The sequence below is a fragment of the Mumia sp. zg.B21 genome, assembly GCF_019550855.1.
GTDB lineage: Bacteria > Actinomycetota > Actinomycetes > Propionibacteriales > Nocardioidaceae > Mumia.
In genome coordinates, this window is sequence record NZ_JAHWCJ010000001.1 from 1,747,458 (window position 1) to 1,799,724 (window position 52,267).

At 70.9% G+C, this 52,267-nt stretch carries 49 protein-coding genes (1 of these 49 running past the window's edge); 19 read left to right on the top strand and 30 right to left on the bottom strand.

Annotated elements, in window-relative coordinates; translation table 11 throughout:
* On the bottom strand, positions 1-495 hold the 5' portion of the coding sequence (locus KV100_RS08455; protein ID WP_220342386.1) for a LysE family translocator. 126 nt of this gene lie to the left of the window's left edge; 495 of the gene's 621 nt are visible here — the first part of the coding sequence; its start codon is at positions 493-495; its stop codon lies beyond the left edge, outside the window.
* Between the two features lie 191 nt (positions 496-686).
* Between KV100_RS08455 and KV100_RS08460 the strand changes: the two genes are divergently transcribed.
* Complete coding sequence (locus KV100_RS08460; RefSeq protein WP_220342387.1) at positions 687-2,006, top strand: ATP-dependent 6-phosphofructokinase; 1,320 nt, start codon at positions 687-689, stop codon at positions 2,004-2,006.
* 25 nt (positions 2,007-2,031) lie between these two features.
* Here the strand turns inward: KV100_RS08460 and hisC are convergent, their stop codons facing one another.
* Positions 2,032-3,117: a histidinol-phosphate transaminase gene (gene hisC / locus KV100_RS08465; RefSeq protein ID WP_220342388.1), complete on the bottom strand. Its 1,086-nt coding sequence runs from the start codon at positions 3,115-3,117 to the stop codon at positions 2,032-2,034.
* A 92-nt stretch (positions 3,118-3,209) separates the two neighbouring features.
* On the opposite strand from hisC, the gene KV100_RS08470 reads away from it, so the two are divergent.
* The 8 genes from KV100_RS08470 (at position 3,210) to KV100_RS08505 (ending at position 10,201) form a co-directional block, all read left to right on the top strand.
* On the top strand, positions 3,210-3,725 hold the full coding sequence (locus KV100_RS08470) for a hypothetical protein (RefSeq protein WP_220342389.1): 516 nt from the start codon (positions 3,210-3,212) through the stop codon (positions 3,723-3,725).
* A 39-nt stretch (positions 3,726-3,764) separates the two neighbouring features.
* A complete protein-coding gene (locus KV100_RS20135) occupies positions 3,765-4,718 on the top strand; it encodes a DMT family transporter (protein WP_220342390.1) in 954 nt (317 codons plus the stop codon).
* Between the two features lie 31 nt (positions 4,719-4,749).
* The gene (locus KV100_RS08480) at positions 4,750-5,127 is read left to right on the top strand and encodes a phage holin family protein (protein WP_220342391.1); all 378 of its coding nucleotides are present in this window, start codon (positions 4,750-4,752) and stop codon (positions 5,125-5,127) included.
* Between the two features lie 24 nt (positions 5,128-5,151).
* Positions 5,152-5,667 carry a low molecular weight protein-tyrosine-phosphatase gene (locus KV100_RS08485; RefSeq protein ID WP_220342392.1) on the top strand — a complete coding sequence of 172 codons (516 nt, stop codon included), beginning with the start codon at positions 5,152-5,154 and terminating at the stop codon, positions 5,665-5,667.
* A gap of 36 nt (positions 5,668-5,703) precedes the next feature.
* Positions 5,704-6,588: a fructosamine kinase family protein gene (locus tag KV100_RS08490; RefSeq protein ID WP_220342393.1), complete on the top strand. Its 885-nt coding sequence runs from the start codon at positions 5,704-5,706 to the stop codon at positions 6,586-6,588.
* A 100-nt stretch (positions 6,589-6,688) separates the two neighbouring features.
* Entirely contained in the window at positions 6,689-7,381 is a 693-nt protein-coding gene (locus KV100_RS08495; protein WP_220342394.1) for a response regulator transcription factor, read from the top strand.
* 16 nt (positions 7,382-7,397) lie between these two features.
* Complete coding sequence (locus tag KV100_RS08500; RefSeq protein WP_220342395.1) at positions 7,398-8,813, top strand: cell wall metabolism sensor histidine kinase WalK; 1,416 nt, start codon at positions 7,398-7,400, stop codon at positions 8,811-8,813.
* 62 nt (positions 8,814-8,875) lie between these two features.
* The gene (locus tag KV100_RS08505; RefSeq protein ID WP_220342396.1) at positions 8,876-10,201 is read left to right on the top strand and encodes a S1C family serine protease; all 1,326 of its coding nucleotides are present in this window, start codon (positions 8,876-8,878) and stop codon (positions 10,199-10,201) included.
* Positions 10,202-10,265: 64 nt separating this feature from the next.
* On the opposite strand, the gene KV100_RS08510 is transcribed toward KV100_RS08505, so the two are convergent.
* The 3 genes from KV100_RS08510 to KV100_RS08520 form a co-directional block, all read right to left on the bottom strand.
* On the bottom strand, positions 10,266-12,176 hold the full coding sequence (locus KV100_RS08510; RefSeq protein ID WP_220342397.1) for an anthranilate synthase family protein: 1,911 nt from the start codon (positions 12,174-12,176) through the stop codon (positions 10,266-10,268).
* Positions 12,177-12,184: 8 nt separating this feature from the next.
* Positions 12,185-12,778, bottom strand: a complete 594-nt coding sequence (locus tag KV100_RS08515; RefSeq protein WP_220342398.1) for a hypothetical protein — start codon at positions 12,776-12,778, stop codon at positions 12,185-12,187.
* Between the two features lie 79 nt (positions 12,779-12,857).
* Positions 12,858-14,552, bottom strand: a complete 1,695-nt coding sequence (locus KV100_RS08520) for a metallophosphoesterase (RefSeq protein ID WP_220342399.1) — start codon at positions 14,550-14,552, stop codon at positions 12,858-12,860.
* A gap of 106 nt (positions 14,553-14,658) precedes the next feature.
* Here KV100_RS08520 and KV100_RS08525 point away from each other — a divergent pair, with 106 nt between their 5' ends.
* Positions 14,659-15,168: a flavodoxin domain-containing protein gene (locus tag KV100_RS08525; RefSeq protein WP_220342400.1), complete on the top strand. Its 510-nt coding sequence runs from the start codon at positions 14,659-14,661 to the stop codon at positions 15,166-15,168.
* A 9-nt stretch (positions 15,169-15,177) separates the two neighbouring features.
* Here the strand turns inward: KV100_RS08525 and KV100_RS08530 are convergent, their stop codons facing one another.
* Entirely contained in the window at positions 15,178-17,310 is a 2,133-nt protein-coding gene (locus KV100_RS08530; RefSeq protein ID WP_308291390.1) for a UvrD-helicase domain-containing protein, read from the bottom strand.
* 94 nt (positions 17,311-17,404) lie between these two features.
* Here KV100_RS08530 and KV100_RS08535 point away from each other — a divergent pair, with 94 nt between their 5' ends.
* A complete protein-coding gene (locus tag KV100_RS08535) occupies positions 17,405-18,316 on the top strand; it encodes an ornithine cyclodeaminase family protein (protein WP_220342402.1) in 912 nt (303 codons plus the stop codon).
* A 12-nt stretch (positions 18,317-18,328) separates the two neighbouring features.
* Here the strand turns inward: KV100_RS08535 and KV100_RS08540 are convergent, their stop codons facing one another.
* Genes KV100_RS08540 through KV100_RS08550 form a run of 3 tightly spaced genes read right to left on the bottom strand, consistent with a single transcriptional unit; the run spans position 18,329 to position 20,846 of the window.
* Complete coding sequence (locus tag KV100_RS08540; RefSeq protein ID WP_308290234.1) at positions 18,329-19,018, bottom strand: ABC transporter ATP-binding protein; 690 nt, start codon at positions 19,016-19,018, stop codon at positions 18,329-18,331.
* On the bottom strand, positions 19,015-19,905 hold the full coding sequence (locus KV100_RS20140; RefSeq protein WP_220342404.1) for an ABC transporter permease: 891 nt from the start codon (positions 19,903-19,905) through the stop codon (positions 19,015-19,017). Before KV100_RS20140 ends, KV100_RS08540 begins: the two co-directional genes overlap by 4 nt.
* Positions 19,902-20,846: an aliphatic sulfonate ABC transporter substrate-binding protein gene (locus KV100_RS08550; protein WP_220342405.1), complete on the bottom strand. Its 945-nt coding sequence runs from the start codon at positions 20,844-20,846 to the stop codon at positions 19,902-19,904. The genes KV100_RS20140 and KV100_RS08550 overlap by 4 nt, the downstream gene beginning before the upstream one ends.
* A 229-nt stretch (positions 20,847-21,075) precedes the next feature.
* Between KV100_RS08550 and KV100_RS08555 the strand changes: the two genes are divergently transcribed.
* A complete protein-coding gene (locus KV100_RS08555; protein ID WP_220342406.1) occupies positions 21,076-22,308 on the top strand; it encodes a FlgD immunoglobulin-like domain containing protein in 1,233 nt (410 codons plus the stop codon).
* Between the two features lie 87 nt (positions 22,309-22,395).
* The gene (locus KV100_RS08560) at positions 22,396-22,620 is read left to right on the top strand and encodes a hypothetical protein (protein ID WP_220342407.1); all 225 of its coding nucleotides are present in this window, start codon (positions 22,396-22,398) and stop codon (positions 22,618-22,620) included.
* Positions 22,621-22,713: 93 nt separating this feature from the next.
* Here KV100_RS08560 and KV100_RS08565 read toward each other — a convergent pair whose 3' ends face one another.
* From KV100_RS08565 to KV100_RS08600, 8 genes are all read right to left on the bottom strand, one after another.
* On the bottom strand, positions 22,714-23,166 hold the full coding sequence (locus KV100_RS08565; RefSeq protein WP_220342408.1) for a GNAT family N-acetyltransferase: 453 nt from the start codon (positions 23,164-23,166) through the stop codon (positions 22,714-22,716).
* 155 nt (positions 23,167-23,321) lie between these two features.
* The gene (locus KV100_RS08570; protein ID WP_220342409.1) at positions 23,322-25,808 is read right to left on the bottom strand and encodes a hypothetical protein; all 2,487 of its coding nucleotides are present in this window, start codon (positions 25,806-25,808) and stop codon (positions 23,322-23,324) included.
* Complete coding sequence (locus tag KV100_RS08575; protein WP_220342410.1) at positions 25,805-26,509, bottom strand: ABC transporter ATP-binding protein; 705 nt, start codon at positions 26,507-26,509, stop codon at positions 25,805-25,807. Before KV100_RS08575 ends, KV100_RS08570 begins: the two co-directional genes overlap by 4 nt.
* Positions 26,503-26,877, bottom strand: coding sequence for a peptidase inhibitor family I36 protein (locus tag KV100_RS08580; protein ID WP_220342411.1), 375 nt, complete (start codon positions 26,875-26,877; stop codon positions 26,503-26,505). The genes KV100_RS08575 and KV100_RS08580 overlap by 7 nt, the downstream gene beginning before the upstream one ends.
* Positions 26,878-26,974: 97 nt before the next feature.
* A complete protein-coding gene (locus KV100_RS08585; RefSeq protein WP_220342412.1) occupies positions 26,975-27,205 on the bottom strand; it encodes a hypothetical protein in 231 nt (76 codons plus the stop codon).
* A gap of 37 nt (positions 27,206-27,242) precedes the next feature.
* Entirely contained in the window at positions 27,243-28,229 is a 987-nt protein-coding gene (locus tag KV100_RS08590) for a TAXI family TRAP transporter solute-binding subunit (protein WP_220342413.1), read from the bottom strand.
* An 8-nt stretch (positions 28,230-28,237) separates the two neighbouring features.
* Complete coding sequence (locus KV100_RS08595; RefSeq protein ID WP_220342414.1) at positions 28,238-30,364, bottom strand: TRAP transporter fused permease subunit; 2,127 nt, start codon at positions 30,362-30,364, stop codon at positions 28,238-28,240.
* An 84-nt stretch (positions 30,365-30,448) separates the two neighbouring features.
* Complete coding sequence (locus KV100_RS08600; protein ID WP_220342415.1) at positions 30,449-30,922, bottom strand: SRPBCC domain-containing protein; 474 nt, start codon at positions 30,920-30,922, stop codon at positions 30,449-30,451.
* 16 nt (positions 30,923-30,938) lie between these two features.
* On the opposite strand from KV100_RS08600, the gene KV100_RS08605 reads away from it, so the two are divergent.
* Positions 30,939-31,283, top strand: coding sequence for a helix-turn-helix transcriptional regulator (locus KV100_RS08605; protein ID WP_220342416.1), 345 nt, complete (start codon positions 30,939-30,941; stop codon positions 31,281-31,283).
* Positions 31,284-31,322: 39 nt separating this feature from the next.
* A complete protein-coding gene (locus KV100_RS08610) occupies positions 31,323-32,678 on the top strand; it encodes an HNH endonuclease (protein WP_220342417.1) in 1,356 nt (451 codons plus the stop codon).
* 131 nt (positions 32,679-32,809) lie between these two features.
* Here the strand turns inward: KV100_RS08610 and KV100_RS08615 are convergent, their stop codons facing one another.
* Genes KV100_RS08615 through KV100_RS08655 form a run of 9 tightly spaced genes read right to left on the bottom strand, consistent with a single transcriptional unit; the run spans position 32,810 to position 43,991 of the window.
* Positions 32,810-33,559, bottom strand: coding sequence for an enoyl-CoA hydratase family protein (locus tag KV100_RS08615; protein ID WP_220342418.1), 750 nt, complete (start codon positions 33,557-33,559; stop codon positions 32,810-32,812).
* Between the two features lie 40 nt (positions 33,560-33,599).
* On the bottom strand, positions 33,600-34,769 hold the full coding sequence (locus KV100_RS08620) for an acyl-CoA dehydrogenase family protein (protein ID WP_220342419.1): 1,170 nt from the start codon (positions 34,767-34,769) through the stop codon (positions 33,600-33,602).
* Positions 34,766-36,790, bottom strand: coding sequence for a biotin carboxylase N-terminal domain-containing protein (locus tag KV100_RS08625; RefSeq protein ID WP_220342420.1), 2,025 nt, complete (start codon positions 36,788-36,790; stop codon positions 34,766-34,768). Before KV100_RS08625 ends, KV100_RS08620 begins: the two co-directional genes overlap by 4 nt.
* Before the next feature lie 32 nt (positions 36,791-36,822).
* The gene (locus KV100_RS08630; RefSeq protein ID WP_255565926.1) at positions 36,823-38,436 is read right to left on the bottom strand and encodes an acyl-CoA carboxylase subunit beta; all 1,614 of its coding nucleotides are present in this window, start codon (positions 38,434-38,436) and stop codon (positions 36,823-36,825) included.
* Positions 38,433-39,566, bottom strand: coding sequence for a winged helix DNA-binding domain-containing protein (locus KV100_RS08635; protein WP_220342421.1), 1,134 nt, complete (start codon positions 39,564-39,566; stop codon positions 38,433-38,435). Before KV100_RS08635 ends, KV100_RS08630 begins: the two co-directional genes overlap by 4 nt.
* Positions 39,566-40,771 carry an acyl-CoA dehydrogenase family protein gene (locus tag KV100_RS08640; protein WP_220342422.1) on the bottom strand — a complete coding sequence of 402 codons (1,206 nt, stop codon included), beginning with the start codon at positions 40,769-40,771 and terminating at the stop codon, positions 39,566-39,568. The genes KV100_RS08635 and KV100_RS08640 overlap by 1 nt, the downstream gene beginning before the upstream one ends.
* Positions 40,768-42,537: an acyclic terpene utilization AtuA family protein gene (locus KV100_RS08645; protein ID WP_220342423.1), complete on the bottom strand. Its 1,770-nt coding sequence runs from the start codon at positions 42,535-42,537 to the stop codon at positions 40,768-40,770. Before KV100_RS08645 ends, KV100_RS08640 begins: the two co-directional genes overlap by 4 nt.
* Positions 42,534-43,391 carry a TIGR03084 family metal-binding protein gene (locus KV100_RS08650; RefSeq protein WP_220342424.1) on the bottom strand — a complete coding sequence of 286 codons (858 nt, stop codon included), beginning with the start codon at positions 43,389-43,391 and terminating at the stop codon, positions 42,534-42,536. Before KV100_RS08650 ends, KV100_RS08645 begins: the two co-directional genes overlap by 4 nt.
* On the bottom strand, positions 43,392-43,991 hold the full coding sequence (locus KV100_RS08655) for a TetR/AcrR family transcriptional regulator (protein WP_301021932.1): 600 nt from the start codon (positions 43,989-43,991) through the stop codon (positions 43,392-43,394).
* 96 nt (positions 43,992-44,087) lie between these two features.
* On the opposite strand from KV100_RS08655, the gene KV100_RS20145 reads away from it, so the two are divergent.
* The 3 genes from KV100_RS20145 (at position 44,088) to KV100_RS08670 (ending at position 47,950) form a co-directional block, all read left to right on the top strand.
* Complete coding sequence (locus KV100_RS20145) at positions 44,088-44,900, top strand: MOSC N-terminal beta barrel domain-containing protein (protein ID WP_220342425.1); 813 nt, start codon at positions 44,088-44,090, stop codon at positions 44,898-44,900.
* 9 nt (positions 44,901-44,909) lie between these two features.
* The gene (locus tag KV100_RS08665) at positions 44,910-45,554 is read left to right on the top strand and encodes an NAD(P)-dependent oxidoreductase (protein ID WP_220342426.1); all 645 of its coding nucleotides are present in this window, start codon (positions 44,910-44,912) and stop codon (positions 45,552-45,554) included.
* Between the two features lie 98 nt (positions 45,555-45,652).
* On the top strand, positions 45,653-47,950 hold the full coding sequence (locus tag KV100_RS08670; protein WP_220342427.1) for a glycoside hydrolase family 3 N-terminal domain-containing protein: 2,298 nt from the start codon (positions 45,653-45,655) through the stop codon (positions 47,948-47,950).
* Here the strand turns inward: KV100_RS08670 and KV100_RS08675 are convergent.
* The 4 genes from KV100_RS08675 to KV100_RS08690 are packed head-to-tail and all read right to left on the bottom strand — an operon-like array spanning position 47,931 to position 50,779.
* On the bottom strand, positions 47,931-48,434 hold the full coding sequence (locus KV100_RS08675; protein ID WP_220342428.1) for an aminoacyl-tRNA deacylase: 504 nt from the start codon (positions 48,432-48,434) through the stop codon (positions 47,931-47,933). The two genes, KV100_RS08670 and KV100_RS08675, sit on opposite strands and share 20 nt — an antisense overlap.
* A 35-nt stretch (positions 48,435-48,469) precedes the next feature.
* Positions 48,470-49,228: an SDR family oxidoreductase gene (locus KV100_RS08680; RefSeq protein ID WP_220342429.1), complete on the bottom strand. Its 759-nt coding sequence runs from the start codon at positions 49,226-49,228 to the stop codon at positions 48,470-48,472.
* 28 nt (positions 49,229-49,256) lie between these two features.
* Entirely contained in the window at positions 49,257-49,934 is a 678-nt protein-coding gene (locus KV100_RS08685; RefSeq protein WP_220342430.1) for a histidine phosphatase family protein, read from the bottom strand.
* Entirely contained in the window at positions 49,931-50,779 is an 849-nt protein-coding gene (locus tag KV100_RS08690; RefSeq protein ID WP_220342431.1) for an SDR family NAD(P)-dependent oxidoreductase, read from the bottom strand. Before KV100_RS08690 ends, KV100_RS08685 begins: the two co-directional genes overlap by 4 nt.
* A 378-nt stretch (positions 50,780-51,157) precedes the next feature.
* Between KV100_RS08690 and KV100_RS08695 the strand changes: the two genes are divergently transcribed.
* Positions 51,158-51,991 carry a DUF2510 domain-containing protein gene (locus KV100_RS08695; RefSeq protein ID WP_220342432.1) on the top strand — a complete coding sequence of 278 codons (834 nt, stop codon included), beginning with the start codon at positions 51,158-51,160 and terminating at the stop codon, positions 51,989-51,991.
* The last annotated feature ends 276 nt before the right edge of the window (positions 51,992-52,267 follow it).

Below are 52,267 nucleotides of genomic sequence, written 5' to 3' on the forward strand. Positions count from 1 at the left end.
GATGAGGGCGAAGTAGACCAGTCCGATCGCGGCGAAGATGACCCCCAGGAGCAGGGTCGCTCCGAGCGTCGCGTCGTGGCCGGGGAGGAACTGCGGGACGACAGCGATGAAGAAGAGCCCGACCTTGGGGTTGAGCACGTTGGAGAGCAGACCGGCGCGCATCGCCGCGCCGGCGCGCACGCCGTACGCACCCTCGATCTCACCGAGTCCCTTCCCTCGCCGCAGCAGCGCCCGCAGGCCGAGCCAGAGCAGGTAGAGCCCGCCGGCGATCTTCACGGCACGGAACGCCTCGGCCGACTGCTCCAGGAGCGTCGCGAGACCGGCGGCGACCGCGAGCGCCCAGAGCAACGACCCGGTGGACGAGCCGGCGGCGGCAGCAAGGCCCGCGCGGGTCCCGCCCAGGCTGAAGCGGAGGACAAGGAAGGTGTCGGGCCCAGGGGTCAGCGCCAAGAGAAGGCACAGTCCGGCAAAGGCCACGAGGAGGGAGGGATCCATTTTTTCCTGAGAACCAACATCATTGGCAGAGTGACTGGCTGATCGGCTTACAGCCTAACAGGATGCACAATCTAAGGCGCCGGTCGGTAGGCAATTATTCGCGATATGACGCAGGTCACTTGCCATCGTGAATACCCGAGCGACGGCACCCGGACCGCCGCCTCGGCGTCGCCGTTGCCTACCCTCGACACGTGATCACCCTCGCCGACCTCCAGGTCTCCTCACTCGGGCCCTGCCGGTACGACTCCCCCCTCGCGTCCTACGTCGCCGACCGCCAGACCAACGAGTACTACGTCTCCGAGGGTGACCGCGTCCTCTACGACGACACGATCGACCTCCTCGAGCGGCGCGCGGAGCCGGTCGAGCGGTCGCCCTCCTTCGAACCGGGAGGCCCCCGCGCCCGGATCTTCCACGATCCCGCCACGACGCACGTCGGGGTCGTCACCTGCGGCGGGCTGTGCCCCGGTCTCAACGACGTGATCCGCGCCGTGACGCTCGAGCTCTACACCCACTACGGCGTCACGCAGGTCACCGGCTTCCAGAACGGCTACGCCGGACTCGTCCCTCAGCTGGGCTTCGAACCCGTCTCTCTCACCCCCGGGCTGGTCGGGTCCATCAACAAGCGCGGCGGCACCGTCCTCGGGACCTCCCGTGGCGCCCAGGACCCCTCCGTCATCGTCGACCGCCTCGTCGAGCTCGAGATCGACGCGCTGATCGTGATCGGCGGCGACGGCTCGATGCACGGCGCCCACAAGATCGTCGAGGAGATCGGGCGCCGGGGCCTCGCCATCGGCGTGGTCGGGATCCCGAAGACCATCGACAACGACATCCCCCACATCGGCCAGAGCTTCGGGTTCGCCACCGCCTTCTCCGAGGCGTCGAAGGCGATCACCGCCGCCCACGTCGAGGCCGAGTCGGCCTACAACGGTGTCGGACTCGTCAAGGTGATGGGACGCCACGCAGGGTTCATCGCGTGCTACGCCGCGCTCGCCAACCACGACGCCGACTTCGTCCTCATCCCCGAGGTGCCGTTCGCCCTCGACGGCGAGAACGGGCTGCTGCGCACCCTCGCCCGCCGGGTCCGCGCCCACGGCAGCGCCGTCGTCGTGCTCGCGGAGGGCGCCGGCCAGGAGCTCATGCCCGCCACCGGGAAGTCGGACGCGTCCGGCAACAGGCGCCTCGGCGACATCGCGGCCGTCGTCCGCGCCGCCATCGAGAAGGACTTCCACGACCGAGGCGAGCCGTTGACCCTGAAGTACCTCGATCCCGGCTACGGCATCCGGGCGGTCCCCGCCGACGCCGCCGACTCCGTCTACTGCGCGCGGCTCGCCCAGATCGCCGTGCACGCGGCGATGTCCGGGCGCACCGACATGGTCGTCGGACGCCGCCGCCACCGCTTCGTGCACGTCCCGATCCCCCTGGTGATCGAGCGACGGCACTCGGTGGCCCCCGACGGCGACCTGTGGCTCAGCGTCCTGGAGTCGACGGCCCAGCCCCTCGACATGAGCTGAGGGGCCGGACCGGACGGACGCCGGTCTAGCTGCCGGCCGACTGCCGGCGCAGCACGTCGAGCACGCGGTCGTTCGCGCCGGGCTCCCCGATCGTGATCCGCATGCCGTCGCCGGCGAACGGACGCACGGCAAGCCCGTCGCGCCCGAAGGCCTCCGCGACCTCGAGCGTCCTCGCGCCGGTCGGCAGCCAGAAGAAGTTCGCCTGGGTGTCTGGCACAGGCCAGCCGGCCGCCCGCGCCGCGTCGACCGTCCGGTCGCGCTCGGCAACGATGGCGTCGACGCGTTCGAACAGCTCCTTCTCTGCCGCCAAGGAGGCGACCGCGGCCGCCTGAGCCACGTCGGAGACGCCGAACGGGAGCGCCACCTTGCGCACCGCGGAGGCGATCCGGGCGGGCGCCACCGCATAGCCGACCCGCAGACCCGCCAGCCCGTACGCCTTGGAGAAGGTCCGCAGGACGACCACGTTGTCCCGGGCGCGATAGTGCTCGAGCGCCTCGGGGCCGGAGGAGTCCCCCGCGCGCCGGACGAACTCGGCGTACGCCTCGTCGACGACGACCAGCACGTTGTCGGGGACCGCGTCCACGAACGCCGCGAGAGCGTCGGGCTCCACGGCGGGCCCGGTGGGGTTGTTCGGAGTGCACACGATCACGACCCGCGTGCGCGGCGTGATCGCCGCGAGCATCGCCTCCAGGTCGTGCTCGGCGGCCGCCGTGAGCGGCACCTCGACAGGGGTGGCGCCGACGAGCCGAACCGCGATCGGGTAGGCCTCGAACGACCGCCACGCATAGACCACCTCGTCGCCGGCCTCGCACGTCGCCTGCAGCAGGTGGTAGAGCACGGCCACGGATCCCGTCGCCGCCGCAAGGTCGGTGGTCGGGACAGCGTGGTGCTGTGCCAGCGCGGCGTACAGCCCCACCGCACCCATGTCGGGATAACGGTTCACCCGGCGGGCGGCGTCGTCGATCGCGTCCAGGACGCTCGGCAGCGGAGGGTACGGGTTCTCGTTGCTCGACAGCTTGTACGGCACACGGTCGTCGGTCGTGGTCGGCGGGCGGCCGGGACGGTAGTCCGGCACTCCGTCGAGGGCTTGTCTGATGCGGGGTTCTCCCATGGCCGCACCCTAGCCAGCCGAGCCGGGTCGCGGCAGGCCCCCGGTGCTACCGTGCTGCGGCCAGCCAGCTCCGTCCCGAGGAAGGTGTCTCCGTGCCCGTCTCGACCCTCCTCGCCGGCGTGGCGCTCTTCGTCGTGATCGTCGCCCTCGAGCGGTGGCGCCGTCACGGCCTCCTGCGCGACCGCGGTCGGGCCGGGCAGCGCGACCGCGAGCGCCGCTCCGCGACCCATCGCGAGTGGCTGGCCACCGGGCTCGTGCTCGAGACCGACCCGGACACCGCGGACGCGATCGTCGACCGGGTCGTGACCGCGACGATGAGCAAGCCCGTCGGCCCGCGACGGTGGGCGCTCCTCACCGGCTTCGAGGAGCACGCCGCCTCCGCGGGGTGGATACGCACCGCGTCGGGAGAGATCGCGCTCGCGGCCCTCACCGCGCCCGACCGGGACGGCGCTCCGGACGGCTCGGCGTGGCTCGACTTCCGCGACCGGGTCGCGAAGGCCGCGCGGAAGGCGGGAGTCACGACGCACGAGACGGAGACCGGCGCCCTGACGTCCACCACCGACTCCCGACGAGGGACCGTCTGGACCTCCCCGGCGGCGCCCGCCTAGCATCTGCGGGCCGCGCCACACGCGTGAGAGCATCCCGACGTGGCGCGCACACAGTCCAGGCCGAGCCTCGGCTACGCCCTCGTCGTCGGCGGGGCCTGCTTCTTCGTCCTCAACGCCGGTGTCTCCCGGGTCGTCCTGCGGGCAGGGATCGACCCGGCCCTCCTGACGACGTTCCGGACCACGGGCTCGGCGCTCCTCTTCGTCCTCTTCGCCGTCGTCGCCGACCGCAGCGCGCTGCGCCTGCCCCGAGGACGCGAGCTCGCCCTCCTGCTGCTGCTCGGCGTCGTGGGGATCGCGAGCGTGCAGTGGACGTACAACATCGCGATCGACCGCATCCCGGTCGGCATGGCGCTGCTCCTCGAGTACCTCGCGCCCGTCCTGGTGGTGCTCTGGGCGCGGTTCGTGCAGCGGCAGCACGTCCGACGCACGATGTGGCTGGCCGTCGCGCTGACGCTGGTCGGTCTGGCGCTCGTGGCGCAGATCGCGAGCGGCCTGGCGTTCGACGGGCTCGGCATGCTCGCCGGGCTCGCCGCAGCGGCGTGCCTGGCCACCTACTTCCTCGTGGGCGAGCAGGGAGTGAGCGAGGCAGACCCGATCCGGGTCGTCGTCTGGGCGTTCGTCTTCGCCGCGATCGCCATGAACGTCGCGCGTCCGATCTGGACGTCGCCCGACCTGGACGGCTCGGCCAACCTCCTCGGCGCGCTCGACGCGTACGAGGTCCCGCTGTGGCTCGCGATCGGCTGGGTGGTCGTCCTCGGCACCCTCACGCCGTTCTTCATGGAGCTCAGTGCGCTGCAGCACCTCCCCGCCACGGTCGTCACGATGGTGGCGACCCTCGAGCCGGTGGGAGCCGCGGCCCTCGGGTGGGCGTGGTTCGGCGAGTCGCTCGACGCGCTGCAGGTGGTCGGCGGGCTTCTCGTGGTCGCGGGCATCGTCCTCGCGCAGGCGTCACGCGCCGTACCGCCACCTGCGGTGCCGGAGGTGGCGGGCTGATCAGGCGACCCGATCTGGTTGGATGGGGCGCATGAAGCTCGTGCTGACGTGGTTGTGCAACGCTGCGGCCATCGCGGTCGCCGCCGGGATCTTCGCCGGGATCAGCATCGGCGAGTCGGGGCAGGACTGGTGGGAGAAGGCCGGCACCCTCCTGGTCATCGCGGCCGTCTTCACGGTCATCAACCTGACCGTCGGACGCCTCCTCAAGCTCCTCTCGATCCCCTTCATCGTCCTGACGCTGGGGCTCCTGCTCCTGGTGCTCAACGCGTTGCTCCTGCGGTTCACCGCCTGGGTGACCGACGCGCTGCCAGTCGAGTTCAACGTCGACGGCTTCTGGGTCGCGGTGGGAGGCTCCATCGTGATCTCGCTCGTCAACATGGTGCTGCGCATCTTCGTCGACGCCGACTAGAGTCCGCACCGCTACCGTGAAGCCATGACCACCGGCTCCGGGCACCCGCTCCGCATCGCCCTCGTCTGCCTCGGCAACATCTGCCGCTCCCCGATGGCCGACGTCGTGCTGGAGAAGAAGCTCGCCGACGCGGGTCTGGCCGACGAGGTGCACGTCGACTCCGCCGGCACCGGCGACTGGCACCGCGGCGAGCCGATGGACCCCCGTGCCGCCGCGATCCTCGAGGAGCACGGCTACGACCCGACCCGGCACCGTGCGCAGCAGATCACCAGCCGCTGGTTCGACGACCACGACCTGGTCCTCACCATGGACGGGTCCAACTTCGACGCCGTGCGCGCCCTCGCCCGGACGCCGCGCGACCGCAGCAAGGTCCAGATGTTCCGCTCGTACGATCCCGTGGCGACGCCGGGCGACGACGAGGTCCCCGACCCCTGGTACGGAGGTCCCTCAGGGTTCGAGCACGTCCTCAGGCTGATCGAGCGGACGTCGGACGCGATCGTCGCCAGCGCTCCGAGGCTCGTCGAGGAGCTTGCCAGATAAGGGGCAGGCGAGCCCGACCGTGTGTAGCGTCAGCACATGGCGCGTATGGGGGGCATCGCAGCGAAGGCTGAGGCACTGCTGGGTGTGGCCGTCGTCGCGACGACGCCCGTGGCCGGCGGGGACACCAACACCGCGACCCGGCTGCGTCTGACCGACGGCCGCAGCGCCGTCCTGAAGACCCGTCCGCAGGTGCCGCACGACTTCTACACGGCGGAGGCCGAGGGCCTGCAGTGGCTCGGCGAGGCCGGGGCGCCCGTGCCGCAGGTGCTGGGGGTGTCCGCGGACTGCCTCGTCGTCTCGTGGATCGAGCCGGGCAAGGCGACCGCCGACGCGGCGGAGAGCCTCGGTCGCGCACTCGCCGCCACCCACCGCGCCGGTGCCGACGAGTTCGGCTATCCCCGTGACGGATACATCGGGCTGGCTCCGCTGCCCAACAAGCCGGCGCCCACGTGGACGGAGTTCTACACGACCCGGCGCATCCTGCCCTACCTCAAGGTGGCTGTCGACCGCGGCGCGATGACCACCGAGGACGCGGCACCGGTCGAGGAGGTCGTGCGTCGCATCGACGACTTCGCCGGCCCACCCGAGCCGCCCGCACGGATCCATGGTGACCTCTGGTCCGGCAACGTGGTGTGGTCGACCGAGGACCGCGCCTTCCTCATCGACCCCGCCGCGCACGGCTGCCACCGCGAGACCGACCTCGCGATGCTCGCCCTGTTCGGCATCCAGCACCTCCAGCGGATCCTCGATGCCTACATCGAGACGTTCCCGCTCGCCGACGGGTGGCACGAGCGGGTGCCGCTCCACCAGCTCCATCCCCTGCTCGTGCACGCCGCCCTGTTCGGTGGTGGGTACGGTGCCAGGGCACGGGCCGCGGCCGAGCAGCTCCTGGACGGCGAAGCGCCGAGGGCCACGGGCTGAGCGCTGGTGGGGCCGAGCACGGCAACCGAGTGCTGCCGCTGAGTGCCGGCCGGCTGCACGAGGTCGGGTGCTGCTGGGCCAGACCTGGCACCCTGGCCCCATGCGCATCCTCGTGGTGGACGACGACCGGGCGGTCCGTGACTCGCTGCGCCGGTCGTTGGAGTTCAACGGCTACGACGTCGATGTCGCCGCCGACGGTGCAGAGGCGCTGGCACGCGTCCCGATGATCGACCCCGACGCGATCGTGATGGACGTGATGATGCCGCGGCTCGACGGGCTCGAGGCGACGCGCGCCCTGCGGGCAGCGGGCAACGAGGTCCCGATCCTCGTCCTCACGGCCAAGGACGCCGTGGACGAGCGCGTCGACGGGCTGGACGCCGGAGCGGACGACTACCTCACCAAGCCGTTCGCGCTGGCCGAGCTCCTCGCGAGGGTCCGGGCGCTGCTGCGCCGCTCGAGGCGCACCGGTGACTCCGACGAGGAGGAGGTGGTCCTCGAGTTCGCCGACCTCACCATGAACACCGCCACCCGGGAGGTGATGCGGGGCGAGCGGCCCATCTCGCTGACCCGGACCGAGTTCGCCCTGCTGGAGCTCTTCATGGAGCGCCCCAAGCGGGTGCTCGAACGCTCGTTCATCCTCGAGGAGGTGTGGGGGTTCGACTTCCCGACCACCGCCAACTCGCTGGAGGTCTACGTCGGCTACGTCCGCCGCAAGCTCGAGGCCGACGGCGAGCCTCGCCTCCTCCACACGGTGCGCGGTGTCGGCTACGTCCTGCGCGAGACAGCACCGTGACCGGAGGATCCCGCTGATGGAGGCCGCAGCCCACACCCGCTCGTGGCGCCGTTGGGTCGGCGACCGCGCCCAGCGCGTCTCCTTGGCCACCCGCGTCTCGCTCCTCACGACCGCCGCGGTCGGCGTGACCCTCGCGTTCGTCAGCGCCATCATCTACGTCAGCGTCGAGTCAGAGTTCACGTCCAGCGTCGACGAGAACCTCAAGCTCCGGGCGGCCGCGGCCGTACGTGCGGGGATCGCCGACCAGCTCAACTCCGGAAGCTTCCCCAAGGCGGCCCTTGCCGCCGCAGACGTCCAGATGGCGCTGATCTACGCTGGCGCGCCGTCTCGCGATTTCGGGGACTTCATCGGGCCGGACGAGGAGGCGGTCGCCGAGGGGCGGGTGTCGCACTCGCTGCGCACGGCCACCATCGGTGGCGTCCACTACCGCGTCGTCGCCGTCGGAGCCGCACCGGGCACGGCGCTCGTGGTGGGTCAGTCGATGGCCAACATGGAGACGGCGCTCTCCCGGCTCCAGGTCGTGCTGTGGGCGGTGAGCGGCTTCGGCGTGCTCGTCGCCGGCCTGCTCGGCTCGGTCGTCGCCACCGGCGGACTGCGCCCGGTGCGCCGCCTCACGACCGCCGTCGAGCAGGTCGCGCGGACCGAGGACCTTCGTCCCATCGCGGTGTACGGGCACGACGACCTCGCGCGCCTCACCGTCGCCTACAACCAGATGATGGTCGCGCTCAAGGGTTCCCAGGAGCGGCAGCGGCAGCTGGTGGCCGACGCGGGACACGAGCTGCGGACTCCCCTGACCTCGCTCCGGACCAACATCGAGCTGCTCGGCCAGGCCGAACAGCGCGGGGGGATGTCCCGCCGGGCCCGCCAGGAGCTGATCGACGACGTCCGTGCCCAGCTCGACGAGCTCACCACGCTCGTCGGCGACCTCGTCGAGCTCGCCCGCGACCCCGGCGACCCCGACCCCGAGCCGATCGACCTCGCGGAGGTCGTCGAGACGGCGGTCGACCGCGTGCAGCGGCGGGCTCCCGGCGTGGCGTTCGAGGTCTCGACCGAGCCCTGGATCGTGATCGGCGAGTCCCGCACGCTCGAGCGCGCGGTCACCAACCTGCTCGACAACGCGGCCAAGTGGAGCCCGCCGCTCGGGGAGGTGCAGGTGCGACTGGAGGACGGTGTGCTCACGGTGCAGGACGCGGGTCCCGGCATCAGCGACGAGGACCTCCCGCACGTCTTCGACCGCTTCTACCGCTCGCGGGAGGCTCGACGCCTGCCCGGCTCGGGACTGGGCCTCGCGATCGTCGCCCAGGCGGCCCACCGGCACGGCGGGACAGTCACCGCGTCGCGCGGACCCGGCGGAGGCGCGCTCATGACCCTGCACATCCCCGGCCGCCGCGGCGACGGCGACCAGGACCGCTCCACGAGCGCCGAGCGGTGACTATTCTGCAGCTCCCAGGGTGATCTCAGCACGCTCTTAGTCGCGGCGGTCATGCTAGAGGCATGAACGATGAGTCCCGACCAACAGAGCCTGTGGGGCCGGCTCCGCAGCCGGCGTCGCAGCCCACCCCTTCCTACGCGGCGCCGAGCAGCACGGGACTTCCCGGCAGCTCCTCGTACACGCACCGCTACGACTCGGCCACCGGCACGCAGGACCGCCCCGGCGAGCACACGCAGGCGTACCCCTTCGGCTTCACGCCGCAGTCCGTCACGCCGCCGGAGAAGAACCAGCGACGCGGCGGGTTCGCCGCTGCGGTGGTCGCGGGCGCGCTCGTGGCCGGTCTCGTCGGCGGGATCGGCGGGGCCGCCGGCTACCACGCGCTGAACGACGACTCCAATCCGACGACCGCACAGTCCTCGCTGGACACCGCCTCGAACGCGTCCACCGCGTCGCTGCCCGAGGGGCAGGTCGAGAAGGTCGCCCAGACGGTCCTCCCCTCCACGGTCCAGCTCAACGTGAAGGGCGGCCAGGCCAGCGGGAGCGGCACCGGCATCATCATCAGCAGCGACGGCGAGATCCTGACGAACAACCACGTCATCGAGGCCGCCGCCGACTCCGGTGAGATCACCGTCTCGTTCAGCGACGGCTCGATCGCCCGCGCCCAGATCGTCGGCAGGGATCCGGTCACCGACCTCGCGGTCGTCAAGGCGGAGGGCAAGAGCGGCCTCAAGCCCGCCAGGCTGGGCAACTCTGCGGACCTGCGCGTGGGCCAGGATGTCATCGCGATCGGCTCGCCGTACGGACTGGAGAGCACGGTCACCTCCGGCATCATCTCCGCGCTGAACCGCCCGGTGCAGGCCGGTCAGACCGCCGAGACGAGCCACGTCTTCCCGGCGATCCAGACCGACGCGGCGATCAACCCGGGCAACTCCGGTGGTCCCCTCGTCGACGCCAACGGCGCGGTGATCGGCGTCAACAGCGCGATCCGCACCAGCGGCAGCGGCGAGTCGGGCTCCATCGGCCTCGGGTTCGCGATCCCGATCGACGTCGCCAAGAACGTCGCCGCGCAGCTCGTCGAGGGCAAGACCGTCGAGCACGCCCGCATCGGCGTCACGGTGTCCGACGCGGTCGAGTCCGACGGCATGACGACCATCGGTGCCGAGGTGAAGTCGGTCAGCGACAACAGCGCCGCGGCCAAGGCCGGCCTCAAGGCAGGCGACGTGATCGTCCGCCTCGGTGACCAGCCGATCGCCTCCTCCGACGCGCTGGTCGCGACGATCCGCGGCTACCAGCCGGGCGAGAAGGTCCAGGTGACCTACACCCGCGGCGGGCAGCAGGAGAAGACCGAGATCACGCTCGACAGCGACGGTGGGTCGCTGGGCTCCTGATCCAGAACGCTCAGAAGGGCCGTACGCACAAGATGCGTACGGCCCTTCTGTCAACCTGGGGTGCTCAGCCGAGCAGCTCGGACACCAGCTCACCGATGACCCGGTCGCCGTGCTGGGTGAGGATCGACTCCGCGTGGAACTGGATCCCGCGGAACGTCGGCCCAGCCACCGTGTGGACGTCGCCGGACACCGGGTCGACCTCCACGGTGACGCGGTCGGGCAGCCCGTCGCCCGGCTCACGCGCCACGAACGTGTTGTAGAAGCCGACGGTCTCCGTACGACCGCGGAGCGGCAGCGCCGACTGCGTCCCCTGGAACACGATGTCCTTGTAGGCGAGGTCCAGACCGAGCGCGCCGCACAGCACCTGGTGGCCGAGGCAGACCGCGAGGAACCGACGACCTGTCTCCAGCAGGTCGTCGACGGCGCGTCGTACGGTCGCGATCTTGGGATCGTCGAGGTCGCGGGGGTCACCGGGACCGGGTCCGATGACGACCAAGTCGTACCCGTCGAAGGTCTCCGGGCCGTCGTAGTCCTCGTGGCGGACGACGTCGGTGCTGATCCCCAGCACGCCGAGCAGGTGCGACAGCATGTTGACGAAGTCGTCCTCGTTGTCGAGGACGACCGCCCGGGTGCCCGCCAGGGAGTCGGCCGGCGCAGTGTCCGACTGGTCCGACAGCCAGAACTGGCTCAACCGCTGGTTGCGCGATCCGAGCGCGATCAGGACCTCGTCGTCGTGGGCGAACGCGTCGAAGCCCTCGATCGGCGCCGGCGCCGCGGGCACGAGGCCGAAGGCGCTCAGCACCCCTGCGGCCTTGGCGTGCGTCTCCGCCGTCTCGTGGTCCGGGTCGGAGTCGCGGACCAGCGTCGCCCCCGCGGTCACGGTGAGGTTGCCCTCGAGGTCCACGTCGGCGGTCCGGATGAGGATCGGAGAGTCGGCTGTCGGACGCCCCTGCGCGTCGCGTCCGAGCAGCGCCGCCGCCGCCGCGTAGTAGCCGCGGCCCTCCTGCTCGTACTTGGTGATGAGCCGGCAGGCGTTCTCGACCGGGCTGCCAGTGACGGTCGCCGCGAACATCGAATCGCGAAGCACCTCACGGACGTCACGGTGGGTCCGCCCGGCGAGCAGGTACTCGGTGTGGACGAGGTGGGTCATCGGCTTCAGGTACGGGCCCAGCACCAGGCCGCCCTCCGAGCAGATGTCGCACATCATCTTGAGCTCCTCGTCGACGACCATGAAGAGCTCGTAGATCTCCTTCTCGTCGCCGAGGAACCGCAGCAGCTCGCGCTTGCGGTCGGCCTGGCTCTCCAGCCCGCGCAGCCGGAACGTGCCCGAGATCGGGTTCATCCTGACCTGCCCGGCGTCGACACTGACGTGACGCTCGGGGCTCGCACCGATCAGGTAGCGGTCGCCGGTGAACACCAGGAACGTCCAGTGGGCGCCCCGCTCCCGCTCCAGCAGACGGCGCAGGACCGTCAGAGCGGCGGCCGGGCCCCAGTCGGCGAGCCGCGCCCGGTAGTGCCGGCCGATCACCAGGTTGGCGCCCTCGCCCTGACCGATCTCGGCGTCGATCACGGTCCGGACCATCTCGGCGTACGTCGCGTCGTCGGTCTCGAAGCCGCCCTTGTCGGCGGGAGCGAGCTCTCCGTCGGGGAGGACGGCGAGGAGCTCGTCCAGCGCCACGTCGGTCGACGTCTCGGCCGCGATCACCGACAACGGGGTGCCGTCGTCGTGAGCCTCGAACCCGCGCTCGCGGACCTGCCGGTAGGGAACGAGCACGAGGCTGTCGTACGAAGCGGGTGCGCCGTCGACCGGGTCGCTCAGCGGGACGTCCATCAACGAGTCGACATCGGTACGGGCTCCGCCGATCAGGACGACCCGGTCGGAGTCGCGGACACGGATGATCGCGTACGACGGCAGAGCCATCAGCTGCTCGAGCGCCGCAGCGGTCTCGGCAGCCGAGTCGTGAGGAGAGGGCATCGTCGGTCCTAGGGTTCGTCGGCCGACGGGCTCACCAGACACGGCCGAGGAGGCGGGGTCTGGGATGTGCACGAGACGCCACCTAGAGGTGGCGCCACCAACCGAGTGTGGTCCGTGCGTTCATAGGCGAGAGCGTAGCGCACGCCTGGCTCCGTCCTGGCGTCCTGCCCGCCTCTTGGGACGGCGGTCAGGAGCACGAGCATGCCCACCGCTCCGAGTCCGAGAAGCCCCGGGCCGACGACGCCCACGGGCACCGCCGGCGGTGTCACGTCGGCGATGGCGGGATAGAGGTGTCCCAGCACCGTCCACGCAGACGCGGCGGCGCCGCTGGTCCCCGACACCAGCGCCGCGGTACGCAGCCCGGACGGTACGGGCGACCGTCGTCCGGCGAGGACCCGCGCGAGCCCGATCGCGACCAGACCGAGCAGCACGAACGCGAAGAGCAGCATCGCGAGGCCGACCTCGCGCACCGCGCCGCCGTACGACCCGTCGAGGCCGTCGACGACCCGCAGGAGCCCCGACAGCACGAGGAGCAGCGGTGCGACGATCGCCGGGCCGACGACGAGCGGCTGGCGGGGGCGGGGTGCCACGAACGGTGTCATCTGTCCACGGTCGGTCCGCGCCGTGCGCAGGCACCACCGGTGAAGCCCCGGAGACGACCCGGAGCCGCCCCGGGCCGGGCTACCCGGCAGGAGCGGGTGTGGGCGCCGAGGTCGGCGTCGGAGCCGGCGTCGTCGGCGTCGGCGTCGTCGGAGCCGGCGTCGTCGGAGCCGGCGCGTCGGAAGTGACGTCGACCGGCACGTACGGCGTGACCTGGATGGTGCCGTCGGGGATGAAGTTCACCGGCTGCAGCCCCACGGGCCGTCCATCCCGGTAGGTGATCAGCGTGGCCTGCGCCTGCCGCCTGAGCTTGCTCCCGAGGGCGAAGGCGAACGCAGCGCCACCAGTGCTGGCATTGGTGAACGTCACGGTGCGCCGACCGTCCTCAGCCGTGAGAACGGTAGGCCCGCGCTGGACGTGGAGGTGGCCGGACAGCACCAGGTCGACGCACCCTGAGCGCGCGACCTCCTCGCCGGTGGTAGGGCTGTGGACGACGACCGTGCTGATGGAGCCGTCCTCGCACGCCGTCTCGGTGAGCTCGCGTCCCTGCTCGATGATCGAGGACGAGCCCTGGGACCATCCCGCGGTGAATCCCGAGCTGCGCGGGTCGCTGTATCCGAGGAACCGGATGCCCTCGACGTCGACCGGCTTGCCGTCGAGGACCTCGAAGCCGTCCTTCTTCATCTGCTCGGCGACGAAGTCGCCCTCGTCATGGTTGCCGGCGACGGCCACGGTGGGCACGTCGCGGAACTGCTGAGCGAGCGAGCGGATGCTGAAGCCCTCCCACGACCCCCCGGTCGACGTGTCGTCGCCGGCGTCGATGAGCAAGGAGGCGTCGACCTCGTCGGCAACCGCCCGGACGACCTTGTCCATGCCGATGTTGTCGTGCCGGTCGGCGACGAGGACCGCCACGATCTCCCCGTCCGCGGGCTTGCGGAGCTGCTCGGCGACCTCCGGCACGCGGTCCGCGAGGGCGCCGTAGAAGGTCACCGACGTCTCGTACGTCGTGATCGCCGACTCGACGATCGCCCGGCTGGCGTCGGTCGCGCTCCCGGAGGAGATCTGGAGCCTGTCGAGCGCGAGGTCGTCGGGGATCTGCGGATAGACCTCCGTCAGCGGACGCCAGCGGGTCTGCGTCACCGACTCGTCGGCCGGCTCGGGCCAGGTCAGCAGGACCACGGCCAGGACGGTCACGAGACCGAACGCGACCATGGTCCGCAGCGGCGCGTGCGGAACCGTACGGCGAGCGACGAAGCCCCGGACGCGCTCGGCGACCTCGTGGCGGCGACGATGCCCGAGCAGCACCCATCCGGCGACGAGGAGGAGCGCGACGGCGAGACCGGCCCCGAGCCCGCGCAGCGCCGAGGCGACCGCGATGTCGCGGACCACCCCGCTGATCTGGTCGATCTCGGCCTCGGGCTGGGAGGCGATGACGGCGTCGCGGGCGACGAGCTCGTTGAGGTCGTTGGCCTGGGTGTCGCCGATGTCGATGGTCACGCCGACCGACAGCGGTGTGTCGATCGGCATCCGGATCTGCGGGAGCACCGACCCGAAGTCGAGCGTCGCGTGCCCGTCGAACGTCGGCGTGACGACACCGGTGTGCGCACCCACGACCACGGTGCGGTGGGCGTTGGTGAAGGTCGTCAGTGCCACACCGCCGGAGACCACGAGGCCGACGAGCACCAGGGCGAGGATGGGCAGCCACGCGCGTCGGCGACGGCGCGCGGGCATCGACGGGGAGCCGGCGGGAGCGGGTCGGTCGTTCTGCTCAGGCATCGCCTCAAGTCTCTCGCACCGCACCACGCGCAGGGGCGGCGGTGTCCGTCCTGATCTGTGGTGCAGATCCTCGGCGGCACCCTACGCTGGGCTCCGGGAGGTCGTCATGGTGCTGGCGCTGGTGGTCTACGAGTCTCTCTGGGGCAACACCGAGTCGGTCGCACGCGCGATCGCCGACGGCATCGCCTCCACGTTCGGCGACGACGCGGTCACGGTCGCCGAAGCCGGGCCGGACGTCGGTCTCGACCCAGATCTCGCCCTCCTCGTGGTCGGCGGTCCGACCCACGCGTTCGGCATGTCGAGTGGGGCCACCCGTGAGTCCGGGCGCGAGCGCGGCGCGCCACACCTCCCTGACTGGGGAATCAGAGAGTGGATCGACGCACTCCCGTCACCCGGCAGAGCCGTTCGCGTCGCGGCCTTCGACACCCGTACGGTCTCGCCCCGACTGCCCGGGTCGGCCGCCAAGAAGGCGCTCAAGCGGTTGGTGGCACGCGGTTTCGAACCGGCCGCGAAGGCGCGGACGTTCGGCGTCCACGGGTACGAGGGGCCGCTCGCCGACGGAGAGCTCGACAGCGCCCGAGCGTGGGGCACCGAGCTCGCCGCCGTCGTGCGGTGACTCCTGCGGTCAGGCCTCGACGCGGTCCAACCAGTGGCGGGTGGACCCGACGGTGAGCAGGAGCTGGGTCGCACGGGTCAACACGACGTACAGCGTGCGCCACCCGGCCTCCGACTCGGCGACGACCTCGTCCGGCTCGACCAGGACCACCGCGTCGAACTCCAGACCCTTGGTGTCCAGACCGTCGAGCACCCGCAGCCGGTCCAGGTCGTGCAGCTCCTCGGCGAGCTCGGCGGCGCCCTCCTCACGGCGGCCGGTCGGGACGACGACGGCGATCGTGCCCTCCACCCGCTCGGCGAGGTCGCGCACGCCTCTGCGGACGGCCGACCACACCGCGGCGGCCTCGACGACCTCGTGCCGGGGCTCCTCGCCCGTACGGCGCACGGCGTCGGGGGTGTCGGCCCCCGGGATCGCGACCCGCGCCACCTGGGCGGCGAGGTCGTAGATCTCGGCGGAGTTGCGGTAGTTCGTGGAGAGCCGGAAGTGGTGCTCCTCCTTGCCGTCCAGGGCCGCGGTCCGCGCCCGGGCGGCCTCGTCGGGGTATGGCCAGGACGACTGCGCGGCATCGCCGACGATGGTCCAGCTGGCGTACTTCCCACGACGGCCGAGCATCCGCCACTGCATCGGCGACAGGTCCTGCGCCTCGTCGACGAGCACGTGCGCGTACGAGTCGTCCTCGATGGACTGCGTCGACCGCTGTTTGCGGACCGCAGCCTCCTCACGCTCGAACGACATGAGCTGCTTGACGTCGTACGGGTCGTCGTCGCCGTCGGCGGCCGAGACCTCGCCGAGCAGGTAGCGCAGCTCGTCGATCAAGGGCACGTCCTCGACGGACGGGGTGCCGTCGGCGCTGCGCCACGACGTGGCGAGCAGGTCGATCTCGCTGCGCTTGAGGATGCCCTCGGCGGAGCGCCGCAGCGTCTCGGGATCACCGAGGGTCTCCCACACGTCGACGGCGTCGAGCGGCGGCCACCACGCGGTGGCGAAGTCGAGGAACGCGTCGTCGGTGGTGAGCACCTTGTCGAACTCGTCCCGCTCCTTCTCGAGCGCCCGCTCGCCCTCCACCTGCGACCAGAGCGCGTCGAGCAGGGTCTGCTGGACCTTGCCGTACGCCCGGTTGCGCTGCTGGCCCGAGAGGAGCTGACGCCGCAGGCGGTCGAGCGCCTGCGCGTCGAGGCGCAGCACGTCGTCGCGGTAGAAGTAGCGGAACGCGGTCGGCTCACCCGGCTGGGCGCTGCGGGCCACCCTGGACAGCACCTGGAGCATCCGTGCGGATCCCTTGACCGCGGCCACGGCGGGGGCGTCGTGGCGCCGACCCGAGACGCCGTCGACCACCTCACCCAGCGATCGCAGCGTCACCGAGGTCTCGCCAAGGCTGGGGAGGACGCGTTCGATGTAGCCCATGAAGACCCCGGACGGCCCGACGACAAGGACGCCACCGGACTCGAAACGACGGCGGTCGACGTAGAGGAGGTAGGCCGCGCGGTGCAGCGCCACGACCGTCTTGCCCGTGCCAGGGCCACCACCGATGGTGGTCGCGCCACGGCTGGGTGCGCGGATCGCCTCGTCCTGCTCCTTCTGGATGGTCGCGACGACGGAGTGCATCGACGCGTCGCGGGCCCGGCTCAGGCTCGCGAGCAGCGCGCCCTCCCCCACGACGACCATGTCAGCGGGTGCGTTGTCGCCGTCGAGCAGCTCGTCCTCGACACCCACCACGGTCGCACCCCGGCTGCGGAGGACGCGGCGGCGTACGACACCGGCAGGGTCCTGCGCCGTCGCCTGGTAGAAGACCGATGCCGCCGGTGCTCGCCAGTCGATGAGCAACACCTCACGCTCGGCGTCCCGGACGCCGATGCGGCCGATGTAGCGCTTGACGCCGTCGACCAGGTCGAGCCGGCCGAAGACCAGGCCCTCGTGGGCGGCGTTGAGCGCCGCAATCCGCTTGGACGCCTGGTAGACCATCGCGTCGCGCTCGACCAGCCCGCCCTCGTGGCCGACGTGGCCACGGGCGTACCCCTCCCGAGCGAGTGCCTGCGCAGCCTTCGTCGACTCCTCGAGCCGGCCGTAGACGACGTCGACGTACGCCTGCTCGTCAGCGATCTCGCGCTGCTCGGCCGACGACGAGTTGGGTTGGTCCGACACGGAGCTCCTCGATAACGTCACACACCTGGGGACAGAACACACAAGTCTATCCGGGGGGCGGGACATTCCCACGCGCCTCCCGAGAGGATGTCGCATGGCCCAGCTGATGACCGACTCCACGGTGCTCGCGACCGTGCGCGCCCGGGACGCCGTGACCTGGATGAAGGACGCGGCGGTGGCAGCGCACCGCGGCGATCTCCACGCACCAGCTCGGGTACGAGCCGACCTCGGAGGCGGGGCCCTCGTGGTCACCGCGGGCCACCTCGACGGGTCCTGGTACGGCTACCGGGCCTACGACACGTTCGGACTGGTCACCGGCGAGCAGGTCGTGGTCGTGCACGACGCGGAGACCGGCCGGGTCCACGCGGTCGCGATCGGCGCCGAGCTCGGCCCGCGTCGTACGGGTGCCCTCGGCGGTGCTGCCGCCGACGTCCTCGCAAACCCCGACGCGTCCCGCCTCGCGCTGATCGGGGCGGGCACGCAGGCGTGGACGCAGCTGTGGGCGATCGCCGCGGTCCGCGACCTGGCGGAGGTGCGGGTGTTCGCCCGCGACCAGGGCCACCGTGCCGCGTTCGCCCGACGGGTGCGAGAAGAGCACGGCGTCGCCTGCGTCCCCGCCACCTCCGCCCGCGACGCCGTGGACGGCGCCGACCTCGTCGTCTGCGCGACCACGAGCCCGACTCCGGTGATCGCCGCCGAGTGGCTCGTCCCCGGTGCGTACGTCGCGACGCTCGGTCCCAAGCAGATGGGCCGTCACGAGATCGAGACCGGCCTGCTGGAGTCGGCCGACGTGGTGGTGACCGATTCACGGGCGCAGGCTGTCGGCTACGACCCGCCGAGCACCGTCGTCGGGACACGGGTCGAGGACCACCTGGTCGAGCTCGGCGCGGTCCTCGACGGAGCCGCGACGGGACGCAGCTCGCGCGACCAGATCTGCCTCTTCTACTCGGTCGGCCTCGCCGGCACCGAGCCCTATCTGCTGGCGAAGCTCGCCGGTCTCGACTGACGCCGGGCGCGTCTAGACGTCCAGCGGCACGTTGAGCAAGGTCAGCAGGCGCCGCCTCAGTGCGCCGAACCGCGGGTCGTCCACCGTGCGCGGGTGCGCGAGGGGGACGTCGATCTCCTCGATGATCCGACCGTCTTCCAGCACCAGCAGACGGTCCGCCAGCAGGACCGCCTCGTCGACGTCGTGCGTGACGAGCAGCGCGGCGAATGCGTGCGCCGACTGCAGCTCGCGGAACAGCCGCTGCATCTTGAGGCGGTTCAGGGCGTCGAGTGCTCCGAACGGCTCGTCCAACAACAGCAGGTCGGGGCGTCGGACGAGCGCTCGTGCGATCGCCACGCGTTGCGACTGGCCGCCCGAGAGCTCCCCCGGCCACGCCTCACCGCGGTCGACGAGCCCGACCTCGGACAGTGCCCCTGAGACCCGTTGGGCCACGTTCGGACCGCGGACTCCCAGCGCGACGTTGGCCGAGACCCGCTTCCAGGGCAGGAGGCGGTGCTCCTGGAAGACGACAGCGTGCGACGGCGGTACGTCGAGCGCCCCGGTCGCCTCGCGGTCGAGTCCCGCGAGGATGCGCAACAGTGTGCTCTTTCCGGAACCGCTCGCGCCGAGCAGCACGACGACCTCGCCGCGCTCCAGGTCGAGGTCGACTCCGTCCAGCACGACCACGTCGCCGAAGCTCCGGCGTACGTCTCGTGCTGTCACGAAGCCTGCAGTCCCCGTCGCCACGACAGCGCCCTCCTCTCCGCGACCCGCAGCACGAGGTCGGACAGCAGCCCGAGGACGGCGTACGCCAGAAGGCCGAGAAGCACGATCTCCGTCTGGGAGAACTCGCGCGCCTCCATCATCATGAAACCGAGCCCCGAGTCGGTGTTGACCTGCTCGCCGACCACCAGGCTCAGCCACCCGGCGGCGAACGCGAGGCGCAGACCCAGGAACAGCGACGGCATCGTGCCCGGGATCACCACGTGCCGGATCCGCTCCGCTGCCGACAACCCACAGGTGCGTGCCGCCTCCACCAGTCGCTCGTCGATGTTGCGTATCCCGGCGTAGAGATTCAGGTAGATCGGGAAGAAGGCGCCGAGCGCCACCAGCGTGATCTTGAGCGGCTCCCCGATGCCGAGCCAGATGATGAGCAGCGGGACGAGGCCGAGGTGAGGAAGCATCCGGGCCATCTGCACGGTCGGGTCGACGAGCGCGTCGCCGACGCGGACCAGCCCTGCGAATGCCCCGAGCACGAGCGCCAGTCCGCCGCCGATCAACAGTCCGACGAGCGCGCGGGTGAGGGACTCGTACACGTGCGCGGGCAGGCTGCCGTCCTGCGTCAGACGCCAACCCGCCGCCAGGACCTCGCTCGGCGGAGGCAGCTTGTCGGGCGACACGATGCGGGTCTGTGCCAGCAGCTCCCAGGCGCCCGCCAGGACCAGCGGGGTGACCAGCCGCAGTCGGCGCAACCACGCCTCCGTGCGGGCACGTCGACGGGCCGCGGTCGGTCGTCCCCCCGGGGCCTGGCCCGTGGACCCCGCGGAGACCGACCTGGCGGCTTCGGGCAGGGTCACCCCGCCGGTCACGGCGGTCGGCGCCTCGGTCACTCGAGGATCTCCGAGTACCTGTCGTCCACGCGGCCGGCGACATCGACGGGGCCAGGGATCAGGTCGAGGTCCGCGAAACCGTCGGCGATCGTCTGGATCTCGGCACCGATCTCCGGGGTGAGCGCCGCCAACGGCTGGGCGCTGCGGGCGAGCGCACGTGCCGCCGTCTCCCGCGGGATCTTGAGCTCCGGAGCGAGCAGGTCGGCCCGCTCCTCGGGGTTCGCGATGCCCCAGTCGGTGACCTCGCGGTACGTCCGGAGGAACTCCTCGATCTGCTCCGGCTTCTCCTCGAGCGCCTCCGGGGAGACGAGCACGTACTCGCGGTTGTTCGCCAGGCCCGTCGCGTCCGCGAGCACCTTCACGCCGGGCTGCTCTGCGAGCGCGAAGTACGGGTCCCAGATGATCCAGGCGTCGACCTGGTCGTTGTCGAACGCGGGTCGCGCCTCAGCGGGCTTGAGGTACTTCACGTCGATGTCGTCGATCGTCATGTCGTGCGCCTCGAGGAGCTTCACGAGGAGCCAGTGGACGTTGGAGCCCTTGTTGAGGGCGACGGTCTTGCCCTTGAGATCCTCGAACGACGTGAAGCCGCTCTTCTCCTTCACGAGCACCGCTTCGCCCTTCGGGACGGGTGCGGAGGTCGCGATGATGGTGAAGTCGGTCTTGCCGGCGGCGGCGAAGATGGGCGGCGCCTCGCCGGTCTGCCCGATGTCGACCGCCCCGGCCTTCAGCGCCTCGGTCAGCGCCGGGCCGCTCTCGAAGAGCGACCACTCCGCACCACGAGCGGCGTTGCGCGCCTTCACGAGGCTCAGACCGCCGAAGCGTTGGTAGCCGACCTGGAGCGGCTCGTCGGCGTCGGCGTCGTCCCCGCCGCCGCACGCGCTCAGCCAGCTCGACATCAGCAGCGCGACGGCGGCGGTCAGGGTGGCGGTGGTTCTGCGCATGAGGGTCCTCGGAGGTCTCGACGAAGCGACGGCGGCCAGTCTTGCGAGGACTTCGCGTCACCGGCAGGGTTGCGCTCGCCGCGGGAGAAACACCGAGGGACGCGTCGATCGGCGGCTCCCGCCGGATCGCGTGGTCACGATCGGAGAACGAACCCGTTGGAACGCCGTCCGGGTCCCCTAGTGTGTGTCCGCCCGCCAACTCCGGCGGGCCCTACCACCCGAGGTGGCCATGCGTCGCGCCCTTGTCCCAGCTCTCGCCCTTGCTCTCGTCCCCCTGGCCTCGTTGCCGGCTCCCGCGGTCGCCGGCCCGGCGACACCGGGCGTCGTCACGCCGACCAGCGGACCGGCCGCCTTCTCGTTCGAGGTGCCGGAGGCGATGACCGCCGTGCTCCTCGAGATCCGTCGGGTCGGCTCGTCCGCCGTCGTCGCCTCGACCGACCTGGGCGACCTGGCCGCCGGCACGACCAGCGCCACGTGGGACGCGCGCACGACCTCGGGCACTGCGGTCGCCGACGGGTCGTACGTCGCCACGCTGCGCGCCTCCGACGCCGCGACCCCGCTCGCCGACGAGTCGACCGTCCGAGTGAACCTCGCCGCGCCGAAGTCCGCCGCGGCCCCCGCGGTCTCGGCCACGAGTGTGTTCCCGTGGAACGACGGCTACCGCGACGCGATCACGCTCACCGGCGTCACGCCGACGACCGAGACGCCTGCGTCCGCCGCGGTGCAGGTGCTCAACGCCTCGGGTGCCGTGGTCTGGTCGGCTGCCGGCCGTACCGCGCGCTGGACCGGCCGCTCCAGCGCGGGCGCCATCGTGCCCGCCGGCACCTACCGCGTCCGCTCGCGGTACGTCGACGCCGACGGCCTCGTCGGCTACAGCGCTCCCCGCGCCGTCACCGTGTCGGCCAAGCGCCTGGTGACCCGGAAGGTCACCGAGCGGATCTCGCCCAAGGCCTTCCTGTACCGCCCGTACGTCGGTAGGTGCGGCAAGATCGTGAAGCCTGCCCGCAAGGGCAAGGCGTGGAAGAAGTCGATCTCGGTCTCCAGCAACCACCGCTGCAAGAGCAAGCCCTCGCGCTCGGGCACCAAGGCGCGCTTCAGCGTCGGCATGCGCGGCGCGTATGACTACAGCGCGATCACGTTCAAGGCGGTCGGGGCCGGCCACACGAAGGCACGCAAGAACGCTGCCGTCGGCTTCGGGATCACCAGCGACTGGAACGACATCAGCCGCGTGCGTCGCCTCAAGCCCGCGTACGGCACCCGTACGGTCTTCTCCGCCTCCGGCCGCAGCCTCCAGCGCTTCGTCGACAGCGACGGGTTCATCACGTTCGGCATCGCCACCTTCGAGGGCGGACGGTACGACGTGAAGTGGCTGCGCGTGACGGCGACGTACCGCACGCTCGTCGACCCGACCGCGCGCGGCGCCCGTGTCGCCGGAGGACCGGCGTCCCAGGCGCGTCGCTGACCCCGCAATCTGCGGCGGACGCCTGTTATCACTACCTTGATGGGCGTCCGCCGACCCCGCGGCGGACCGTCTCCCAGGAGGCCATCCATGGTCCGTTCGTCTCGCAAGACCTCCGTTAGTCAGATCGTCACCGTCCTCGTCGTGGTGTGGCTCGTGATCGGTGCGCTGGCAGCAGCGCAGCGCGGCTACTTCCGCGGCACCGATGCCGACTGCACCAAGGTCAGCACGATCGCCGTCACCATCGTCGCCGGCCCGCTCAACTACGTGGGCGCCAACCCGAAGGTCGACTGCGACATCGAACCCAGCAAGTGAGTCACCCCACCCGGTGAACTCGCGGCGGACCCGGCTCGTGCACGATGCGAGCCGGGTCCGTCGTCGTTCAGCGGCGCAGTACGGCGGATCGATTCATCGCTTCGAGTAGCCGACCTCGACCGGGTGCGGGGGCCACTCGCTGATCGACCGCCGCCCGTCCTCGACCCAGCCACGCCGCGCATAGAACCGGCGGGCGCGGGTGTTCTCCTCCAGCACCCAGAGCCGGATCGGTTGAGCGCCGCGGCGCCGCAGCACCTCGTCGTGCAAGCGGCCGGCGAGGCCGCTCCCCCACCGTTCCGGCACCACGCCGAGGTGCCGGAGCACCTGGTCGTCGTACGTCGCGAACCCGAGGATGCGGCCGCCGGAGTCGTCCACGACGAGCGTCGTCACGCCCGGATCAGCCAGCTCGGCGACCCATCGCCGCCGGATCCCGTCGCGCGGCCACGGCAGGTCGCCGAACACGTGCGCCAGCCCCGTGCCGTACGCCGCCTCCTCACAGTCGGTCAGCGCATCGGCGTCCTCGGGGCCTGCCTCGCGGAGCTGCACGTGCCCAGTCTGGCGCAACCCCGCGAGGAGGATTGTTCTACTTCAGGTCGTCGATGGCCCGCTGCGAGCCGGGGTGGAGGGGGATCGGATCGGAGTCCTCCGCGTCCTCGATCGCGACGAGCTGCGGGATGACGCGAGCAGTCCTCGTCGAAGCGTCATCGTTCGGTGGGTTCGAGCTGCCGCGAGGCGAGCTTCCCGCTGAGTATCGTCGAGAGCGCGACCACCGCGATCACGAGACCGATGAGCGTCCAGGGAATCACGAGGTCGTACCGCTGGACTCTTGCGCCGGTGACCGCCAGTGATGCGACCGCGGCTGAGGCCCCGACGCCGACGGACAACGCGGCGATCCAGGCGTGCTGACGGCTGATGGCTCGGGCTGCCCATCGTCGCCGCACACCCACCCGGGTGAGCTGGCTGGCCCACCCCCGCATGGCGCGGACCTGGGCGCGGGTGGCCAGGACCGAGACACCCACGAGCAACGCGACCAGCAAGACGACCGATCCCACGATCGCGGCAGGCGGAACGATGGGCGCAGGCTTCTCGTAGACACCGATCGATCGCGGATCGAGACCCTTGTCGCGCAAAGCCGTGCGCGCGGCACGGCGATCGGGGGCGGAGATGTCCTTGAACAGCATCGCAGCGGGAGTCGTCGCCATTCCTAGACCCTGCGCAGTGGCTCTCAGCATGACGAAGGGAACAGCTTGGGTCCACCGGGTCTGCGCGGGATCGACGATGCGTACCGGCACGGTCGCCACGCCCCTGCCGGTCGCTTTGTCGATCAGCGCCAGCTGTCCGCGCGCCACCCGAACGAGATCGGGGTTGATCACCAGAGCGCCACCATCGGCGAGCAGGTCCCGGTCGGCCGACGTCAGCGCGGCGCCGAGCGCTCCCTCGAGATCGTCCGCGGAGTCGAAGGCGAACGCCACTCCCGTTCGGTCGTCTCGCGTACCGATCGTCTCCTCGGTTCCAGTGGACGGGTTCACGCCTCGCTTGCCGATGAGGAAGAACTGAATCGGCTCTGCCCGCTTGATCGAGGGCACCGTCTCGACGGCTGCGACGACAGCCGGGTCGGGCTTCAGGAACGGGGTGCTGAAGCTGTCAAGGAGCACATCTCCGGAAGGCACCGATACGGGTTGCCGCTCGCGAGCGTCCGCGACCTCGCTCGAAAGGATGGTGAGCATCCCGACCGTCGCAGCAACGATCACGATGTAGATGCCAGCCACGACAGCCAACCGCTGACGGTTCGTCGCGATCTGCCGCGCCACAAGCCGTTGGGTCAGGGTGCGGCGAGGCATCACCCGCAGCAGGCCGTCGATCAGCTCGGGGCCGAGGGCCGCCGCAGTCAGCGCCATGAGGCCGATCAGCGCCATCGCTCCACTCGGCTCGCGCAAGGTCAGCACCTGCCAGAGCGTGATGCTCGCACACACGACGCCGACGAGGTGCCGAGCTGAACGCAGTCTGCTGCGCGTGCCCGCCGAAAGTTGGCGTCGGCCGGAGACGACGATCCGGTCCCGGAGCGCGGCGAGTCCGAGCGCGAGACCGAGCACGACGCCCGCGGCGCTGACCTCGATAGCGGCCCACGGAACGCGGACATTCGTGACGGAGTATCCCCACCGTCCCTCGCCCAAGAAGGCCGTGGCATACCCGATCGTCGTGCCCCCCGCGACGGCGACGAGCGTGCTAGCCACGATCAGGGGCAGTGGGACGAGCCAGATCGCGAGCAGGGCGTCTCGCCGCTTGACGCCTTGCGCCATCGCCGCGCTTGCCGACGACTCCAGTCGCTTCGCGACGATCACGTATCCCATCACCAGCAAGGCCGGCAGCGCTAAGAGCCCGGGAATCCAGAGGCTGAGCGGCGACTGCACGGTCCACAGACGGGGTGCCTCCGCCTCCAGCTCGGCGCGCGTCCGAACACGTTCACCGACCGCCGCCCTGGAGATCGCTGGGCCCTCACCAGACACCGCGCGGACCGTGGATCCCACAGCCCGGTTGATGCCCTCGATCAGCGCTGCCGCGTCGTCTTGCGTCGTCTCGAATGTGGGAAAGGCCCGCAGCGGTGCGCCGTCGCTCCCCCGAACCTCCGCCAGCCGGCGCCAGGTCCCCGGGCCTGCCAGCAGCTTCGGCCAGCGGTCGAGCTCTGTCCGAGCGAGCCCTACGATGCGGAGATCAGGCGCCGCGCCAGCAGTCGGAACCTCATCGCCGACACGCACGCCCGTCGACCCCGCGCCGGCAACCACGACCTCACCGGCCTCGCGCGGCCATCTGCCGTTCGTCAAGCTGAACTGGCGTGTAGGGGGGCTGCGGTCCCAGTCCTTCTCGGTGTAGTAGACCCCGTCCAGGCCCCCTCGGAAGAGCGGGAAGTCGATCACGTTCAACGCCATGCCGAACCGCGGGCTCTGCGACTCGAAAGCGTCACGGAGTCTGTCGCCGTCGTCGGTGCCCGCACGGAGATCGACGTCGAACATGGTGAGGGCAGCTGAGGCGCTCCCCAGCTCAGCGTCGGCGTTCTGAGCCGGTGTCAGGCTCTGCGCATCCATGAAGCTGTTGGTGGCGAAGAGGAAGGCAATGAACAGGATCGGCGCCGCGAAGGAGGCCGCGACGGGGGTACGTGACCGCAGACGTCGCCGAATCGTCCCGATCATGCGCGGGACGCCACGTCGCGTACGACGCCGTCGAGCATCTCGATGCTCCGCGACGCTCGCTCCCGGCATGCAGGATCGTGCGACGCCACGACCACCAAGACACCTTTGCTCGACATCACCGCCAGCAGGTCGAAGATGGCGCCGGCATTGCGGCTGTCCAGCGAGCCTGTCGGCTCATCAGCCAACAGGATCTTGCGCCCACCCGAGAGCGCACGGGCGATCCCTACACGCTGCTGCTGCCCGCCGCTCAGCTCGTCGGGGTAGCGACCTCCATATCCGGCGAGACCCACCGACTCGAGCAACCGTTCCGCCTCGTCGAGAGCCTCGACGGTATTCGTTCCCCGCGCCTCGATCGGGAGCGCGACGTTCTCCGCTGCGGTGAACTCCGAGATGAGCTGGTGCGACTGGTGCACCATCCCGACCTCGTCACGACGCAACCGGATGCGGCCCTCGGCGCTGATCTGCGTGAGATCGTGCCCCGCCACCACGACACGACCTGAGGTCGGGAGGTCCAGCCCCGCAAGGAGATTGAGCATCGTCGTCTTTCCCGAGCCGCTGTGCCCGAACAAGCACACGAACTCCCCGGAATCCGCCTCGAAGTCGACTCCACCAACCGCCCTCACGGTCTCGGCAGGGGAGACGAACTCTCGCTCGACCCCAACCGTCCTGACCAGCGGGCCCGGACCCCCCGTGCTCAGCATCCTCGGTTGGTCCTCATGCTCGAGGCCTTGTCCGAATCGAACACCGACACGTTGTTGTCCCGGCTCGCGATCCCCATGGTCAGCAAGGCACCGGTGCCGTTGCCTCCGTCATACAGGCTGCCCTGGTAGTTGTTGGAGCGGTTCTGCCACGAGTCGGCTTGGTTGTTCTCACCGTTGGCATCGTTGTAGGGGTCGACAACGCCCTGGCCGTGGGCCTGCGCTGCGATCAGTAGCTTGTAGTCGTTGTTCCCCCAGACGCACATCTTGCTACCCGTGCACTGCGAACGCGATGCCTGCGCCGTCAGCGGTGCGACGACCGCGACGGCGAACAACGCCCCCGCGGTGGCAGGTGAACGGACTGTTCTCACCTTCGACCTCATCTCGTCGTGGCCGGCCAGTGAGGCCGACGCCCTGATTCCGTCCCGACTCGGGCGCAACTTGTTGCACTCGAGAGGGGCACGCCGGTTAACGGTCGGCGGCGTGGATCACAACGCCTTCACGGTCCTCATCGCCAACGAGGTCCACGACGAGCGTCGTCACGCCCGGATCAGCCAGCTCGGCGACCCATCGCCGCCGGATCCCGTCGCGCGGCCACGGCAGGTCGCCGAACACGTGCGCCAGCCCGGTGCCGTACGCCGCCTCCTCACAGTCGGTCAGCGCATCGGCGTCCTCAGGTCCTGCCTCGCGGAGCTGCACGTGCACAGTCTGGCGCAGCCCCGCGAGGAGGGAGGTCCTACTTCAGGTCGTCGATAGCCCGCTGCGAGCCGGGGTGGAGGGGGATCGGATCGGAGTCCTCCGCGTCCTCGATCTTGATGTCCTTGGCCGCCGGGTGCACCGCCGTGAGCGCGTCGGTCTCCTCGAAGACGAGGGTCGTCAACGCGCACGCGACGTTGTCGGGCATGTCGTCGCGGACGAGCAGGACGTTGGGGACGGCGACGGTCGGCACGTCGGCGTCCAGCTTGTAGGTGTCGGCGGGGATCGTCGACTCCTCGTAGACCGGGTTGATCTCCTGGAGCGCCTCGAGCTGCGGCGTGATGTCGATGAACTCGACGTCGTCGCCCATCGAGGTGAAGAGGTCGGTGATCGCCGGCGTCGGAAGACCCCCGGACCAGACCAGTCCGTCGATCGAGCCGTCCTTCATCCCGTCCACGGTCTTGGTCAGGTCCAGACGCTGCGCCGAGACGTCGCTCTGCTGGAGCCCTGCGGTCTCGATCAGGCGCTGGGCGATGACCTCGGTCCCCGACTTCGGTGAGCCGGTCGAGATGCGCTTGCCCTTGAAGTCCTCGATCCCGTCGATGCCGGCGTCCTTGCGGACCACGACCTGGGTGTAGTTGGGATAGATGCGCCCGATGGAGGCGACGTCCTGCTTCTCCGTGAACGAGCCGTTGCCCTCGACCGCGTCGGCGGCGGTGTCGGCGAGGGAGAACGCGAGGTCGTAGTCGCCGGCGACGAGCTGCTGCACGTTCTGGACCGACGCGCCCGTCTCGGCCGCGGTGGCCTGCAGATCGGTCTCGTCGTTGATGATCTGCGCCAGACCGCCACCGACCACGTAGTAGACGCCGGTCGAGTTGCCGGTGGCGATGCCGATCCGGCCCGAGCCGGCGTCGCAGCTCTCGGAGTCGCTGTCGGACTGGGTGTTCTCCTGCTGGCCGCCGCAGGCCGCCAGGGCGAGCGATGCGGTGAGCGCGCTCGTGGCGAGGAGGGTACGGGTATGTCGCATGTCGTGGTTCACTCCTGGGTGATGGGTGTGGTGGTCGTGGTCGGATGGTTCCCCCGGCGGCCGACCACGTGCAGGGCCACGGCAGCGGTGAGCAGCGCGAGACCCACGGCGATCGACACCGGGACGAGATAGAGGAGCAGCAGGGCGGCCGGGACGCAGAGCAGCCGCTCGACGCGACGGGTCGGACCGAACATCCAGCCCGACGTCGCCACCGCGAGCGCCGCCACCGCGAGACCGACCACGACGGTGGCCCAGACGACGTCGAGGAACGGCGCGCGGCCGAGAAGGGCTGCGCCGTTGTCGGTCATGATGAACGCCATCGGCGCGAGGAAGGCCGGCAACGTGTACTTGCAGGCCTGCCACATCGTCGCGATCACCTTGCCACCGGTGATCGCCGCGGACGCGACGGCCGCCAGGGCGGTCGGCGGCGACACCTCCGAGAGGACCGCGTAGTAGAAGATGAACATCGCGACCTCGGGGCCTTCGGCTCCGAGGCTGATCAGGGCAGGACCGATGATGATCCAGCTCAGGATGAAGGACGCGGTCACCGGCACGGCGAGCCCGAGGACGATGATCGCGACGGCGGAGAACAGCGCGCTGAGGACGATGAGCGACGCCTGGTTGGGAGCCAGCACGTCGGCAGCGTCCACGAGCAGGTCCGACAGCACCTGGCCCAGCCCGGTCTTCGCGATGGTCGACGTGATGACGCCGGCAGCCGCGCACACGGCGATCACCGGGACCGCGGCGCGGATGCCGGTCGCGAGCGCCGTGAACAGGCGGATCGCGTAGTCGCGCACAGAGTCGCCCAGCGGGAGCTTCTCGGCCGTCCGGGGATCCTGCTCGAGGTCGGTGACGAACGCGCGACGCGACAGCACCGCCTCGAGCAGCCCGAAGAACGCCGCCACCGCGGTCGCGTACACGACGGCCTTGAACGGCGGGACACCCATCGCGAGGAACAGCACGATCACGCCGAGGCTGACGAAGTGGTAGCCGAAGCGCCCGAGCAGCGCCCACGGGCTGTTGACGCGGGCGTCCACGCGCCGCGCACCGAAGCGCCGGGCGTCGATCTCGACCGCCAGGAAGATGCCGAGGTAGTAGAGGAGCGTCGGGACCAGCGCCCAGCCGAGCACCTGGAGGTAGGAGACACCGAGGTACTCCGCGATGATGAACGCCGCCGCACCCAGCGTGGGCGGTGACAGGATCGCGCCGATCCCGGACGCGGCGAGCATGCCGCCCGCGGCCTCGCGGGGATAGCCGGCGCGCTTGAGGATCGGCCACGCGAACGAGCCGAGGGTGACCGCAGTCGCCGTCCCCGAACCGGAGACGGTGCCGAGCAGGAAGCCGGAGGTCGCGACCGTACGACCGGGCGCCGTGCCCGACTTCTTGAACAGAGAGAAGCTGAACTCGACGAAGAACCGGCCGGCGCCCATCCGGTCGAGCACCGCTCCGTAGATCGTGAAGAGCACGATGTAGGTCGCAGCGACGTCGAGCGGCACGCCGAAGAAGCCGCTGGCCTCGTTGAAGAGAGCGTTGATGATCTGGTCGATGTCCTGGCCCCGGTGCGAGATCACCCAGTCGATCGGCAGGAAGCCGCCGTAGTAGGCGTAGGCGAGGAACACCGCACACACGACCGGCAGCACCCAGCCGGTCGTACGGCGCGTCGCCTCGAGGATGAGGAGCAGCAGGACGAGCCCCGCGAGGATGTCGAGGGGGTCGAGCGCACCCTGACGGTCGAGGAACGCCGTGAACCCACCGCCACCGGCGCTCGACTCAGGGAGGGGCAGCACCGGGTAGAGCCCGACGACCAGCGCGGCTCCCGCGAGGACCCAGTCCACCGGCCCGGGATCGTCCCGGCCGTCGGTGCTGCGCCGTGCCCACCCGCGGTAGAGGAGGAAGGCGAGCGGCAGGGTGACGCCGAGGAAGACGATCAGGTAGTACTGGTTGCCCTGGCGAAGCGGCCAGAAGACCTGCCAGAGCACGAACGCCGCGACGGCGAAGCACCACACCGTCATCGCCTGGTCCCAACGCGGGGACAACCGCCGTGACGGCCTCTCCTCGTCGTACTCCGAGGCGAGTCGGTCGAGGTCGACCTGGTCGACCTCGGCGACCGGGCTGTGACGGTCGGCGGGCGGCATGAGGCGTAACTTAACGGTGACCAGGGTCATGTCAAGAGTGCCGCGCGGAGGCACGGAAAGAGCGCCACGACGCCGCCGCGAAGGTCAGCCGTAGAAGCCTTCGCGCAGGTTGATCCCGTGCTCGACCCACGCCTTGAGGGCGGCCAGCATGCCGGTCCAGCCCGCGCAGTTGCCGAACGCGTTCTTGGCCCCCGTCCCGGTCACCAGCCACGACGACTCGGTGATCGTGACCAGGGTGCGCGCGCCGCCGTCGACCGGCTCGAGCTCGAACGTCGTGGTGGTCCGCCCGTCGTCGTCGGCCGAGGCCTGCGCGTCCCAGCGGATGACGATGAGCCGGGGCGGCACGGCCTCCACGACCGTGACCGGGAACTCGCCCGGGTGGTCGGCGAAGTCCCACATGACGGTCGCGCCGGACTCGAGTCGTCCGCGGGCGCCGCCCGTCGTGAAGTAGCGGGTGAGCTGCGCCGGGTCGGCGATCGCCTCGTACACCTCGGCACAGGGCCTCGCGATGTGGCCGGACACGGTGAACTGCAGCTCCTGGAGAGGATCGTCAGTCATGTGATATTTTTACAACATGTCGCCGGCCGTGGGCAATACCCCCGACGACGACCTCGTCTTCAAGGCGCTGGCCTCACCGACGCGGCGCCGGATCCTCGACCTGCTTCGGGAGGACACCCGGACGACTGGCGAGCTCTGCGCGCTCCTGTCGTCACTCGACCGGACCACCGTGCTCCAGCACCTGCGCGTGCTCGAGCGTGCCGAGCTGGTCACCGGCCGCAAGATCGGGCGCGAGCGCCACCTCGCCCTCGCGCCGCTGCCGATCAAACGCATCCACGACCGATGGATCAAGGACTACATGGACGCCGCGGTCGAGCTGCTCGACCACCTCGACCGACCCTCCGACCGCGACGCGGATTAACCCTTGCGTTGTCGAACATCTGTTCGATATCATCGTGTCATGTTCGACGCCGAGATCACCGCCGACCTGCACCACGCGGCGCAGGCGCTGGTGGACGCCCCGATCGAGCTCGCTACCACCGAGCAGCTCGCTGAGGTCCTCGGAGCCGTGGCTTCGACGCAGGCGCTCCTCGACGGCGTGCTGGCGCGTGGACTGACACACTTCAGCGACGCAGGCGGGCCGGAGGCTGCTGGAGCTGCCAACGCGAAGGCGTGGGCGCGCCGCGAGCTGCGCCTCGACGCCGGCGAGACCGGTCGTCTGATCGCCGCAGCTCGGACGACCCAAGCGTTGCCGCGGGTCGCCGAGTCGTTGCGGGCCGGCAGGATCCGGCTGGATCACGTCCACGAGTTCTCCGCCGGCCTGAAGAAGGCCGATCCGGTCATCATCACCTCGGCGGAGGACTACCTGCTCGATGTCGCCGAGCGCAGCGAGCCGTCAGCGCTCCGGGCGGAGATCCGGGAGTTCATCGAGGCAGTGCACCCGGAGTCCCTGGACGCCGCCTACATCCGAGGGATGGACAAGCGTGACCTCCAGGTCTCCAAGGTCGGCGACGGCTATGCCGTGACCGGTTTTCTCGACATCGTCACCGGCGCCCGGCTCAAGACCGTCCTCGACCACCTGGGCGCCCCGGACGACCGTGACGATCGTCGACCCCCTTCGGAACGACGAGTGACCAATCTCGACCGGCTGCTCACCCAGGTTCTCGAGCACGGCCTGCCCAGCCGCAACGGATTCCGGCCCCAGCTCTACGTCACCGTCGACCTCGAGCGTCTTCAGGGCATGCCTGGCGCCGAGCCTGCGCGACTGCACGGCTGGGGCAGCATCCCTGACCTGCTCCTGGGCCGCCTTCTCTGCGACACCGACGTCACACCGGTCCTCACGGGCGCGCACGTCGACGACCGGAGGCGCGACTACGGAGGGCACGACCACGAGGTCCCCGACCAGCCCAGCGACCGACGACGGCCCGGCAGCGTTCTCGACGTCGGCCGGAGCCAGCGTCTCGCCACCCCCCAGCAGCGGATCGCGATCACCCACGCGCAAGGTGGGCGCTGCGCCAACCCGGGGTGCCACAACACCTTCCTCGAGCTGCACCACATCGACTGGTGGCACCGCGACCACGGCACGACCGACGTCGACAACCTCATCGGCCTGTGTCCGCGCTGTCATCACCTGCTCCACGCCGGGTTGCTCCATGCCCGACGCGAGCCCGGCACCGGAGACGTCATCCTCACCACCGGGGAGGGGCACCGTCTCTCCGACTCCGACGACCGAGACCGAGCCCTCAGGCGCCTGCTCGTCCGTCGGCGCCTTCGCGAGATCCGGCAGCTGGTCCACTCATCCGGGATAGCCGCCTGACCGGTGCCTGACCACCGGCTGACCACCGGCGTCTCAGCGCGCCGGCCTACGAACACGCACGCCGGGCACGACCGGATCGGGGGATCGGTCGTGCCCGGCGTGTGCTGGGAGGGGCGGACTAGGCCCGACTGTCAGCCCTTCTTGCGGTTGAGGAACGCGAGCATCGCCGTACGCGCCTCGTCCGAGCCGAAGAGCCGCCCCGACTGCTCCGCGACGTCGTCACCCAGCGCGTCGATGCGAGCCACGAGGTCGGCGTTGAGCAGGGCCTTGGTCTCCCGAAGGCCCTGGGGATAGGCCTTGCGGAGCCCGTCGAGCACCCGCGAGAGGGCGTCGTCGAGCTCGGCCGCTGGGACGGCCTCCGTGACGAGCCCGTACGCCACCGCCTCGGCCGCGGAGAACTTCTCTCCGGTGAGGAAGGTCCGCGACGCCGAACGCGGCGACATCCGCGAGAGGGTGGTCAAGGAGATGACCGCCGGCGCCAGGGCGAGACGGACCTCGGTGAACGCGAACGTGACGTCGTCGGCGCACACCACCACGTCGGCAGCGCCCACGATGCCGAGCCCGCCTGCGCGCACCGGACCGTGCAGGCGGACGACCACCGGCTTCGGGAGGGTCACGATGAGGCGCTGCAGCGCGACGAGCCCCTTGGCCCCCTCGACCATCCCTCCCCCGGCAGCCTCGGACAGGTCGGCGCCCGAGCAGAACACCGACCCCGCCGCCGTGATCACCACGGCGAGGACGTCGGGATCCGCCGCGGCCGTCTCCAGGTGCCCGACCAGCTCGCTCACGAGCTGAGCCGAGAGGGCGTTGCGGTTGTGCTGGCTGTCCAGCGTGATCGTCGCGACCTGGTCGGCGACCGCGAGGTGGACGAGCTCGGTCATAGGATGCTGCTCCTTCGTGACGTCGTGCGAGGGGTGAGGGTCAGTACGACTTCGGCAGGCCGAGCGAGAACTGCGCGATGAAGTTGAGCACCATCTCGCGGCTGACCGGCGCGATGCGCGACAGGCGCGACGCCGCCAGCATCTGTACGAGGCCGTACTCCTCCGCGAGACCGTTGCCGCCGTGGGTCTGGATCGCCCGGTCCACCGCGTTGCACACGACCTCGCCGGCCGCGTACTTCGCCATGTTGGCGGCCTCTCCGGCACCCATGTGGTCACCGGCCGCATAGAGCGCGGAGGCCTTCTGGGTCATCAGACGCGCCATCTCGATCTCGATGTGCGTCTGCGCCAGCGGGTGGGCCACGGCCTGGTGGGCGCCGATCGGCGCCTTCCAGACCTGACGGGTCTTCGCGTACTCGGTCGCGATCTCGAGCGCGAGCCGCGCCGTGCCGGTCGCGAACGAGGCCGCCATGATGCGCTCGGGGTTGAGCCCCGCGAAGAGCTGCTCGATCCCGGCGTCCTCACTGCCGATCAGCGCGTCCGACGGGAGGGCGACGTCGTCGAAGAACAGCGTGAACTGCTTCTCCGGGCTGACGATGCCCATCGGGATCTCCTGGAACGTGAAGCCAGGGCTGTCGGTCGGCACCAGGAAGAGAGCCGGCTTGAGGTTGCCCGTCTTGTGGTCCTCGGTCCGCGCGACCACGAGGACGTGGCTCGCCTCGTCGACACCGGAGATGTAGGTCTTGCCGCCGGTCAGGCGCCAGCTGCCGTCCTCCTGCCGATAGGCCGTGGTGATGATCTTGTGCGAGTTGGAGCCCGCGTCCGGCTCGGTGATGGAGAAGGCGAACGTGCTCGTCCCGTCAGCCAGGCCGGGCAACCAGCGCTGCTTCTGCTCGTCCGTGCCGTACTGCGCGATGATCGTGCCGACGATCGCCGGCGACACGACCATGAGCAGCAGCGGGCTGCCGGTCGCGGCCAGCTCCTCGCAGACCGCGGCGAGGTCGCCGATCTCGCCGCCGCCGCCCCCGTACTCCTCCGGCACGGCGACACCCAGATAGCCGAGCTTGCCGGCCTCCGCCCACAGCTCGGTGGTCTTGCGACCCTCGGCCGCTGCGGTGTTGAAGTAGTCGCGACCGTACTTGCGCCCCAGGTCGCGGACGGCCTTGCGGAGCGCCTGACGCTCCTCGGACTCGGCGAATGCGGTGGTGATCATGCGAGGTCTCCTTCGGGGTTCTCCTGGTCGGCCGCGTCCTCGATCACCGCGAGGACGGCACCGGACTCGACCTGCGAGCCCGCGGAGACCGCGAGCTCCGTCACGATGCCGTCGGTCGGCGCCGTGATGGTGTGCTGCATCTTCATCGCCTCCAGCACGACGACCACGTCGCCCTGGTTGACGGCCTGCCCCTGCTCCACCGAGACCGACACGACCGAGCCGGGCATCGGGGCCAGCAGCGATCCGGCGGCCACCTGGTCGGCGGGGTCGGTGAAGCGCGGGACGACGACGAGGTCGAGCGGCCCCTGGGGACCGTCGACGTCGGCGACGCCTGGAGCGGTGGAGACCGTGTACGCCCGTGCGACCCCGTCACGCTCGAGCACCACGCGGTCGGGAGACACGGCGGTGGCGACCGGCGCAGCCTCGTCCTCGGACCCCGAACGCGGGACCAGACGACCACCAACCGAGTCGTACGCGACCGCGACCTCCTCGCCCCGCACCGCGAAGGTCACGGTGTGCGGCTGGCTCGCCACGTTGCGGAAACCGGCTGGGATCCGCGAGAGGACCCTGGCACTCGTCGCGGCCGCCGTGGCCGAGGCGAGCGCGGCCGCCGTGGCGTATTCGCGGACGACGGACGTGTCCACGCGCGGCGCCGACCAGTCCGCGATGCGCTGCTCGAGCAGCAGCGTGCTGAGCTCGCCCGCGGCGAACTCGGGCGCACCGAGGATCCCGTGCAGGAGGTCGAGGTTCGTCGACACCCCGTGGAGCCGGGTGCGCGCGAGGGCGCCGCGCAGCATCCGGATCGCCGACGTGCGGTCGGGACCGAACGCGACGAGCTTGGCGAGCATGGCGTCGTAGTGGATCCCGACCTCGCTGCCCGATTCCACACCGGAGTCCAGGCGGAGCCCGTACGACGTCGGGCCGGCGAAGCGTCCCTCCGCACCCGGCACGTCGAAGACCCGGACGGTGCCCGTCTGCGGAGCGAAGTCGTCGGCCGCGTCCTCGGCGTAGAGGCGCACCTCGATCGCGTGACCCCGCGGGGCCGGCGGTTCGGTCTCGCCGGTGATCTCACCGAGCGCCCGGCCCTCGGCGACCGCGATCTGAAGCGCGACGAGGTCGAGGCCCGTGACGGCTTCGGTGACCGGGTGCTCGACCTGGAGGCGCGTGTTCATCTCGAGGAAGGAGACGACAGCGTCACGGTCGGCACGCTCCTCCACCAGGAACTCGACCGTGCCCGCACCGGTGTAGCCGACCTGCTTGACCAGTGCCCGCGCCGCATCATGCAGGGTCGTCCGGGTGGCCTCGGCCAGACCCGGCGCCGGGGCCTCCTCCACGACCTTCTGGTGCCGCCGCTGGAGCGAGCAGTCGCGGTCGCCGAGGACCCAGCAGGTGCCGTGGGCGTCGGCCATGACCTGCACCTCGACGTGGCGCGCGTGCTCGAGGTAGTGCTCGACGAAGACGGTGGTATCGCCGAAGGCCGACCCCGCCTCGGCGGCCGCCTGCTCGAGCGCGGCCGGCAGAGCACCGAGGTCGCGCACGACCCGCATCCCACGGCCGCCACCGCCTGAGGACGCCTTGACGACGAGCGGCAGGTCCGAGGACGTCATGTCCTCCGGCTTCAGCATGCCGGCGACCGGTCCGCCGGCGGCCGCCATGAGCTCCTTCGACCGGACCTTGGAGCCCATCGCCTCGATCGCCTCGGGGTCGGGTCCGATCCAGGTGAGCCCCGCCGCACGGACGTCGGCGGCGAATGAGGCGTTCTCGGAGAGGAAACCGTAGCCGGGGTGGATCGCGTCCGCGCCCGTGGCGAGCGCCGCGGCGATGACGAGGTCACCGCGCAGGTACGTCTCGCCCGGCGCGTTGCCGGGCAGGCGTACGGCCGCGTCCGCATCGGCGACGAACGGGGCGTCGGCATCGGCGTCGGAGTGGACCGCCACCGTCCCGATGCCGAGCTCGCGGCAGGTCGCGAACACGCGCCGGGCGATCTCGCCCCGGTTCGCGACGAGCACCTTCTGGATCATCGAGCCTCCGTTGATTGAACCTGTCGAAACGTTCACAGCCGGAACACCCCGTAGCCGCGGGCGCCCTCGATGGGCGCGTTGGCGATCGCGCTCAGGCAGATGCCGAGCACCGTCCGGGTGTCACGCGGGTCGATCACACCGTCGTCGTAGAGCATCCCCGACGTGAAGTACGCCAGCGACTGCTCCTCGATCTGCTTCTCGATGAAGGCGCGCATCTGCTTGTCGCCGTCCTCGTCGTACGGCATGCCCTTCGCCTCGGCCGCCCCGCGGGCGACGATCGAGATGACGCCGGCGAGCTGGGCCGGGCCCATGACGGCCGACTTCGCGTTGGGCCAGCTGAACATGAAGCGCGGGTCGTACGCCCGGCCGCTCATGCCATAGTGGCCGGCGCCGTACGAGGCGCCGATGACGACCGAGATGTGCGGCACCGTCGAGTTGGAGACCGCGTTGATCATCTGCGCGCCGTGCTTGATGATGCCGCCCTGCTCGTACTCCGCACCCACCATGTAGCCGGTGGTGTTGTGCAGGAACAGCAGCGGGGTGTCGGTCTGGTTGGCCAGCTGGATGAACTGCGCCGCCTTCTGCGCCTCCTCGCTGAACAGCACGCCCTGGGCGTTGGCGAGGATGCCGATCGGGTAGCCGTGCAGCTGCGCGAAGCCGGTCACGAGCGAGGAGCCGTAGAGCGGCTTGAACTCGTCGAACTGCGCCTGCCCGTCGGGTGAGCCGTCGACCAGCCGGACGATGACGTCGCGCGGGTCGAACGGGACCTTGAGGTCCGTCGGGACGATGTCGAGCAGGTCGTCGACGTCGAAGGCCGGCTCGGCGTAGTCGGCAGCGGGAGTGGGTCCCTGCTTGCGCCAGTTGAGCCGGCGCACGATCTGGCGTCCGAGGCGGATCGCGTCGTACTCGTCGACCGCCAGGTAGTCGGCGAGCCCCGACGTACGAGCATGCATCTCGGCGCCGCCGAGCGACTCGTCGTCGGACTCCTCGCCCGTGGCCATCTTGACCAGCGGCGGACCGCCGAGGAACACCTTGGCGCCCTCCTTGACCATGACGACGTAGTCGCTCATGCCCGGCACGTACGCCCCGCCGGCGGTGGAGTTGCCGAACACCAGGGCGACCGTGGGCACCCTGGCCGCGCTCGAGCGCGTGATGTTGCGGAACGTCGCACCACCAGGGATGAAGATGTCCTTCTGCGTGGGCAGGTCGGCGCCGCCGGACTCGACGAGGTTGACCGTCGGGAGGCGGTTCTCGGCGGCGATCTGCGCGGCGCGGAGGCCCTTCTTGACCGTGAGGGGGTTGCTGGAGCCGCCCTTCACCGTCGGGTCGTTGGCGATGATCATGCACTCGACACCTTCGACGACGCCGATCCCGGCGACGAGCGAGCCGCCGACGGGGAAGTCGGTCCCCCAGGCGGCCAGGGTCGACAGCTCGAGGAACGGCGCGCCCTCGTCGAGCAGCAGCTCGATGCGCTCGCGAGCGAGGAGCTTGCCCCGCGCGTGGTGGCGGGCGACGTACTTCTCGCCGCCCCCTGCCAGCGCCTTGGCGTGCTGCTCGGCGAGGTCGTCGATCTTCGCCAGCATCGCCTCGCGATGGGTCGGCGGAGCGTCGGTGGTCGGTGCGGCGTCGGCCGCTGTGGTCGTCATCGTGGTGCCTCCATGTTCAGCTCGACGGGGTTGTCGAGGTATCGGGAGAAGCGTCCGGCCTGCGCCGCGAACCTGTCGCGGTCGGCCGAGACCGTGTCGGTGAGGAGCGTCAGGGTGACGCTCGTCGGATCTGCCTTGCGGGTGGGGCGTGACCACTTCCAGCCGCCGACGACCCGCCCGTCGTCGACAACGAGCCCTCGGAAGAAGAGACCGTCGATCGGCCCGCGGGCGTAGTCTGCGCTCGCGTCTACGGCCTGCCGGTTCTTGTACGCGATGAGGTACTCGTCGTAGGGCGGAAGCAGATGGCTGGTCGAGGAACCCGAGCCGCTGGGCAAGGCCGTGTCGAGACCATGGACGTCCCAGTACGTCAGCCCCTCAAGCTCGTACGACACCGCGCCCGCCGCCTCGTAGCCGCGCCGCGCATCGGTGACCGTGACACCACCCCACCAGGCGAGGTCGTGCGGCGTCGCCGGTCCGTGTCCGCGGAGGTAGCGCTCGGCCAGCCGGGCCACCGCCTCGTCCCGGTCCACCGGGTCCGACGCCGGCAGGCGGTCATCGAACGCGGCGAAGGTCTGCTGCTTGCCCCGGGGGACGCCGCTGATGGCGACCCGGTCGAGCTCGGCGTGCAGGGTGATGAAGGCGATCCGACCGGCCGGATCGACGCCGTGCTGCGGCAGCCGCTCCGCGAGCTCCTTGCGCGTGAGGTGGCCGCCGTCGGCGAGCACCGTGGCGACGGCGTCGGTGACCTTCGCCGCTTCCGCGGCGTTGTCGAGACCGGTCGCCCGCCACGCCGACGCCATCGACCGCATGATCCGCGGGCCTGTCAGCTCCAGCATCCACCGGACGTCGACCGGGCGGACGAAGTGCCAGGTCGGCCGCAGGACATGCGTACGGAGCAGCTCACCCGAGGCGACCAGGCCGTCGACGTCGGCTGCGGTCACCACACCGGCGCAGCGCTGGGCGAGCGCCCACCCGGCGTCGACGTACTCCTGCGCCTGGACGGCGCAGAGCGCTTCTACGACGTCGACCGGCGCGGCGAACGGCTCGCCCACCAGTCCCTGCCGGCGGAGACGCTCGCTCCGCAGCGACGACCAGTCGCCGTCGTGCGGAGTGGAATACGTCGCGGTCATCAGTACCCCAGGATCTTGGCGATCAGGTCGTTCATGACCTCGGTGGCGCCGCCACCGATGCCCAGGATGCGAGCGTCGCGGTAGTGACGCTCGACCTCGGACTCGCGCATGTATCCGTGCCCGCCGTGGATCTGCACCGCCTCGTCGACGACGAAGTCGCAGGCGGCCACGGCGTCGTTCTTGGCGATGCCGGCGTCGGCGACCAGGCGCATCGGGTCGATGCCGTCACCCTGACCCGCGGCGACCGCGGCGGCCTGCTCGACGACCTGGCGGGTGTAGGCGCGCGCGGTCACCGTCGCCCTGTGCATCTCGACCAGCTTGTGCCGGATCACCTGCCGCTTCGCGAGCGGACGGCCGAACGTCTCGCGCTCCTTGGCGTAGGCGACCGCGAGGTCGAGGGACCGCTGGGCCGTCGTGTACGCCTGCACCGCGAGGCTCAGCCGCTCGTTGACGAACTGCTGCATGACGAGGACGAAGCCGCCGTTCTCGTCACCGACCAGGTTGGCGGCCGGGACACGGACGTCGTCGAAGGCGAGCTCGGCGGTGTCGGAGCAGTGCCAGCCCATCTTGCGCAGCGGGCTGGCGACGGCGAAGCCGGGTGTGCCCTTGTCGATGACGAGCAGCGAGATCCCACCGAAGCCGTCTCCTCCGGTCCGCACCGCCGTCGTGACGAAGTCGGCGCGCACGCCGGAGGTGATCAAGGTCTTGGCGCCGTTGACGACGTAGGCGTCGCCGTCGGTGGAGACCGCGCGCGTCTGCAGGTTGGCCACGTCGGACCCGCCGCTGGGCTCGGTGACGCCGAGCGCACCGATCATCTCTCCGGCGAGGGTCGGACGGACGTACCTGTCGACGAGCGAGGTGCTGCGGTCGGTCGGGTTGGCCAGGTGCGCCGACACGATGTGCGGCAGCGCGATGCCGTGGGTGAAGAGCGCCGCGATGAGGCCGGACGACCCACCCGACTCGATGACCGCCTCGGTGACGACGGAGATGTCGATCGTGTCGCCGCCGGCGCCGCCCACCTCCTCGGGGAAGCCGATGCCCATGATCCCGGCGGCGGCGGCCTTCTTGTGCAGCTCGCGCGGCAGCTCTCCCTCGTCCTCCCAACGCGGGAGGTCGGGAACGATCTCCGTCCGGGTGAACCGGCTGACCGACTCGCGCAGCGCCTTCCGCTCGGGTGTCGACCAGGCGTCGTACGGGGCTGTCATCGATTCTCCTTGACGAGTGCGGCCGGGACGTCGGCCACACGGGCACGCAGCCACTCGCCGAGGGCCTTGGCCTGGGGGTCGAAGCGGGTCGAGGCGGCGACGCCGTCCCCGAGGAAGCGGTGGAGCACGACGTTGACGGCGCGCAGGTTGGGCAGCGGGTGGATCTCGAGCTCGAGCTCGGCCGCCTCCGGCAGCAGTGCCCGGACGCGGGCGTCGTCGAGGAAGCCGACCAGCCAGGCGAAGGCGGCGTCGGGATCGCCGACGTCCTGCCGGATCCACACACCGACGTTGGCGTCGCCGCCCTTGTCGCCGCTGCGGGCGTGCAGGACGTGTCCGAGCGGCACGGAGACGGTCTCCTGTGTGGTCGACTCGTCGGCGCCCTGCTCGCTCGCGGCACCGCTCGCGGCCGTGTCGACGGCGGTCTCCGGATCGGCGGTCGTACGTGGTGGCTCGACCTCGATGCGCGTCCCGTCAGCGAGCACGACGGTGTGCGGCACGAGGTCCTGAGCGAGGTATCCGGCCGTGTAGACCCCGTACGGTGTGGCGGCCGCAGGCGGCCGCGTGGCGGTGAAGCCGGGGTACGAGGCAAGAGCGAGCTCGACCGCGGCCGAGGAGAACGCGCGTCCCACGGGGTCGGGCGAGGAGTCCTTCACGTGGCACCGCAGGAGGGTGGTCGCACGCGCCTGGGTGTCGGGGTCGGGCACGTCGGTCCGGTCGAGCTGCCACTCGATCTCGGCCGGCATCCCGGTCGGGGAGCCGGCGAGGGCGTCCTCGACCTGCGCGCGCACGAGTGCGGCCTTGGCCTCGATGTCGAGTCCGGTCAGGACGAGCTCGACGCTGTTGCGGAAGCCGCCGAAGGAGTTGAGCGCGACCTTGGTCGTCGCGGGCGGGGCCGAGCCACGGACCCCGCTGATCGCGACCCGGTCCGGACCGTCCTGGGTGAGCGTCACGGAGTCGAGGTGTGCGACGACGTCCGGGCCGGCGTAGGCGGGGCCACCGATCTCGTACACGAGCTGCGCCGTGACCGTGTCGACGGTGACGACGCCACCGGTGCCGGCGTGCTTGGTGATGACGCTGCTGCCGTCGGCCGCGACCTCGGCGATCGGGAAGCCCGGGTGGAGCAGGAGCTTGGGGTCGAGGTCGGCGAACCCGGCGAAGTTGCCGCCGGTGGCCTGTGCCCCGCACTCCACGACGTGGCCCGCGACGACGGCACCCGCGAGCGCGTCGAGGTCGTCGCGCCCCCAGCGGTGGGCGTGGATCGCCGGTCCGACGACGACCGAGGCGTCGGTCACGCGTCCGGTGACGACCACGTCGGCACCGGCGTCGAGGGCGGCAGCGATGCCGAACGCGCCGAGGTAGGCGTTGGCGGTGATGGGCGTCTGGCCACCGTGACCGACGAGGCCGAGCTCTCCGGCCCGCTCACGGAGGTCGTCACCCTCGACGTGGGCCACCGAGATGTCGAGGCCCTGGTCGGCGGCGATCTCGCGCAGCTTCGCGGCCAGGCCCGCGGGGTTGAGCCCGCCGGCGTTGGTGACGATGCGGACCCCGCGCTCCTTGGCGAGACCCATGCAGTCGGTCATCTGCCGGACGAATGTCTTGGCGTAACCGAGGGACGGGTCCTTGATCAGGTCCCTGCCGAGGATGAGCATCGTCAGCTCGGCGAGGTAGTCACCGGTCAGGTAGTCGAGGTCGCCGTCGGTGAGCATCTCGCGCATCGCGCCGAGACGGTCGCCGTAGAAGCCGGAGCAGTTGCCGATGCGGATCATGACGCGTCCTCCGTGCCCCGCGCGCCGCGCGGTTTGGGATCGGGCCCGGGCAGGCCCGCGAATGCCTGGACGATGTCGAGCCACTCGTCGGCGGCCGGTCCCTCCGCCGTCACGTCCACGTCGTCACGCACGCGCCGCCGGGTGGCCAGCAGCGCGAAGTCGTAGCCGTCTCCGGTGACGCGGTCGGGGGCGTCCTCGGGCCCCCAGGCCCACGTGTCACCGTCGGGGCCGACCAGCTCGAGCCGGACCGGCGCCGCAGGGACGTCGCGGCCGCGGACGAGATAGGCGAAGCCGCGCGTGCGGAAGCCGAGGTAGGCGACGTGCTTGGCACGGACCGTCGGCGGCAGCTCGACGTCGAGCGCCTCCGCCACGTCGTGCCCGTGCGCCCAGGTCTCCATCAGCCGCGCGGTCGCCATCGAGGCGGGGCTCATCGGAGGTCCGAACCACGCGATCTTGTCTCCGTGGGGGACGGCCCGCAGCGCGTCGGCGAGCCGGACGCGACCGTCGCGCCACCGAGCGAGCAGCTCCGACGGCGCGAGAGCCGCCAGACGCTCGGCCTCGGCGTCGACGTAGCCCGCCGGGTTCTCGACGGCGCTCTTGATCAGGGCCGCGAACGCCTCTCCACCGTCGACGGCGGCCAGGGAGGCCTCGTCGGTCCAGTGGAGGTGGGCGACCTGGTGGGCGATCGTCCATCCCTCGGCGGGGGTCGGTCGCGACCACCCGGCGTCGTCCAGGTCGGCGACCAGCGCGTCGAGCTGGTCGCTCTCGGCGGCGAGGTCGGCGAGGACGGCTTCGAGGACCTCGTCGCGGCGCGGGGCCGTGGAGGTCGTGGGATCGGGCGAGTCAGTGGTCATTCAGCGCTCCAGCTCGGTGTCGAGGGTGATGGCCCAGGTGTCGAGGATCGAGGTACGGCGTGCGGTGTCGTCGGTGAGTGAGGCGGCCAGACCAAGGCCGCGCAGGAGGTCGAGGGTGGCCTGCACGAGCTGACGGTTGCGCCCGCGGCTGTCGTCGATGCCGAGGAGCGCGACGGCGTACGCGTGGATCTCGCGACCGACTCGGCGCTCGAGCGGTGCGACGGCGTCGCGCAGCTCCTTGTCGGTCCGTGCCGCGACCCAGAGCTCCAGCGCCGCGAAGAACACCGGCGACACGAACTGTGTCGCCAGCGCGTCGAGCACCGCACGTGTCCTGTCCTCCTGCGGGAGGTTGGAGATCGAGAGGGCCATCTCGTCACGACGCCGCTCGGTGATGTGCTCGACCGCGGCGATCACCAGCGCCTGCTTGCTCGGGAAGTGGTGCAGCTGCGCGCCGCGGGACACGCCGGCGCGCTGCGAGATGACCGTCGTGCTGGTGCCGGCCCAGCCGAGCTCGACGAGGGAGTCGACGGTCGCCTCGAGGAGGCGCTGCCGCATGGCCCGGCTGCGCTCCCCCTGGGTCGTGCGAGTGGTCTCGGTCACCTCGGCATCATCGTCCGAAACTTACAAACAGTCAACCCTGTCTTTTTTTGGCTTGACTCCGAGACGCGGCCCCAGGCGGCCCCCTAGGCTGGCCTCGTGCGCATCGCCTCCCTTCACCTCTACCCGGTGAAGTCGACCGCCGCGATCGACGTGGACCGTGCGCAGATCGAGCCGTGGGGTCTCGCGCACGACCGCCGCTGGCTGGTGGTCGACGCGGCGGGCACCAGGGTCAGCGCGCTGACCCGCCCGGTCCTCCTCACGGTCCGCGCGACGCCGACCGCAGACGGGCTGCGCCTGTGCGCGCCCGGGCACCGCGAGCTCGACGTCGCGGTCCCGACCGACGGCCCCTCGGTCGGTGTCAGCGTCACGCGGCAGCCCGAGCTCACGTACGCCGGCCAGGAGGCGGCCGACTGGTTCACCCGGGTCGTCGGCAGCCCCGTCCGCCTCCTGTGGCAGCACGACCCCCGCGAGCGCCCGGTCTCCGCCTCGCACGGCGGCCGCTCCGGCGACGTCCTGTCGCTCGCCGACACCGCGCCCATCCTGCTGACGACCACGTCCTCGTTGGCCCGTCTGAACGCCTGGATCGCTGAAGGCCCCGATCCGGCTGCCCTGCCGATGGCACGGTTCCGTCCCAACGTGGTCGTCGAGGGTGATCTCGAGCCCTTCGCCGAGGACGGTTGGCGGGCGGTGCGCCTGGGGGCGGCAGCCTTCCGGTTCACCGAGACCTGCGACCGCTGCGCGGTGACCGGGATCGACACCGCCACTCTCCACCGCGGCAAGGAGCCGATCCGCACCTTGGCACAGCACCGCAAGTGGAACGGTGCCACGTGGTTCGGGATCCGGATGCTGCCGACCGACCTGGGTGTGCTCGAGGTCGGCGATCCCGTGGACGTGCTCGAGTCGGCCTAGCGTGGGGGCATGACCACCATCGCCGTCATCGGAGCAACAGGGTTCGCCGGAGGCGCGATCGCGTCCGAGGCCCTGGCCCGCGGGTACGACGTCATCGCCGCCGCGCGTGACACCGCCTCGATCGATCCCGCCGACCACCAGACCGTCCGCGACGGCGACGTCTACGACGCCGAGTTCGTCGACGGGTTGGCTCGAGACGCCGACGTGCTCGTGGTCGCGGTCCCCCATCACGCCGAGGATCGCGACCTGATCGACGCGGTCCCCGGCCTCACCGACGCCGTGCGGCGGCACCGGCGGCGTCTCGGCGTGGTCGGTGGCGCAGGGTCGCTCCGAGTCTCGCCGGACGGGCCGATCCTCATGGAGACGCCGCAGTTCCCGGAGTCGGCGAAGCCCGAGGCCCGCGCCGCCTACGCCGTGCTGGACGCCCTCACGCGGACGACCGAGGACGTCAACTGGTTCTCGGTGAGCCCGTCGGCGGTGTTCGGACGGCTCTCGGACGTCCCCCGGCGCGGCACGTACCGGCTCGGCGGCGACGACCTCCTGAGCGAGCCCGACGGCAGTTCCTCGATCTCGGCACCCGACTTCGCGCAGGCCTTCGTGGACGAGATCGCGAGTCCGACCCACTACCGGGAACGGTTCACCGTCGGCTACTGATCACCGACGGTCGCCGCTCCGAACTGCGGGGCCCGTCCCTCCTGGTTACGCTCCCCAGAACCGGTGCCGGGGGCCGGCCACGAGGGGAGCGGTGCGCGATGACCGAGGACGACCGACCCGTCGAGGACGTGCTGGCGCACCTCACCGTGGAGCAGAAGGCGGCACTCACCTCGGGGAGCGACTTCTGGCACACCCAACCGATCGAGGACGCCGGTGTCGGCGCGATCATGCTGACCGACGGCCCCACGGGTCTGCGCAAGCAGGCGGGCGATCCGGGTCTTTCCCTCGGCCTCGCAGAGAGTGTCCCCGCGACGTGCTTCCCCGTCGCGGCGTCCCTAGGCTCGACGTGGGACGTCGACCTGGTGCAACGGGTGGCGGCCGCGATCGCGCGCGAGGCGCGCGCCGAGGGCGTCTCGGTGGTCCTCGCGCCCGGCATCAACATCAAGCGCTCGCCGCTGTGCGGGCGCAACTTCGAGTACCTCTCGGAGGACCCGTACCTCTCCGGCGAGCTCGGGCTCGCGTTCGTCCGCGGGCTGCAGTCCGAGGGTGTCGGCGCCTCGGTCAAGCACTTCGCCGCCAACAACGCCGAGACCGACCGGATGCGTGTGTCGGTCGATGTCGACGAGCGGACGCTGCACGAGATCTACCTCGCCGCGTTCGAGCGTGTCGTCACCGCTGGTGACCCGTGGACGGTCATGGCGTCGTACAACAGGATCAACGGCACCTATGCCACCGAGAACGCCTGGCTGCTGCGCGAGGTCCTGCGCGACACGTGGGGGTATGACGGGGTCGTCGTCTCGGACTGGGGAGCCGTGCACGACCGGGTGGCGGCGCTGCGGGCCGGGACGGATCTCACGATGCCGCCGTTCGGAGACGATGCCGCCGTCGTCGACGCCGTACGCGACGGCACGCTCGACGAGAGCGTGCTCGACGAGGCCGTACGGCGGGTGCTGGCCCTTGTCGACCGGGCCGGTGCCGCCGATGGTCGAGACGACGCGGACCCGCCCGACCACGCCGCCGCCCACACGCTCGCCCGAGAGGCCGCCGCCGCGGGAGCGGTCCTGCTCAAGAACGAGCGTGTCGGCGGAGTCCCCGTGCTGCCGCTCGCGGAGTCCGCCCCCGTCCTCGTCGTCGGCGAGCTGGCTCGGACGCCGCGGTTCCAGGGGGCGGGGTCGTCGCAGGTCACGCCGACCCGCGTCGACGTGCCGCTCGACGCGCTCCGCGAGGCGATGGGCGAAGGGCTCGCGTTCGAACCGGGATACACCCTCGGCGGCACACCCGACCAGGACCGCGGTCTGCGCGCCGCCGCGGTCGAAGCGGCGCAGGGTGACCGCACCATCGTCTGCTTCCTCGGACTGCCCGACAGCGACGAGTCGGAGGGGTACGACCGTACGAACCTCGACCTGCCGCCCGGCCAGATGGAGCTCGTCCAGGAGCTCGCCGTCGTCAGCACGCGGGTCGTCGTCGTGCTCGCCAACGGCGGGATCGTCGCCCCGGTCGCCTGGTCCCGCGACGTCCCCGTGGTCCTGGAGATGTGGCTCGGCGGCCAGGCCGCAGGCTCAGCGGTCGCCGACCTGCTCCTCGGACGGTCGGAGCCGACCGGACGGCTGGCCGAGACCATCCCGTTCCGCCTCGAGGACACGCCTGCCTACCTCGACTTCCCCGGGCACCTCGGGCACTCCCGCTACGGCGAGGGCGTGTTCGTCGGCTACCGCTACTACGACGTCAAGCGGATCCCGCCGGCGTACCCCTTCGGGCACGGTCTCGGCTACACCACGTTCGCCCAGAGCGATCTGACCGTCGAGGTCACCGGCGAGGGTGACGACGTCCGGGCCATGGTCGCGGTGACTGTGACCAACACGGGGTCACGCCGGGGCACCGAGGTCGTCCAGGTCTACGTCTCCGACCTGTCGGCACCGGTCGCCCGTCCCGAGCGCGAGCTCAAGGGATTCGCGCGCGTCACGCTCGACGCCGGCGCGTCGGAGCGGATCGACCTCGAGCTCGGTCCGCGCGCGTTCGCGTACTGGCATCCCGTCCTGCGGCGCTGGGTGGTCGAGCCGGGCACGTTCACCGTCTCGATCGGCGCCTCGTCGGCCGACCTGCGCAGGAGCGTCACGGTCACCGTGGGCGGCGAGGAGCTCAGGAGGCCGCTGGCGGCCGACTCGACACTGGCGGAGTGGAGCGCTGATCCTGCCGGGGCGCGGCTGCTCACGCGCGCGTTCGGCGACGCCGCGGCCAGGTCGGCGGTCGCGGAGCAGCCCATGGCCGCGCAGATCCCGCTGTCGGTGCTCGCCGGCCTGGCCGGCATCCCGAGATCGACGGTGGACGCGCTGGCCGAGGAGGCCGCGAGCCAGCAGGGGCCCCCCGGAGACGCCGTCAGCCCGGGACCTCACTGATCTCGGCGCGCGTGGCGGACAAGGCGTCGGCGAGAGACTCGACGTCGACGGTGATCCCGACCCCGTGCCCACCGCCGCCGATCGAGATGGCGCCGGTGATCGCCGAGTCGATCACGACCGGCCACGCGGTCGTGCTCCCCAGCGGCGTGATGGTGCCGCGCTCGTAGCCGGTCACCGCCTTGGCCGTCGCGGCGTCGGGCATCGAGATGCGGTTGACTCCGAGGAGGGACCGCAGGCGGGGCCAGGACAGCTCTCGGTCACCCGGGACCATGACGAAGAGGTAGTCGTCGTCGCTCACGCGGAGCACCAGCGTCTTGACCAGCGCCCGTGGCTCGATCCCCCGGGCGGCGGCCGCCTCCTCGAGGGAACGCACACGTCCGTGGCGCGTGACGGTGTGCGAGAGACCCAGCGCCTCGGCGGCGGCGATCGCGCGGGCGGACTGATCGGACGGGTCGGCCCCGGTCTCGGTGGTGGAGTCGGTCATGGGCACCATCGAAGCACGCAGGCCAGACGGCCGGGTCACACCATGCGGCGCACGATCCCGAGCGGGGCCTTCCGCAGGACGAGCGCGATCGGCCGCCACGGCCACGGGGGCACGATGCGCTCGGGCTTCTCGCTGTCGATCGCCTCCACCAGCGCCTTCGACCCCGTGATCGTGTCGACCATGCCCTTCGGCTTCTGCTCGACCTTGTCGTTCATCTCCGAGGCGATGTAACCGGGGAAGACGGTGGTCACCGCGATGTCGTGGCCCTTGCGGTTGACCAGGTCCGACCGGATCCCCTCCGCGAGCTGCGCCAGACCTGCCTTGGTCGCCGAGTAGGTCGTCATCGAGCTGGGCATCCCCCGCATCGCCGACACCGACGAGACGACGACGAGGTGTCCGGCGCGCCGGGCGTAGAAGTGCTCCATCGCCGCCTCGCACTGGGCCAGCGCGGCGACGAAGTTCGTCTCGGCGGTCTCCCGGTTCGCCTCGAACTTCCCCGTACCGATGCGCGCGCCCTTGCCCAGACCGGCGTTGACGACGACCCGGTCGAGCCCGCCGAGGTCGCCCGCTGCCGCCTTGAACACCGAGAAGACCTGCTCGTGGTCGTTGACGTCGAGCGCGTGGACGACCACGCGGATCGACGGGTACGCCGCCTCGAGCTCTGCCTTGAGCGCCTCGAGTCGGTCGACGCGGCGCGCGGTCAGTGCGAGGTCATGGCCCTTCGCCGCCCAGACACGGGCCATGCCGGCCCCGATGCCGGAGCTGGCGCCGGTGATGAGGATCGTCTTGCGCATGAGGTCTCCTGGGTTCGGGGGAAGCGGGTCAGCGGTACGTCACGAGGTCGGTCGGCAGGTGGGTGTGCTCATTGAACGAGACCAGGGTGCGTCCCGTCGATCCGGTGATCAGGGTGGTGACGCCGGCGTTGATGGCCACCGTGCTGAGGCGCGGCCACAGCGACTGGGCCTCGGGCGTCCACGTCTCGGCGTCGCCGGCCAGCACGTGCGCGGCGACGACCGCCAGCGGTCCCCCCGAGGTGAACACGACCACCGACTCGCGTCCGTCCAAGGAGTCGGTGAGCCGGTCGAACGCCGCGAGCACGCGGTTGGTGAAGTGCGCGTACGACTCGGCGTAGTCGCCGTCGTGATGACCGCTGGTCCAGCGACCGAGCGCCCCCAGGAAGATCTTCTGGAACTCCTTGGGGTCGGTCACCGTCCCCGCGCGTCCCGGGGCGTAGGCCTCGACCACCGACTCGTGGGCAAACTCGTCCCAGCCGTCGTCGACGTCGTATCCGTCCGACGGGCCCGCCGCGTCGAGCGCCGCGATCGCCGTCTGCGCGTGCCGCTTCATGGAGCCAGCGACGGCGCGCGTCGGCAGGAACCCTGAGGCTTCCCACGCCTGGCCCAGCGCGGTCGCCTGGGCGAAGCCGCGCTCGGAAAGCCGGTCGTAGTCGTCGGTGCCGAAGGACGCCTGGCCGTGCCGTACGAGGTGGATCGCGCTCATCGGCCGACCCGCGCGCCCGCCGTGCGCGCTCCCCCGCGCGCCTCGTCCTCGGCGGCGGCCTTGCGGGCGACGCGCAGCATGGCGGCGCGGTAGAGCCACGGCGCGAACCGCTTGGTCGCGTAGGCGATGCGCGCGTCGCGGTCGGGGAGGATGAGGTGCTTGCCGGCGTCGAGCTGGCGCAGGACCTCGGCGGCGACGGTCTCGGCGCTCCGCTTCGAGCCGTCGATGAGCTGACGCGCGGACGCGCTCGCCTCGGGGTCTGCGCTGCGGATCGAGTCGGCGAGGTTGGTGCGGAAGAACGAGGGGCAGACGACGGAGACACCCACGCCGTACGGCTCGAGCTCCCACCGAAGGGTCTCGCTGAGGGCGACGACGCCGGCCTTGACCGCGTTGTACTCGCTCATCCGCGGCGGGTGGACCAGGCCCGCGGCCGATGCGGTGTTCACCAGGCGACCCGACCGCTGCTCCTTGAGCAGCGGCGCGAAGGCCCGGCAGCCGCGGGCGACGCCGAGCAGGTTGATGTCGGTGATCCACTCCCAGCCGTCGCTGGTGGTGAGGTCGATCCCGCCGCCGGCTGCGACGCCGGCGTTGTTGACGACGAGGTCGATGCCGTGCCAGGTCTCCTGGACCCAGGCAAGCGCACGCGACCAGTCGTCGTCGCTGCGCACGTCGAGGCGCTGGTAGGTCACCGCGTCGCCCAGGATCGACAGGGTGGCGGGCACGTCGTCGTGAACGTCGGTGGCGAGGACGCGGCACCGGCGACCGACGAGCTGGGCCACGAGGGCGAGCCCGAGGCCGGAGGCCGCTCCGGTGACGAGGACGCGGTCTCCTGTGCTGAGGCTCATGCGCCAGAGCGTACCGAGCGGGCGCTTACCTCCGGAACGGAGGCTTTGGAGGCGGCTCTCCGCTCGGTAGAATTGACGATTGGGACGCGACCTTCGTCTCGCCGTGCCCACGGGCTGTGAAGTCCTCCAGCCCGGTCGGCAGACCCGACGGCCGTCCCGCCAGGGACCCCTCCCCCGCCCAGCAGTGGCGGTCGGCGATGTGGGTGCCGCGACCGCCCGGGACGCGCCTTCGCGCGGCTCGTCGACGACGAGCGACACCTGTGTGGTCTCCAGAGGAGAAGCCAGAGTCGGCGTCCTGGGTCTGGCGAAACCGGGAAACCGTGACGTCATCCCAACAACGTCGCGACCTCATCCCTGCACGGCCTCGAGAGGAGTCGCATGTCTCATCAGAACCCGCCCGCCGGGTGGCACGTGGACCCGCACGTTCGCGGACAGCAGCGCTACTGGGACGGCCAGGCGTGGACGGCGCAGGTCCGACCGCTCATCCCGACCCCGCCGGCCGGGTGGTACGTCGACCCGCGCGTCCCCGGACAACAGCGCTACTGGGACGGCCAGGCGTGGACCGCGCATGTCCGACCGCTCGGGCCGAACCCGCCGAGCTCGCAACAGGGCAAGCCCTGGTACGAGAAGAAGCGGTTCGTGATCCCGATCGCAGTCGCCGGCCTGATCGCCCTTGGCGCGGCCGGTGGGGCATCCGGCGGCGCCACGGACGATGTCGTGACCGACACCGCGAAGCCGTCCGCCTCTGACCAGGCCGAAAAGGGCGCCAAGGAAAAGGCTCAGGAGGATACGGACGCCGCCGAGAGGACGGCCCAGGAAGCGGCAGAGGCAGCAAAGGAAGCCGAGAAGAAGGAAGCTGCCAAGAAGAAGGAAGCCGAGAAGAAGGAAGCTGCCAAGCCCATCTCGGTCGATGCGGCCACGCTGATCAAGGCGTTTGAGGACAATGAGTTCGCCGCGGACGCCAAGTACAAGGGCAAGACGCTCCGCATCACCGGCACCTTGAGAAAGATCGAGACCGAACTGTTCGACGACAGCGACTACACCCTCCTCCTCGACGGCGGAGGAGAGTACGAGTTCGAACACGTGACCGCCTACGACGTTCCGAACAAGGACATTGCGAAGTTGGCCACGGGTGAGAAGGTCACCGTCGTGTGCAAGTTCAAGGACGGCGATGACCTCGGCGTCACGGTCAACAAGTGCGAGCTGGGCTGACGTCCCCGAGCGGGCGCTTACCTCCGGAACGGAGGCTTTGGGGGCGGCTCTCCGCTCGGTAGAATTGACGATTGGGACGCGACCTTCGTCTCGCCCTGCCCACGGGCTGTGAAGTCCTCCAGCCCGGTCGGCAGACCCGACGGCCGTCCCGCCAGGGACCCCTCCCCCGCCCAGCAGTGGCGGTCGGCGATGTGGGTGCCGCGACCGCCCGGGACGCGCCTTCGCGCGGCTCGTCGACGACGAGCGACACCTGTGTGGTCTCCAGAGGAGAAGCCA

Bases quoted from the DNA above. Each gene is read 5' to 3' on its own strand.
- KV100_RS08485 (WP_220342392.1), top strand. From the start codon at position 5,152: ATGACCACCGGCTCCGGGCACCCGCTCCGCATCGCCCTCGTCTGCCTC.
- KV100_RS08575 (WP_220342410.1), bottom strand. From the start codon at position 26,509: ATGCTGAGCACGGGGGGTCCGGGCCCGCTGGTCAGGACGGTTGGGGTC.
- KV100_RS08595 (WP_220342414.1), bottom strand. From the start codon at position 30,364: ATGCCGCCCGCCGACCGTCACAGCCCGGTCGCCGAGGTCGACCAGGTC.
- KV100_RS08645 (WP_220342423.1), bottom strand. From the start codon at position 42,537: ATGATCCGCATCGGCAACTGCTCCGGCTTCTACGGCGACCGTCTCGGC.
- KV100_RS08600 (WP_220342415.1), bottom strand. From the start codon at position 30,922: ATGACTGACGATCCTCTCCAGGAGCTGCAGTTCACCGTGTCCGGCCAC.
- KV100_RS08510 (WP_220342397.1), bottom strand. From the start codon at position 12,176: ATGCCCTCTCCTCACGACTCGGCTGCCGAGACCGCTGCGGCGCTCGAG.
- KV100_RS08490 (WP_220342393.1), top strand. From the start codon at position 5,704: ATGGCGCGTATGGGGGGCATCGCAGCGAAGGCTGAGGCACTGCTGGGT.
- KV100_RS08680 (WP_220342429.1), bottom strand. From the start codon at position 49,228: ATGCGCAAGACGATCCTCATCACCGGCGCCAGCTCCGGCATCGGGGCC.
- KV100_RS08505 (WP_220342396.1), top strand. From the start codon at position 8,876: ATGAACGATGAGTCCCGACCAACAGAGCCTGTGGGGCCGGCTCCGCAG.
- KV100_RS08550 (WP_220342405.1), bottom strand. From the start codon at position 20,846: ATGCGCAGAACCACCGCCACCCTGACCGCCGCCGTCGCGCTGCTGATG.
- KV100_RS08665 (WP_220342426.1), top strand. From the start codon at position 44,910: ATGACCACCATCGCCGTCATCGGAGCAACAGGGTTCGCCGGAGGCGCG.
- KV100_RS08515 (WP_220342398.1), bottom strand. From the start codon at position 12,778: ATGACACCGTTCGTGGCACCCCGCCCCCGCCAGCCGCTCGTCGTCGGC.
- KV100_RS08560 (WP_220342407.1), top strand. From the start codon at position 22,396: ATGGTCCGTTCGTCTCGCAAGACCTCCGTTAGTCAGATCGTCACCGTC.
- KV100_RS08695 (WP_220342432.1), top strand. From the start codon at position 51,158: ATGTCTCATCAGAACCCGCCCGCCGGGTGGCACGTGGACCCGCACGTT.
- KV100_RS08690 (WP_220342431.1), bottom strand. From the start codon at position 50,779: ATGAGCCTCAGCACAGGAGACCGCGTCCTCGTCACCGGAGCGGCCTCC.
- KV100_RS08625 (WP_220342420.1), bottom strand. From the start codon at position 36,790: ATGATCCAGAAGGTGCTCGTCGCGAACCGGGGCGAGATCGCCCGGCGC.
- KV100_RS08615 (WP_220342418.1), bottom strand. From the start codon at position 33,559: ATGACCGAGCTCGTCCACCTCGCGGTCGCCGACCAGGTCGCGACGATC.
- KV100_RS08685 (WP_220342430.1), bottom strand. From the start codon at position 49,934: ATGAGCGCGATCCACCTCGTACGGCACGGCCAGGCGTCCTTCGGCACC.
- KV100_RS08620 (WP_220342419.1), bottom strand. From the start codon at position 34,769: ATGATCACCACCGCATTCGCCGAGTCCGAGGAGCGTCAGGCGCTCCGC.
- KV100_RS08610 (WP_220342417.1), top strand. From the start codon at position 31,323: ATGTTCGACGCCGAGATCACCGCCGACCTGCACCACGCGGCGCAGGCG.
- KV100_RS08570 (WP_220342409.1), bottom strand. From the start codon at position 25,808: ATGATCGGGACGATTCGGCGACGTCTGCGGTCACGTACCCCCGTCGCG.
- KV100_RS08630 (WP_255565926.1), bottom strand. From the start codon at position 38,436: ATGACGACCACAGCGGCCGACGCCGCACCGACCACCGACGCTCCGCCG.
- KV100_RS08605 (WP_220342416.1), top strand. From the start codon at position 30,939: ATGTCGCCGGCCGTGGGCAATACCCCCGACGACGACCTCGTCTTCAAG.
- KV100_RS08480 (WP_220342391.1), top strand. From the start codon at position 4,750: ATGAAGCTCGTGCTGACGTGGTTGTGCAACGCTGCGGCCATCGCGGTC.
- hisC (WP_220342388.1), bottom strand. From the start codon at position 3,117: ATGGGAGAACCCCGCATCAGACAAGCCCTCGACGGAGTGCCGGACTAC.
- KV100_RS08495 (WP_220342394.1), top strand. From the start codon at position 6,689: ATGCGCATCCTCGTGGTGGACGACGACCGGGCGGTCCGTGACTCGCTG.
- KV100_RS08650 (WP_220342424.1), bottom strand. From the start codon at position 43,391: ATGACCACTGACTCGCCCGATCCCACGACCTCCACGGCCCCGCGCCGC.
- KV100_RS08555 (WP_220342406.1), top strand. From the start codon at position 21,076: ATGCGTCGCGCCCTTGTCCCAGCTCTCGCCCTTGCTCTCGTCCCCCTG.
- KV100_RS08500 (WP_220342395.1), top strand. From the start codon at position 7,398: ATGGAGGCCGCAGCCCACACCCGCTCGTGGCGCCGTTGGGTCGGCGAC.
- KV100_RS08590 (WP_220342413.1), bottom strand. From the start codon at position 28,229: ATGCGACATACCCGTACCCTCCTCGCCACGAGCGCGCTCACCGCATCG.
- KV100_RS08525 (WP_220342400.1), top strand. From the start codon at position 14,659: ATGGTGCTGGCGCTGGTGGTCTACGAGTCTCTCTGGGGCAACACCGAG.
- KV100_RS08675 (WP_220342428.1), bottom strand. From the start codon at position 48,434: ATGACCGACTCCACCACCGAGACCGGGGCCGACCCGTCCGATCAGTCC.
- KV100_RS08635 (WP_220342421.1), bottom strand. From the start codon at position 39,566: ATGACCGCGACGTATTCCACTCCGCACGACGGCGACTGGTCGTCGCTG.
- KV100_RS08640 (WP_220342422.1), bottom strand. From the start codon at position 40,771: ATGACAGCCCCGTACGACGCCTGGTCGACACCCGAGCGGAAGGCGCTG.
- KV100_RS08535 (WP_220342402.1), top strand. From the start codon at position 17,405: ATGGCCCAGCTGATGACCGACTCCACGGTGCTCGCGACCGTGCGCGCC.
- KV100_RS08670 (WP_220342427.1), top strand. From the start codon at position 45,653: ATGACCGAGGACGACCGACCCGTCGAGGACGTGCTGGCGCACCTCACC.
- KV100_RS08520 (WP_220342399.1), bottom strand. From the start codon at position 14,552: ATGCCTGAGCAGAACGACCGACCCGCTCCCGCCGGCTCCCCGTCGATG.